The following is a 41,366-nucleotide window of genomic DNA, read 5'->3' as shown; positions in this document are numbered from 1 at the left end:
CTAAAACGACCTTCCGATTTTAACAAAACCATCTGGCAACGCTGACGAAATGCGTGGCTCTTGCCATTTCGATAGCCATGTTCCAGTTCTGCACGCTGTTTTGCGCTTAAATTGATCTCTAATTTTCTACCCATGTTTTTTCAGGGGTATTAAAATAGTAGTCAATTATTTTGTTCCCAATACTTAGTTGTTCCATTTCGAGCCTTTGTTTTGATGAAATGGGGTCAGGCCAGCGTTTTTTGAGGAGAAAATAGTGGGTTTAGCCCCCCTCTGTATTTTTACCTAAAAAATCAGGTTTCAACTGCCATTTTTGCCATTCTCTTTTTACTTCGTCTATCAATTGTTCTGGTGAAGGCAAATGCAATTGGTATTTGGAGGCAAAAATCTGCGTGTTGTTTTCGGGCACAGTGTAGCGTACAACCGCATCGTTTTTATCGGCGCATAACAAAACGCCAATGGTCGGATTCTCAAAGGCTTGTTTGATGTCGCGGTCGTAGTAATTGACATACATCTGGATTTGCCCGATGTCGGTATAGGTGATTTTATCCATTTTTATATCAAAAAGGACAAAGCATGGCAAAACCCGATTGTAAAACACCAAGTCAATTTTAAATTCATCGCCTTCTATCGCCATGCGCTTTTACCGTGCAACAAAAGAAAAACCGTTGTCCAATTCTAATAAAAAATCTTGCAAATGGGTAATGCTGGCTGCCTCAATATCACTTTCGTCGTAAGCGGCCTGTGGTTTGAGTCCTAAAAACTCCCAAACGGTGGGGTCTTTGAGGATATGTTGCGGTTCTGTGGGCATCGCTTCGCCTTTGGCAATGGCTAAAACGCTTTCTTTGTCTTGGCTCATCAACAAGCGTTCGTACAACAGGCTGTGGATTTGTCACTCCAATTGCCATACTGCCCACGCATTTTTAAAGGCTTCGGCAATATAAAACTCGCGTTTGTCGGGGTCTTCAACCCGTACAAGCACACGATAATGTGTTGAACTCAATGAGTCAAGAATTGGAAACGTAAGATATAAGTCCCTCACTCGCTATAGATTATTGGCAGAAAACCCATCGCTATATTCTTTTGACAGGCTTGTCGTTTCCATAGGCCCCAAAAAATGCTAAAATACAACGTCCACAGGTGGGGAATGTAGGTAGGATATGATTAACTATCACTTGCTCCTATCCGAACAACAAGAGTAAACGGTCAAGTGGAATAGGTTAGTATAATTGTTTATCTTGGCTTTGCCAACACGTAGGGTCGTTCTTGATGTACATAACGGAGCAGATGTTCCTCTAAATAACCAAATTTCGCTATGGTAGAACAGCTAAACATGGTCTATTTTCCGCACCGAGAGGAGTGGCGTGCGTGGCTACAAGCCAATTTTGAGATTGAAAAAGAAATCTGGGTTGTATTTCCCAAAAAGAAGTCGGGGTTACCAGCCATTTCTTACAATGATGCTGTAGAGGAGGCGTTGTGTTTTGGCTGGATAGACAGTACCATCCGATCGCTTGATGAGGATCGAAAAATTCAGCGTTTTACGCCCAGAAGACCCCAAAGCACCTATTCTCAGCCCAATATCGAACGTTTGAAGTGGCTTTGGGAACAAGGGCTGATTCATTCAAAGATAACAGAAAAAGTGGCCGCTATTGTCCAAACACCGTTTGTATTTCCTAAAGACCTTATGGCAGTCCTTCAAAACGAACCTGAAGCATGGGAACATTTTGAACAGTTTTCAGAAGGATATAAAAGAATTCGACTTGCGTATATCGAAGATGCCAGAACCCGTCCAGAGGAGTACCAAAAAAGACTGAGTCACTTCCTGTCAAAAACGAAAGCAGGAAAACAAATTCCGGGATATGGCGGTATTGAAAAGTATTATGCCCGATCCTCCGAGGCTGTTTCACAAGAATGAATCGAAGAGGTTGAACATAAATACCGTACCTTATAAACACTCTCTTTGGGATTTTGTATTTTGTTACATCGCTTTGTGTGTATCGTTCCTCTAAAAATGCTCCGAAGACCTGCTGGCCTTTATGGGCTGACCATATTTTTACTTTGGTGTATGATGCCCCTCGTTCTGGCACAAGATTTTGACTGGCAAGGCCATCGCGGTGCGCGGGGTTTACTGCCAGAAAACACCCTGCCAGGCTTTTTAAAGGCGTTGGATTTGGGCGTAACGACCCTTGAAATGGATGTGGTAATCTCGGCGGATGGCCTCGCGGTGGTCTCGCACGAGCCTTGGATGAATCCACTTATTTGTACCCAGCCAGATGGATCGCCCATTCCTGAACAAGAGGCAAAACGTCATAATTTGCACCAGATGGACTACGCCCGCATTCGTCAATACGATTGTGGCGCAAAGGGACATCCGCGTTTTCCGGAGCAAATAGCGATACCCGCCCATAAACCCTTGCTCTTGGAAGTCCTCCGCGCAGCCGAAGCACATGCCCTCCAAACCGGACGCCCGCGCCCACAGTACAATATAGAAACCAAAATGGAACCCAACGGAGAGGGTATTTTTCAACCAGGCCCACAAACGGTTGCCGAGATTGTATATCAGACGATTACACAGGCTGGGGTGAAAGACCGCACCATCATTCAATCATTCGACTTCCGGACGTTACGGGTCTTACACCAAACAGATCCCAACCTCCGTTTGGCTATGCTCACTGCCAACGCTTGGGGATACCGGATCAACCGCTGGCGATTGGGTTTTAGGCCATATGCTTTTAGCCCATACCATCAAACCCTGCGGACTTGCAGTATTCGCAGTGCCCACCGAGACCATGTAATGGTGATCCCTTGGACGGTGAATGACCCTAAGCGGATGAAGAAATTAATTAAAAAGGGGGTAGATGGGATCATTACCGATTACCCCAATCGTATTCCGCCTCCATAAGCCCTTTTAGGGATCTTGTTTGGGAGGTTTTAACTGGTCGCGAATGGTCATGACTTCGGCCTTAGTGAAGTTGCCCGATATCTGTACCCTTCCTCCAGCAATCGCTTCTTGGACGATAGGCGCACTAATAACCCGGTTATCCACCACTATTGCCATTTTTTTTCCTGCCCAGTTTTGGGTGGCATGAAAAAAGGCCGCACGTCCTTCTGTATCGAGCACAATTTCCAACACCCAAAAGCCAAATTCTTTTTTGATTTTAATCTGTTTGATGTGTTTTTGTACCAAAACAGGGGTTGGTCGTAAAAACAACGTTCCTTCCGGACCCTCGTGGCTAAGGGTAGAATCAGACACCACATCGGCATAGTAAAACCCACTTTGGAGCGGTTGGGCAATGGTACGGCCAAAAAACAAGCCGCCTATCAACAAGCCGGCCAGAAGAGATCGTAATTTCATATCCAGTAAGTGTTGAGCCAGTCTTAAAAACATTGCATAGCCAAGGAACCATCCTTCTTGTAAAAGGCTCACGAGAAGTGCTTAGGCGTTAAACGTGCTCAGGATTCAAGTACCATCAAAACCTGTGAAAGGGTATGTGCCTGTGGGAACGCTTCCTGAAGTACCATACCTCCCCAGCCCAGCACAACAAGCAACAAGGTCAATATCCACCACGTTTTGCGAAATACGGTCCAAAGCCAATGTCCGGTTTCTTCCTCTCGGATACCACGTGCAAGGGCAGATGCGAGCACACCATCCACAAAAACTTCCGCGAGAATGCCAGGGGCCGCCCAGATAATATAAGAGAAAGCCGCCAAAATAGCGCCCACAATAAGAACAATAATGAGTAAGGCTGCACCGTCTTCCAAATCAATCCCACCGATTCCACTGCCACCAGCTTCTCCACTGCCACCTTTTCCGCTAAACCATCCGCTGCCAGTTGTTTTGGGCAAAGGCTCTACATATGCAAGTGCCTCCGGTTGAGAAATACCAGAACCACCCGAAGCCCAAGAACCACCAGCACCGCCCCCGCCAAAAGCACCTCCACCCGGCTTAAAGTCGCTGCCAGTGCTGCCACCAGAACCACCCAAACGCGGCAAATCCAAAGACCAATCTCCCGAAGAATCGCTTTTGGTTGCTTTTTCTTCTTGGATACCTGCTTTTCTACGCTGGTATTTAATCCATTGCCACACACAAAGTAAAAACCCCCCATAGGCCACCAGCATAGACAATGGGTAACGGTACCCCATGTGCATCAGTCCCAAGCCTCTATACAAGGTAAAAGAAGCCAGAAAACCAGACAAGGCCGTAACCAATACAATCCCGAACATCTGAAGACGGGGCAGATTCGGAGAAAGGCGTTTTTTAGCCTGCTCCACCAATCGTTCCCGCACAGTCTGAACACCCATGACTTTTTTTTCAAAAGCTACATCGTATATTGCAAAAAAACAACCATTTTTCAGAATTGATTTACTTGGCGCCAAACCTACCGGAAGACCCAATAATACAGAACCCCAATGACATACGGGGTTTCCCTCATCCAGAGTATCCATGAAAACAGTTCTCTATTACAGCCTATTCGCTTATCTGATCCTTGTGTTCGGATTAACCTTTTTCTTGCCCACATGGCGCGTATGGAAACAAACAGGCATTTTTCCCATCACCTTTGGCAAAAGCGACAATGCACATGATTTTGTGGGGAATATATTTAAGCTCCTGCTAATTCTGCTCTTAGGTATGGGCGCCCTTTATGCCTTCTTCCCACCTGCTGTGGACTACCTCCTGCCGGTTTGGTATATCCGGAAACCTATTATGCAGGTTCTTGGATTGTTCCTTTTGTTTGCCTCCCTCATTTGGATCGTTGTGGCCCAGCAACAAATGGCCTCCTCTTGGCGGATTGGGATTGACGAAAAAAACAACACCAATCTTGTGACAACGGGTGTTTTTGCCCATTCGCGAAATCCCATTTTTCTTGGTATGCTTTTTACCCTCCTCGGCTTATTCTTTGTCCTTCCAAATGCCCTTTCATTTGCGATCTTGTGTACCGGTTTTGTCACGATACACGTACAGGTTCGGCTGGAAGAAGCATGGCTACGTCATACACAAGGCCTCGCCTATGAAGAATACTGCCGCAAGACCCGGCGTTGGGTTTAAAAGACATAACGGCTTTTCCAGAAGGGCTTTTCAAAAATGGCCCTATGCCACAAATGCGGCTTTATAGGGCATATTTAATACGCATTTTCATCTTGAAACACCTTCCAAACCGTCATCAGCATGATTTTAATGTCTAACTTGAGCGACCAATTTTGGATATAGAATAAATCTGCCTCGATCCGTTTTTCAATGGACGTATTGCCCCGCCAGCCATTCACCTGCGCCCATCCGGTTAAACCAGCCTTCATTTTATGGCGTAGCATATAGCCTGGTACATATTGTTTGAACTGATCAATAAAAAAGGGACGTTCCGGACGCGGCCCCACCAGACTCATCTCGCCAATGAGGACATTCCAAAACTGGGGTAGCTCATCTAAAGACGTTTTTCGAATAAACGCACCAAATGGGGTTGCACGGCTTTCGCCAGACTTTGCCCAAACAGGCCCACTGCTTTGCTCCGCATTCACAGGCATCGAACGAAATTTAATCATTTTAAAGTGCTCTCCGTTCATCCCCATCCGATCTTGCCGATAAAAAATAGGGCCTCTGGAAGATATCTTGACGCCTATCGCAACCACCAGCAAAAGAGGAGAGAGCAAGAGCATAGCGGTGGCGGCACCTACTATGTCTATCAACCGCTTGATAAATCGTCGTATATCCAAGGGCGATTCATCTATCAAATGAATGATGGGCAATCCCCCCATGTCCGAAATACGATGATTTAGCAAATTGAACCGGAAAATATCCGGAACCAGATAGACATGTGCCAAGCGAGAAGACAGTTCAGATAATAGGGCTTCGATGCGGTCGGCTGCACGAAGCGGCAAGGTGATATAGACCTGATGAATCGGTTTACCTTGTTTTTCGGCCTCGTCCAAAAATGCACCAATACTCGCTGTTTTGCCCCGAATTTCCTCCCCTTCCACCTCGTCGTCTAAATACCCCACCAGTTGAAAACCCATCCAAGGGTATTGTTGCAATACCTCGGCTACTTCATGTCCCACTTTCCCCGCACCCACCACTAACACCCGACGCAGGTTTTTGGCGTGTTTTCGGCCCCCATGCACAATCCGATAAATCAGTACCCGCGAGAGCACCATCAGCCCCGAAGTGGTTACCCCGAATAAAACCATGTGAATCCGGGAAAACGAAAACTGCCGATATAGGAACATGGCCATAAAGGCAACCGCCATCCCCCAAAACACCGCACGACCCACACTGTACACCATGCTATAAAACCGCTCCACTTCTCGCGGTCGGTAAAGGCCAGAGGCGATAAAAACCAGACCCCAGACCCCCAGCAAGACAGGCAGATAATCTATATAACGCGACAAGGGACGCCATAGTGGTGGCGCCAAGTTGCCCCATGTAAGAACATCGAAACGCAGGTAATAGCTAAGTATCCAGCCTAAAGCAATTAAAAACAAGTCTAATAGAAACAACCCTTGTTGCAGGAGTTTACTTTGTTCTCTGAGCACATGCGTGGGGTTTTACGTCTTTGTGGTCATTTCAATGCTCCATCCGTTCCGATGCCTTTTCCCACCATTCATATAGGGTAGCCACTTTTTTCTGAGCCATTTGTTGGGCCTCGGTAATAGATTGGACGTTAGAAAGATCGTTATAGAGGCCTGGATCGGCCAGTTGTTCTGCCAATCGTTGTTCTTCTGCTTCGGCTTCGACGATATCGGCTTCAATTTTTTCGAGCAGACGAGACAAAAATGGCGCCTCTATTATGTCCCAGTTTAGCCGTGCATAATCGCCGTTAACCTCGCGCATCAGCTTGGAGAACGCATTCCGAGCTTCGGCCTCTGCCCGTTTTTGGTCTTTCCGGTTTATGGTGGGCTTGGCTACCTCAGCGGATTCGACAGTTGTAGTCCGTTGTGGGAGCGGCATGGCCTGCGCAGCTGTCTCTTGCTCCGAACGGACCTTCCAGAGATAATCGGCATAGGTACCAATGAACGTTCGCACATGCCCATCCGCGACGTACCATACCTGATTTACCAGTTGATCCAAAAAGTGGCGGTCATGCGAAACCACAACAAACGTACCTGTATATTGCCGGAGCGCTTCAATCAGTACGGTAATAGATTGAATGTCTAAATGGTTGGTGGGTTCGTCCAGAATAAGAAAATTGGCGGGTTTCAAAAGGGTGCGGGCCAAGGCCACCCGGCTCCGTTCGCCACCAGAAAGTACCGAAATGGGTTTATGGACATCATCGCCAGTAAAAAGAAAAGCGCCCAGTAACGACCGCAATTCGGTTTCTGTTTGCCCATTTGCCACTTCGTATAACGACTCTAAAATGGTACGTTTGGGGTTAAGGCTCTCGGCTTGGTGCTGGGCAAAATAGGTTAACTCCACTTTGTATCCCAATTCGCGGGTACCGTCAAAGTCCTCACTACCCAATAAAATACGGGCCAAGGTACTCTTTCCAGCGCCATTCTTACCAATGAGGGCAATTTTGTGCCCACGTTCAATGGTTAGTTCGGGAGCATTACGAAAAACAGAAACTTCCCCTCCTTCTGGATGTGGGTAAGATTTAGAAAAGGGCGATACTTTAAGCACCATTCGCCCCGAAGCCTCAGGAACCGGAAACCGGAAAGATACCGATGCCATTTCCTGATCGGGTGCCATAACTAAGTCTATTTTTTCTAACGCTTTAACACGGCTTTGCACCTGACGTGCCTTCGTCGCTTTGTAGCGAAATCGTTCGATAAATCGCTCTGTTTCCCGGATTTCCTTTTGTTGATTATCAAATGCCGCTTGCTGAAGTTGTCGCCGAACCACCCGTTCTTCTAAATAAAAAGAGTAATTCCCCGCATATTCCGTTACGCGCCCATAGGCCAACTCGGCGATGGTATCCGCCATACGGTCTAAAAAATAACGGTCGTGCGAGACCAAAATAACCGTGCCTTTATATGCCTTTAGATATCCTTCCAACCAGCCAATGGACTCGATGTCTAAGTGGTTTGTCGGTTCATCTAATAACAAGACATCCGGGCTCCGCAAAAGCATTTTGGCCAAGGCCACCCGCATCCGCCACCCACCAGAAAACGTAGCTAAGGGCCGATGCAGGTCAGGCTCCGTAAAGCCTAAACCATTTAAAACCTGTGCACACCGGACCGGAAGGTTATGTGCATCTGCAGCATCTAATTCCATTTGCAAGCGTTCTAAACGCTCCAACTTACGGAAATAGGCAGGATCGTTGTGGTCTGTAGTAGCCAGCAAGGCTTCATTGAGGGCTTCAATTTGCCGCTCGCGCTCAAAGACATGGGCAAACGCTTCTAAGGCCTCTCCCAAAACCGTCCGATTACCCGCCGCTTCTTGGACTTCCTGCTCCAAATACCCCAGTGTGAGTTGTCCAGACATAGAAATATCCCCCTCGTCTGGACGATATTCGCCCGTAATAACCCGCAACAAGGTACTTTTTCCTGCTCCATTTGGTCCTATTAATCCGATCCGCCGATTGGCTTTTATGAACCAATTCAGGTCTTTAAAGACTGTTTGCCCTCCAAAGGAGAGATGTATATGCTGTAGATGAATCATAATGTTTGAATAAGGGGCCGCAAATTATTCGCCGTGTGTACTTTGGACATTAAAGCGAGTGCTTTGCAAATAAACCACCCCCGGCCCCGTCAGAGAAATCAACCACAAACCTTCCCCTCCAATAATTTTATTGATAACCCCTTTTACCAATTCCAAGGTGTAGTGAATGGTTCCACTAAAGGCTGCAAGAGAGGCAATGTCCACCTTGATGGTCTCTTGGTCGTGCAAGAAACGTTCCACAACCGTTCCGCCGCCATGGATAAACCCAAGGCCCGCCCCCACTAATTTTTGCAGAATGAACCCTTCTTTACCAAATACGGCCGTTTTTAAGTCTTTGGCCAATTCAATATCCAACTTTACGTCGGTGGTTCCGCATAAATAAGACCCTTTTTGACAGATCACTGCCCCCCCGTGTTTGCGTAGATCCAACGGAATAATGCCGCCAGGGATAGGTGCAGCAAATGCAACAACTGCCACGCGGTCACTATGGTTATAGAACACGGGGTTGTAAATATTTTCGCCGGTTTTGCGAAGCACAAAACGCTGCCAAGGATTTAACTCGATGGGCGTATCCATCTCAATGACGTTGTCCATGTAAATCATGGCGCCAGACTCGGCCTTGATCGCACCACCCGGTGGCAGCATCACCTCTAAAATGTGTACGTCATCGCCACGAATGCGGTAACGAATCGGATAATCGGGCATTTTTTTAAGGTTAAGGCCAATAAATTAGCAATAATAATAGACTTTGTGCCTTAAATTTTATATAATTCACTCCAGAATACCGCCACCACACCCAATCCGTTCGGAAGTTTGTTCCGAATGATCAATTTTCAATCCGCATAAAGTGCTGAATAGGGGGAGCCAGCACCCATCTTGCGCATCTTTCTCATCTTTTCAACTTCCCAAACCTCAATCTAGGAGTAGGTTATGGCTTCTTTCGTTTTTACGGAATCGGATCTCCGCCGTTTATTTCAAATCAACCAATTTGATGTCCCTCAGAACGAGATGGTCTTGTTCGGCCTGCGAGGATGCCTCCCAATGGATGCTCGTGCAGAACAATTCTTGGATCGGCATTCCCTTACCATTACTGATGTAAATTACCTGAATCCACGTTGTACCATTGGGCAATGGATTCCGGCTCGGCGTGTGTTTGCTATCTTCCCCGGTAGTACCGTGCCCCATCGCAAATACATCCAAAAAGCACTTGCAAGGGGCGGTATGGGAGCAAACCGAATGTTCATTGGCTATTATAGCTATGTCAAGGGCAAGCACCGCCCAAGCCCATCGGGCACCCACGATGCATGGCGCCACCCTGACACCGAATTAAGGCCCATTTTACGTACTGGTGACGACCTCCAATACGAGATTACGGACAAAATTGAATTGGCAGTACCTTATGACAACCTCCACGCCGCTTGGAGTTCTGGAACAGGCGGAAGCTATAGCAGTGCTGGATGTCAGGTGGTCGTCGGCTTTCCCAATCCAAACAGAGGTCCTTGGAAAACCTTCAAAAACTACGGGTACTCTATCCCGCAAACTAAGTTTCGGTACGCCCTACTCGAAGGATTAAAAGCAGCGCAGGTGGCAACCAACCCTAATACCCCACTGACAGCGCGCGTTCTGTTTGGCTCTACCGGAGACCTGGTTCGGAAGCTTGAAGAAGCACTGGCTGCAAAAGGCTTGCATCCGTCCGGAGATAAAATCAATGGTATCATGGATGTAGAAACATGGAAAGCCATTCACAAATTCCAAGTACAAGTATTTGGAGAAGACGAGGCGGATGGGATCGTGGGACGGATGACTGCCGAAAGTTTGGGCATTACCGATTGGCCTCGCGTCTAAGCAGCCATAGCAAAGAAAAAAATATGTGTTGGAACACATATTTTCATAGGTCGTATAATGGGTTTTCATCCATGAACCAAAAACCTATTCCGAACCATGAAAAAAACAATTTTGGGTGTACTTGCCCTTGTAACCGTCTCGCTACTTGGACTGGGCTTTATGAAAGCGCCGCAAATGGCACCCCCACCCACTCCACCCAGCCCGGGAACCTATAACTTAGACAAATCTCATTCGCAGGTATTGTTTACTGTTACGCATATGGGAATCTCGACTGTTACTGGCACCTTCAAGCAAATGGACGGCAAAGTGGTCATCGGCAGCAAGGGGCTGAGCAGCCTTAGCACCGAGGCCACCATCCAAACAGCCAGTATTTCGACCCAAAATGACGGACGCGATAACCACTTGCGGAGTGACGACTTTTTTAATGCGGAAAAATTTCCGACCGCGACCTTTAAATCCAAAAGTATTAAAGTTACAGGCAATAATCTTACGATCGTGGGCGACCTCACTATCCGTGATGTAACCAAAACAGTAACGCTTAAGGGAAGATACTTGGGAACAGTTAACTCTAAACGAGGCGATCAGACCATTACGAAAATTGCCTTTGAAGCCAGTACCACCATCAAACGACTACAATATGGCCTAAAATGGAATAACCTGATGGAAGCTGGTGGTTTGGTCGTGAGTGATGATGTAAAAATTACATTGTCTATTCAGGCCAATAAGCAATAAAAAAACACCGAGAACGTTTAACCCACGTGAACGATGGTTGCCGAAAGGTGGCCATCGTTTTTTTGATAAAACTTTTCACTTCATTTCTTACATAAGTTATTTAAAAACAAACAGATAACTTAAAACAAACTAATTGATTGGACCATAACTTCCTACGAAGACGTTAGGTTATGTCTTTTTTTGTATTGCCCAAAACCCTATTTGTATTTCGTAACTACTTAGCACTCTCCTAAATTGGGTGTTTTTCGAACAAAGCAACCCCTGAGAAATCGATTGTGGTGCGCCAAATCTCTCAAATTGTAGCAAAAAAGATTTTGACGAACGTGACAGCATTAAAATCGAGGGGGTGCTAAATAGTTACTGTATTTCTATGATCGGAAGACGATGATGTGTACGATTATCGCCCATGTTTTGCGGCGGCAAAGAGTTGAATCAAGTGAGTGGTATGCTCGGTCAGTAGTTCCGCCGCTTCGTTAAGTGCTTCCTCCAGTGGCATAGGATGCGACAAGATAGAAGCCGCATACGTTAGACCGATGGCCTTCGTTTCTTCTGGCAAGAGGGCCAAGGTACCGCATAATGCAATTGCTGGAATACCGTGTTTTTGTGCTTCTTGTGCCAAGTGCCCTACCACCTTACCAGCAGAGGATTGGGCATCCAATTTTCCTTCGCCAGTTATAAGCAAATCTGCATGAGAAAGATGGTTTAGTATGCCGGATTGTTGCATGAGCAATGCTGTTCCAGACTGTAACCGCGCGCCACAAAAGACCTGCAACCCAAAACCAAGCCCTCCCGCAGCCCCACTTCCGGGTAGGAAAGCCGTTTCATCGCTTCCAAAACCAGACTGTACGAGCCTCTTTGCAAGGTTCTGTAACCCCTCATCAAGTTGTGCTACCGCTTCGGAGGATGCCCCTTTTTGTGGCGCATATTCTTGGGCGGCACCATTTTTTCCAAAAAGCGGATTAGAAACATCGCAGGTCACCACCATATCCAGTGTACGTAATGCGGGAGGTACATGCACTGCACTTACTTGGGCAATATGGCAGAGTGCCGCGCCAGAGGGTACGAGGAGGTTTCCAGATTTATCGCGGAATTCCCAGCCAAGGGCAACCGCAACCCCCATTCCTCCATCGCACGTGGCACTTCCGCCGATGCCCACCACCAGCCGTTTAGCCCCTGCTTCAAGGGCACGTCGGATCAGTACCCCCGTCCCGAAAGTGGAGGTATTCAATGGATTTTGTTCTTTGGGTGCAAGGAGCAACAAGCCCGAAGCCTGTGCCATCTCGATATAGGCTGTGCCGTCCGGTTCTGAAAGCCCATATGCGGCAACGATCTCACGCATCAACGGATCTGGCACTCGTACCTTTTTTTGTATTCCTTGCGTTTGTTTTAGCAATAAATCCAGCGTTCCTTCGCCGCCATCCGCCATAGGAAAGAGCAAGGTTTCGGCACCAGGAAGTGCCCTTTTGACCCCAACTTGAATGGCTTTTGCTGCTTCGGGTGCTGTAAGTGCCCCCTTAAATTTATCTGGAGCAATAATTACTTTCATGTCTAACCCCGCAAGATGAGGTGCTGTATTGGTGAGAAGGAAATGATTGTTCTATGTGATAATCCATGACGTACAACGATTGCCTCCTTAATATAGCATTGATATAGAAAGAGTGATTGGCGGACAATCAAGAACAGCCAAAAGCCCATCTTTAAAAAATAGGCTTCCCTTGGTCTTATTGATTTTATCAAACCAGTAATACAGCAGAAGCCCTTGCCAGCTACGACAAAGGGCTTCTGTATAAAATTGGGCGGGTTAATAAGCGACCGTAAGCCGAGTGGTGCGGGTACGTCCATTCACTTCGGGTTGGTACATGGCTTCTGCCGAGGCGGGCGGGTACATAAAAGTGCCGAGCGAAGTTGCACGCGCCGCATAGGAGTAGGTGTGCTCACCACCGCCCAAATAGTCGGCAAAGAGCAACACCCGGTCGTCACGAATTTCGGTATGGTTAAAGGAACCCCACCATCGGTCTTGCCCCGTGTTAGAAGTGGCCGCCGCCGAAGTCGTCACAAAAGCCGCATTCAGGGCTTCCAGTCCGGCGGGCAAGGCGTCATCTACAACCACATAATTTCGCGTGGTATTGGACTGGATGCGGAGGGTCACTTTTACCAACTCGCCTGGCTTCAGTCGGATGTTCCCGTTTGCATCTGGTGCGACGATACCCACAGGCTGCCCTCTATCATTTAGCCGCTCGATGGTTCGGTTGACAACCAAGCCATTCGAGGCCGCTGGAAGGGGTTGGGTGGTATAGGCCTCCATTAACAAGGAGTAGAACAAGCGCCCTGAGCCAGACTTATTCACCTGTACCGGAACTGTTTGGTTGCTGCCAAAGCCGCCCAATGCACGAGATTGCTCGGCCACATTTAGGGTACGACCGCTAAATGTTTGACGGATCAGCGACTGGCCTGCCAACTTAACCTCTGCCGAAAAGTTCGGGGATTCTTTCTCGAATGCTTTGAAGTACTTGGCCAATGCTTCCACCACAGCTACGTTGTCTTGCGTAGAAGCCCACCAACCTTGTTTGCGGTTTTGCATCAGATAACGGATCATTTTCTCGGCCACTTGCCGCGTACCATCGGATGGATCCATTTCAATTAGGGTAATGAGGCCGAGTGCCGTAGAACGGGTATTGCTGGCGAAAAGCCATCCCCAGGCATTATCAGTTGGTGCAGCGATATAGGCCGAAGCGGCTTCCATCCGAATGTTGCCACGTACTTTATTAAGCAAAGCCCATTTGTATTTATTCAGGCCACTATCTTGCGAGAGGTGAAGCGCACGAACGAGATGGTTCATCCCATCCGCCGAAAGCCCCGATTTTCCAGTATTGGCTTGCTCTGCTAAAGTGTAGAGTTCGCCAGAGAGCACCTTTCCATTACGCGCAAGGGCATAGAGCATCATGGCACGGGTGTCGGGCCAGATGGAAGCGGGGTAATATTCCGGTTTTCGGTCGCTGTTTCGGACGTACTCCGAGAGGGTCGTCGTTGCGCCATTTATCATGTCTGGTTGCACAGTATAACCCGCTTCTTGTGCTTCTTTCATGGCGAGAAGGGCATAAGCCGTTACATATGGATTGAGTTCTCGGTCTCCCGCCCAGAGCGAGAAGCCATCGCCCACCCAGTAATCGCGTAGGTTATTGACCCATTGGGTGGTAACCGTTTGGGCATCGTTTCCTTTGAGGGCTTTCAGGTCGAAAGCAGCTAAAACGTCTTTGCCCAGTAGGAGCGGACGAATGCGCGACGTGCGTTGTTCTAAACAACCATATGGATACTCGAAGAGGTATTGCGTTGCACCGTCCAATCCCACCAAAGCCGTACTAGAAAGACGGGTGCGTATGGTTCCAGAGCTAAAGGCCGCAGGTGTCTGGAAGGCTTCTTGTGCGGCTCCGTCGGTGGAGGCAAACGTTCCAAACGCTAACTTAACGGATGGCTGCTGGAGGCTGAGTTGGCTTTGAAAGGCATCTTTTTCATTGCCTAGCGAAGCACGGAAGGTCAGTTTTCCGTTTCCGGTTTGGGCGGTTTTCCATGCAAAACGCACCTCTTTGGTTTCTCCGTTTTTCAGATAGACCGATTGTGTGGAGGAGCCGGTGAGTTGTAAACCATTTTCGCCAAAGGCCGTTACGGTGGCATTTCCATCTTTTCCGGTGGTATTGGTTACCAGTACCCCAGCCTCGAACTGATCATTCAGGCGGGCAAAGCGAGGCAAAGCCGGAACCAATACCAATGGTTTGCTGACCACGACATCCTCCGACCCCATTCCAAATCGGTGGTTTTGGGTGAGGGCAACCGCCATAAGCCGGAAGGTAGTGAGGCTTTCGGGGAGTTTAAACTTAATGGTGGCCCGTCCGGAACCATCTGTACGGATTTTCGGATTCCAGTAGGCTTGTGGCCGAAAGTCGCGCCGTACATCGCCGCCATTTCCGCCGCCACCGCCCACATCTTCTTCTTTGTCGCCATAGTCGCGCTGGAGTAAGAGAATGCTACGGGTATCAGAAGTACGGACTTGTAAGTCGCGTGCACCATAAAACACATCAAACGGATCTGGTAATTTATAATCAAGCAAGTTCAATACGCCCGCATCTGCCGCCGAAAAAGCAATTTCACCCGATACACCGGATCCGTTGGCATCAGTCACTTTCAGGTTTACCGTTACTTCCTCGCCGGGCTTAAACGTTTTTGTGGTGGGCTGGACCTCCACCTTCAGGTGTCGAAGTCCGGGGTCCACATTTAATTGCACATAGCCAATTTTAAAACTCGGTGCGCCGACATCATTTCGGTTGGTTGGTGCGGCAGTTCGTCCGGAGAAGAGCATCACACTTACAAAGGCATTGGGAAGATGGTCTTCGTTCAGTGGGATTTCTATCATCGGAGCAGAGCCGGTGAGGGTTTCTACGCGGCTGGAGATAATGCCTTCGCGCTCTACGGTGATGAGTGCGGTACAGGTTTCGTAAGGCGAGGCAATCATCAGACGCGCGGTTTGTCCTGGAGCATAGGCTTTATGATCGGCCACCACTTCAATCCGGTTGTCATCTCGGCGTTCCCAACCCACGTATCCGGCCCCTCCTGTAGCATAGAAATAGGATTCAGACCGAATCAGGTTTCCACGCACATCCCTTCCAGTGGCACGCACCACGTAGAACCCGGCTTCGGGTACGTCCAAGTTCAGGCGTTTAGCCTTTCCGGCCTCGGTATTTACCTTTGCGGTTCCTTTGGTGTTTTCGCGCATATTGGTTCGCCAGCGCATCGCTCCATCCACCCCCACCTCGCGCACACTGTTGTATTCTTGTTTAATGAGTTGTACGTTCACTTCACCGGTCACGGGGAAGCCATTAGGGTCCACTGTAATGACATCCACCGCAAAGGCCGCACTTTTGCCTAATTCAAGGAAGGTGGTTTGTGGCTTCAGACCCACATAAAAAAGTCCAGGATGTACCACCACCCGCGATCCGCCCATACTTTCTTGACGCGCAGGATCGGTTACGGTGGCTTCTAAGGTAAGTTTTACGGGCGTGCCAAGGCCATTTCCTTTCAATGGAATGCGGAACTTGGCCATCCCGTCAGCCCCCAACGTGAGCGAAGAGTCCACCTGCGCCAAGGTTGTATAGAGGCGATTCATCGGATCGCTGTCATAATCCCCATCATAAAGGCCATAACGTGCCACACCAAACCGATAGTCTTCGTATCCGGGCGGTGTAAACTCGGTTGGTTCTTGATCTACACGGTATTTCACAGGCTGCCCCACCATTGCTGCGCCAAAAAGGTATCGTCCAGAAATGGTGGCATCATAAAAATCTCCTGCTATATAACCTTTTGCATTGGGGCGAGCGGTTACGGCAAACGTTGCGCGTCGGAAGGAATCAATCCGGAAGGTTCCGCGTCCTACGTCGTTCTGCTCGTATCCATAATAATTGGTCACGTTTGTGGTATCAGAAGCCAAAATGGCCCGCATGGAATATTCCCCTTGATCGGCTCCGGGAGAGGACACCCAATCAAAATCCAGTGAGCCAAAATCGGAAGGATTGTGTCGTTGGTCATAGACCAGATCGTTCTTCGGGCCATAAATCAAAACGCGGAGGGGTTCTTTAATCAACTGCCAATCTTTGTCTAACCGCTTCCGGAAAACCCCCTTCAGATGCACTTTTTCCCCAGCGCGATATAAGCCCCGGTCGGAGAAGATGGAGCCTGCAAAACTTTGTTTTTTAGCAGAATAGCCATAAGAAATGTCGAAACGATAAGGCTCAATTCCATCATCCATATTGCTTGCCGTAAAGGCCAGATCGCCGTCTTTCTCTACAATCGCGTACTGGATTGGTTCGTCATAGATTTCTTTTTGTTGGATGCCCAGACGTGCCCAGCCAGGACTTACCACCCGGCCTTGTGCATCGGTTGTACCATTCCATCGGGCATTGTTTTGTGCATCCCGAATGGTCACCTTAGCATTCGGCACGGGCTTGGCGGTTTGCAATTCCGTTACCATGATCAGATTTTGGTGTGGGCTAAACTTACCCGTAACCGCCATATTACTCACCTGCGCCAATGCTGTTGCTGTGCGCTCATCTTCGGGCTTAGGACCCGTTTTTACCTTCATGGCTACGGCCACCACGCCTTTTTTATTTGATAACACCGAGGACAAATCTAATGGCGTAGCCCCAATTTGGTTACGGGGTAAGTTGAGTTTAAACTCATTGGTGGCTTCGATCGACTTGGGCTTTTTCGTTTCATCCACATCATAATACCGCCATTCGTCATAAACGGGAATAAGGGGTACCACTTGGTCGGCGCGAATACGCTGCATCCCTATTTTCACGCTTTGCATATTAACACTACGAATGGGGATAAACGTCCGTTGGTTAGATTCAATTACCATCAGGCCACTCTTCATGTCGGCAAATGGGGTAAAGGCTTGGGTGCGGAAACGCACGTCGGCATTGCCCAACGTTTGCCCGTGGATGTCTGTCAATCCGCGCACCGTGGCCGTATAATTGGTTTCCGGCAACCATTGCATGGGTAAATTGTGGGACGTGGCCTCTGTATTGTCGCGGGCTTCGATACCCGCAGGCCAACGAACAGCCGGGCTGAAGGAGAGGGCTTTGCGTAATGCACCAAATTTTACGGGTGTAGAGAAGTTCATTGTTATACCCCGTGCCGGATCAAACACATTATCAGCTCCTTCTACGGCATAATAATTTTGCGAAACCCCCAAAACAGATAAATCGGGAAAGGTCGTAAACGAGATTGCATGATCAGCCTCCATGCCCAATCCCCCTTCTTTGCCACGTAAACCTTTCGACAAAATGAGTTGATAGGTACGGCCCTTGGAGAGCGTTTCGCTGGGGCGAATAACCAATGTGGAGTCTCCTTTTTTCTCCACTCGTGCCCCTACCGTGCCCCCGTCTTTCATCTTGAGGGAGACATAACCATTGGCGCTGCCTGCGGCCATTTCTTGATTAAACCGTACAAAGATGGTCGGTTTATTGTGCACCTGATCAGTCCCATCCGTAGGATCCGAGTACACAACACTGGGGCGGGGTGTCTCGAACGTCCATTCAAAATCTTCAGTCAACGACTCACCATTCAGCGCTTTAAGCCCCTTCCGAAGTACCACACGGTATGCAGTGGCATTCGGCAATGGTTTATCTGGTTGAAATACCAGGGTTTGGGTTCCTTCCCAACGCAGTTTCCCCGATATAGAAGGCGAGACTTGCAATTGAGTGGTCGGGACGTTTTCCGCCGAGGCGCCCAATGCCACCATTGGCTTGCTGAAGGAGACCGATATGGCCTGGATGCCCTCCATTTGTTGCATGGTGCCGTAAGGAACTGCTGCAAGCATGCTCAGCGGGCCATTTACCGAGGGGGTAAATTGCAGACGATTGCCTGCGTCGAGGGCTATATCTCTGGCCGATTTGAACCATCCGCCATTTACAATTTCCGTATCGTCTTTACAAGCAACGACAAAGAGTAGCGCTAACAGCGGGATCAGTTTAAGGTAACGCATTGCGATCCAAATTTGATGATGAGTAGCAAGTAAATAGGTTTTGCCAAGATACGCACGCAAAGTGGAATACAAACCAACCTGAACCACCCTCTCTGAAAAAATAATTGCTTGTCATAAAATGCGGGACTTATTTTAACTTCCCATCCAACGAGTGGACATTGCTAAAATGGTCGGCACTTTCGAAATTTCTTCAATCCTAAAACCTGCGGGTCTATTCTTGACGTACCTTATGCAAAAACATTAAGATATGAAGTTTGTAGATTATGTGACGATTACTGTCCGGAGTGGGAAGGGCGGGGCAGGAGCGGTTTCTTTTCGACGAGAGCCACACGTGCCACAAGGTGGGCCTAATGGCGGGAATGGAGGCAAAGGAGGTTCGGTGATTTTGGAAGCCGATCACCACCTTTACACCTTATTAGATTTGCGCTACAACCGCCATCACTTTGCTGATAAAGGCCAAAATGGCAGCAGCAACCTAAAAACTGGAAAAGATGGTCAAGACATGACGTTGCGGGTTCCGTGTGGGACCGTGGCGAAAGATACGGATACAGGCGAAGCACTGGGCGAGGTAATGCATCCCGGGGATCGCTTGGTTTTGGTAAGAGGGGGACGTGGCGGCAAAGGAAACGACCATTTTAAAACGGCCACCAACCGCACCCCCCGCTATGCCCAGCCAGGCGAAGAAGGCGAGGAGCGTAATGTAACCTTAGAACTAAAGGTCTTGGCGGATGTTGGCTTGGTTGGCTTTCCTAATGCGGGAAAAAGTACCCTCATTTCGGCCCTCTCGGCAGCACGGCCCAAAATTGCGGATTACCCCTTTACCACACTCGAACCCAACCTTGGTGTAGTGGCTTATCGGGAATACAAATCTTTTGTCATGGCAGACATCCCGGGAATTATTGAGGGGGCACATGAAGGACGCGGTTTGGGACTACGCTTTCTTAAACACATCGAACGAAATGCTGTCCTTCTTTTTATGATTCCTGTGGATACAACAGATATTGCACATGCCTACACCATTCTTTTGGATGAAATCGAAGCCTTTAATAGTGAACTTTTGGAAAAACCACGCATGTTGGCCCTCACAAAAATAGATTTACTTTCGGTAGATGAACGGGCAGCCTTACCACAACGGATTCAGAAACTCCCTCTAGAACTCCCCGTTTTCACGATCAGTGCAGTGGCGCATCAAGGATTAGACTCCTTGAAAGATGCGCTTTGGATGGCGATACAAACGGCGAAAGGCGTGTAACAGAAAGAAAACGATGGCTTTTGAATCGGAAATGATGTACTTTAGTGGGGGCGTTTTCGCTGGGTAATCCAAATGTATTACCATTCCTTCATCGTCATAAATCCAAGGACTTAGCCCCAACAATTTCTGCAAAAACAAGATCATCTAAACCAGTGTTTCCCTTCAACGATATCGAACCTACTCAGGTACACCTCTTTGACCAGCCAGCAGACGAAACCACGGAGCGGCGGGCGGTGATGGCCTTGGCCTTGGTTCCTGGTATCGGGCCGGGGCGTTTGCGTGCCCTCATCGCGCACTTTGGATCGGCGTCGCAAACCCTGCTAGCACCCGTCTCCGTCCTCATGCGGGTTTCGGGCATTGGTCAACAAACCGCCGAGGCTATCACACGTTGCGATGCCGAAGCGCTTTTGGCAGAGCAAGAAAAAATGGCTTCCAGATGTCTGGCCATTCCCTTGTTGTCGTGGGAACCCAGTTTTCCTGCGCTATTGCGGGAGCTTTATGATCCGCCCGTCTTGTTGTGGCATCGAGGCGTCCATCTACCTTCCGACGAAAAAGCACTTGCCATTGTCGGCACCCGAAAAGCCTCCGATTATGGCAAACGGGTGGCATACACCTTTGCACAGGAACTGGCGCGTAATGGCTGGACGATTGTGAGTGGCCTCGCCTATGGCATAGATACCGCTGCGCATCAGGGTGCAGTGGATGCTGGCGGAAGAACCGTAGCGGTTTTGGGATCGGGGGTGGACGTGATTTATCCGGCAACAAATACCCGATTGGTGGCACAAATTTTGGAAAACGGTGCTATTTTCTCCGAGTTTCCGATGGGAACCAAGCCCGATGCCACCAATTTCCCACGACGCAACCGCATTATCAGCGGCTTATCGCGGGGCGTTTTGGTCGCTGAAGCGGCTGCAAAGGGAGGCGCCCTCATTACGGCACACATGGCAATCGAGCAAAATCGGGAAGTTTTCACGGTTCCCTGCTCTATTTTCAGCAATCATGGCAAGGGCAACCATGATCTTGTGCGAAAAAACATCGCCAAACTGGTGACCACCGTAGATGAATTATTAGAAGAACTGGAGGGTTTTGGAACCACCGCAGTTTCTGCTGTAAATTCGGAAGAAACATGGGCGGAACTCAATGCGCTGGAGCGTATCTTGCTGGAAAACCTTTCTGCCGAACCTATCCACATAGACCAACTGTGTGTACAAGCTCATGTGGATGCCTCGGCAGCATTGGTGTATTTGCTCAATTTAGAATTCAAAGGCCTTGTCCGACAAATGGCGGGCAAGATGTTTTATCGGACCTGACGGACGAACCGTCAATCAATTTACGTAATACAGATGTATCAGAATCGGGAAGAACTTACGCAAGTTTGTGTCAACTTTCTGACCACACAGACTGCGAACGCCAAAGTGATTGAGACACACGCTGCGGACGATCACCATGTATGGATGGCCATTTCGGGCATGGATGGGTACTTTGTGGTACTCGCCGAAAGCCACGGAGACGCCACCGATCCACAGCCAGACCCCGAAGCCGGTTTAAAGTGGTTACAGGAGACCGAGGCCATCCGCCATGCGGCCGCTTATGCCCTGTCTAAGGGTGGGTTTCTTCGCTACCAACTTTTGGGCGTTTCGGAAGACGAAAACAGCCAGATGGTGGTACAGGGCATCGGGCTGTCACCCAAAATTGAGTGGGAACGTGTGTTTTCCAATATGAGCGACGTTTATACCGAGCTGCATACGGCTGTTGAGGCGCTTGCCGGACAAATTGAAGCCACTGATAACTTGCGCGAGATGGTCGGCCATGTAAAAGACCTCCGCGACAAACTCAAGCTAGCGACTGTTCAGAAAGACCAACGCGACAAATTGTTTGACCTACTGAACCAGACCAGTGACCTGCTACGGGTGAAATTAGACGCCGAACGGGCCGAACTGAGCGAGACATCGCAGACTACCTACGATCAATTTCAACCAAGGGTAGATGCGTGGACCGAAAAGGCTGATACGGTGGAGGAATTCAAAAATAGCCGCGAAGAATTGGTCGCGCTCCAAAAAGAGGTTCGCGAAGCCCGTATGTTGCGCGAGCACCGGAATACTCTTTTAGACAAGTTAGACCTCGCCTTTAAAGTCCTGCGTAAGCGACAACAAGCCGATTGGAACGCCTTTGAGACCGAGTGTGAGGCCAATTACCATAGCCTCGCTCCACGCTTTGAAACCATCACGGCCTCCATTGAAACCGCCACCGAGTTTCGTCCGATCCGAGACCAACTGATTGAACTACAGCGCGAAGTTCGGGAAGTAAAGCTGTTCCGCGACAAACGGAAAGCCTTCTTTGACCGTCTGGACGAGTTGTTCGAGCAAATCCGCACGAAAGTGGAGGAGGAAAAATCGCACTACGACGAAAAAGCCGAGGCCAATATGGCCCAGTGTCAGACATGGGTGGACGAAGTGCTTCAGATTGTAAACAATACGGCTGAGGGCGATGATTACCAAGCGGCCAAAAAACGGGTGAAGGAACTCACACAAGAAGTCTTTAACATTCAACCGTTGCGGATGAAACAAAAACGTGTCTTCATCAATGCCATTAAAGAAGCCGAAGACCGACTTTATACCAATGCCCGTGCCTTCTACGAGAAAATGAAGTTGGAGCGCGAGGCCCGAAACCGAGACCGCGAAAACCGCGACCGAAACTATAAACAACGCCTGAGCGACAAAATATCGCGCAAGGAAGATGCCATCTCCCGTATCGAAAATAATATTGAGATGGACCGTAAGTACCTCGAAGACATCGAAACCAAGCTCGAATTTGTGTTCAAAGGAAAAAATGTTGGCGAATTGCGCGCCACCTACGAACATAAAATGGAAGAGATCAAAAAGCGAATCGAGGAAAATAAACGGAAAATAAAAGATATTCGTAAAGAAGTTTTGGAACTGCGGCACCCCCCCAAAGAGGAGGCTGCCACAGATGAAAAACCGGAAGATACCGAACCATCCTGACACACAAGCCTCTCAATCCACCGTTGAGGGGCTTATTTTTTTTTGACATGAACCTCTCCGAACTCCGAAGCCTGTTCCCCCATACCGCGCATACCATCTACCTAAACCATGCGGCAACCTCGCCCCTGAGTACCCGCGTGACAGATGCCCTGCATAAGTGGATGACCGAACGACAGGAAACACAGATAGACAACTATCTCCCATTTATGGACACGATTCTGGATGTCCGACGTCAAATTGCAAGCCTGCTCTCGGCGCCTTTGGAAACGGTGGATGTCTGCCCAAATGTCTCAACCGCCCTCAACTGGGTGGCACAAGGGATTCGTTGGAAACCGGGGGATAGAATTGCCCTCCCAGCATGTGAATTTCCGGCCAATGTATGGCCCTTTCTGCATTTGCGCGAACGCGGGGTGGAAATAGATTTTATTCCACATACCGACGGGGTGTTTACCCTCGAAGACATAGAGGCCGCACTTACACCACGTACCCGTCTCTTATCCGTCAGTTGGGTGCAATTCCTTTCCGGATTTCGGGCACCGCTGGCCGAGATTGGCAAACGGACCCGCGAGCGGGGTATCTGGTTTCTGGTGGACGCCATCCAAGGCGTTGGTGCATTGGATTTTGGGGAGGCCGAGGCCCAAGGGGTGGACTTTGCCGCAGGAAGTGCCCATAAATGGATCATGGCCGATCAGGGCATTGGCTGGTGTTATATGTCTCATAACCTGATGGAAGCCCTGCATCCACCTATGGCTGGTTGGCTTTCGGGTGTCGTGGACTGGGAAAACTTCTTCGACTATCGCTTTAATTGGCATCCCGACCTAACGCGCTACCGACTTGGGACGATGAACAATGCCGGAATAGCCACCCTACAAGCCGCTTTATCGGTGTATTTGGCATGTGGACGCGACTGGTGTCACCAACACGTTTTAAACAATGCGGCCTATTTGGCCCTTCATCTCGAAAAGATTGGTTTGCAACGCTACGGCTCCTCCGACCCCGCCCATGCATCTGGTATTGTCACGTTCCGGCATCCAGATCCCGAAATCGTTTATCAGCAGTTACAAAAAAACCAGATCGAAATCTCGGTTCGTAACCGCTTGTTAAGATTTGCCCCTACCTACTATAATACAATAGAGGAGTTGGATCGTACAATTGACGTAATTAAAGCCTTTTAGAACCAATTTTACACACACAAAAGGCACGAGACATCCACCCTATATTTCATCCCGTGCCTTTTGTCTTCTATGCAGGCCTTGCATATATGATTTGGCGAAAAGACGGCTGGTGTTCCCAAAAGGTTACAAGGGTTTTTATCGTATTCGGACTTTATGGTTTTTTCTTAAAGTATCTGTTTATGCACTGTTTAGACCAGACGTAACCTTAACTTAATGCCAAGATTTTGCACAATTGACATACCTGCCAGAGAAAACACACTACCTTCACGGCTGTGGAGTCTCTGCCCATATGCGAACCATACGGGCAACTACCGTCTTGAGACGCCATTAGCCGAATAGAAAACCCAAACATCATAAACCCAAAGGAGGAAAACGCATATGCGAACACCTTTTAAAACCTGGTCGTGGTGGATGTCCCTCGTAGTCTTGCTTGCAACTGCACTCACCGCAGAAGCACAGGTCACGACGGCTTCTTTTACCGGAAAAGTAACAGACCCACAAGGGAATCCTGTTCCGGGAGCCACCATTATTGCCACACACGTTCCATCTGGAACAGTAAACGGAACCACCTCTAACGTAAACGGGAACTACAACCTGCTCTACCTACGGACTGGTGGCCCCTATACCCTCAAAGTGACTTTTGTGGGTTATAAAACGTTTGAGCGGCAGAACCTCTTTCTGTCTTTGTCGGAGCAAAAAAACGTGGACATCAAATTTGTCGAAGAAAACGCAACGGTTGATGTTGAAATTACCGCCGAACGAAATGCAGCTATTGCCGCAGACAGAACGGGTGCGAAACAGAATATTTCGACCGCTGAAATTGAAAACCTCCCGACGATTGCCCGTTCTATTACCGACTTTACCAAAGTTTCTCCGCAAGTGGTTGGAAACAACGTGGGTGGTGCGAATAACCGCTATAACAACATCCAGATTGACGGAGCGGTTACAAACGACGTATTTGGTTTGGCAGATAACGGATTGCCGGGCGGACAAACGGGCGCCCAACCAATTGGTTTGGATGCCATCGCCGAGTTCAACGTAGAAATTGCACCTTACGATGTACGCCAAAGTGGTTTTACGGGCGGTCTTATTAATGCCGTTTCCCGTTCGGGGACCAATAACTTCAGCGGATCCTTGTTTGGCTTTTATCGGAACAATGACTTTACAGGTAAACTCACGAAAGACGCCGGTGGAAATCCACTTTCTACAGCCTCACTCGTTCCAGAGTTTACAGACTATCAAACCGGCTTCCGTGTGGGTGGTCCGATCATCGAAAACAAATTGTTTTTCTTCTTGAATGGTGAACTTCGCGATCGTGGGGACCCCATTGATGCAGGTTTAAAGGATTACAATATAACCGCTCCAAACATCTTCAATGCAACGAAGGCGGATATGGATCGGATTGTAACGGCTGCCAAAAACGTATATGGCTTCGATGCAGGCTCTTACGATAACTTCAATGCCAAAACGGGTAGCCAGTACTTGTTTGCTCGGATTGATTACAACATCAACAAGACCCATCGGTTGATGATTCGTAACAACTTTGTGGATGCCAACCGCCTGCGTGGGGTAGATCGTAATGTCTCTACTTTTGGATTTGATACCCAGGCGTACAAATTTTTAAGTAAGCAAAACTCCACAGTTGTTCAGTTGACTAGTGTACTTGGCGCCAAAATTGGTAACGAAGCCCGTTTGGTCTATACCACCATCCGGGACAAACGTGCTCCAGAAATTAACCCATTCCCGCAAATCGAAATCCAAAACGTAGCTGGTTCTGGAACTTCGGTCTTTATGGGGGTTGAACGTTCTTCTCAACAAAATGCTTTGGATCAGAACCTCTTAAGCTTTACCAATAATTTTTCCTACTTTGCAGGAAATCACAATATTACGGCTGGTGTACAGGTTGATCATTCGGCCTTCTCGAACTTGTTTATTCAAGATGCTTTTGGTACGTGGCGCTTCTCCAGCATTGCCAACTTCGAGAACAAGATTGCCAACCGCTATCGTAAGAGCTATCTCTTGGATGGCGGACAAGAGCGTGCCGAGTGGGCAATGTTGATGTCTGGCGCTTATTTACAAGACCAATGGAAAGCCCTCCCGAACCTTCGCCTTACGCTGGGTGTTCGGGTAGAAGTACCGACTTTCTTGGACAAGCCAACCAAAAACAATCAATTTGCGACAGACTTCCCCGGTCGCAGTACGGATGAAGTACCGAGTGGCCAGTTGTTGTTCAGTCCACGTTTTGGCTTTAACTACGATGTGTTCCAGAACAAAAAAACCCAATTGCGCGGTGGTATTGGGGTATTTTCAGGCAAAACGCCGGGGGTATGGCTTTCCAACCAATACTCCAATACAGGTGTGGACTTTGCGCGGATTGACGTAACCTCTGGTGTACCAGCGGTGAATGTTGATCCAACTTATAAGCCTGCTGCTTCGTTGGTTGCAGCGACGTCTGCGATTGCACTGACCGACAAAGGATTTAAACTCCCGCAGGTCTTGCGTGGTAATATTGGTTTAGACCAAGAATTGCCTTTAGGTTTAGTAGGTACTCTTGAGTTCCTCTATTCCAAGAATATGAATGATGTCGTTTATGAGAACCTGAACCTTGTAACTGATGCCTCGAACATCTCTACAACGACGAAACCTTCTGACGGTCGTCCGTTCTACGTAACCGCTCGCAAATACAGCCGTTATACCAACGTAATGCTACTTAAAAACTCGGATGAAGGCTATACGTATAATTTCTCTGTTCAGTTAAAGAAAAACGAGCGGAACGGCTTGTTCGGAAACCTTGCTTATACTTATGGGGAATCGTGGGATGTCAACTCGGGCCGTTCGAGTGTAGCACAATCGCAGTACGAATTTAACGAAGTGACAGGTAACCCGAACGAACCAGGCTTGGCTCGCTCGGACTATGATGTCCCACATCGGGTTATTGGGACGGTCTCCTATAAGTTCAATCTTGGCAAACTCTTGGGTGTAAAAACGTTGGCCACTACGGCTTCCTTGCTCTATGAAGGCCGGAGTGGCTTCACAGGAAACTACATCTATAATGGAGATGCAAACGGTGATGGATTTAGCCAAAACGATTTGGCGCTTATTCCTGCTAATCAAACGGATGCTGTTTGGCAAAACAATGGTGGAACGGATACCCGTACCCCAGAACAAGTTTGGGCGGACGCAAATGCTTTTATCGAAAGTGTGGCAGACCTGAAAAACAACCGTGGCAAAATCTTCCCACGTAATGGTGCGCGGCAACCTTGGCGGAATAGCTTGGATGCACGTTTCACGATTGACTTGCCAAGTGTTAAGAACCAAAAACTGCAATTAACCGCAGACATTCTGAACGTGCTTAGCTTGCTCAACGAAGATTGGGGCGTAGTGAAGTTCATCAACTTCGACTCCTACACCTTGTTTGGCTTCCGTGGATATGAAGCCGCTACGGGCAAGCCCATTCTTCGCTTCACGAAACCAGCTAACGGAACACCTTATACCACCGACCAAATCGCCTCCCGCTGGCAGATGCAGCTCGGTTTGCGTTATACGTTCTAAGCCGGATTTCGTTTGATGAGCTACCTAAAGGGTTGTCGTGAAATGCGGCAACCCTTTTTTGATCGCCCAATAAACGGTGAGGACTCGCGGATAAGACACAAAAATCCGTATTTTTATGGGCATCAACGCCAAATAATTGTATGGAACCCGATAAACAAGCCCACACCCTTACCGTAGAAGTGCCGCTGGGCCACAACACGCCTTTCCGTTTGGACGTGTACCTGACGCATAAGCTCCCGAATGCCACCCGCAGCAAAGTGCAAGAGGGCATCAAAGAAGGCGCTGTTTTGGTAAATGGAAAAACGCCCAAAGCCTCACAATTGGTACAGCCCGGCGATGTCATCACATGCGTTGTCCTACGCCCTCCCCCCATCGAGGCATTGCCCGAAGCCATTCCCTTAGATATTTTGTATGAAGATGCTTGGTTGATTGTCCTGAATAAACAACCCGGAATGGTGGTACATCCGGCCTATGGCAACCGCTCCGGCACACTCATCAATGCGCTGCTACACCATGTGGGTGCCGGAAAACTAACCTTTGAGGCGGAAGAAGACGAGGAAGATGAAGAACACATTGGCTTAGCAATGCGCAATGCAGCACCGCGCTACGACGGCGATCCCACCATCCGACCCGGCTTGGTGCATCGCTTAGACAAAGACACCTCTGGCCTCATGGTCATTGCCAAAGACGATGCCACCCATGCAAATTTGGCCGATCAATTTGCCAAGCGGACTATCCAGCGGCGTTACCGGGCCATTGTCTGGCGAACCCTTACGCCCCCTTTTGGCACGTTACAAACCCAATTGGGCCGCGACCGCCGAAACCGAAAAATCGTGGCGGTATTACCAGAGGGCCAAGGAAAACATGCCATTACCCATTATGAAACCATTGCGACGTTACAACATTTTTCATTGGTAGAGTTTCGCTTAGAAACCGGACGCACCCACCAGATCCGCGCCCATGCGAAATATTTGGGCCATCCCATTTTTGGCGATGAAACGTATGGTGGAACAAATGTCCCCCCCGAATTGAGCAAGGGATCGCGCAAAGCCTTTTTCCAGAACTTGTTCGAGCGGCTTCCCAGACAGGCCCTACACGCCTATACCCTCGGCTTTTTACACCCTGCCACCGGAAAGAACCTGTTTTTCCAAAATGAACTACCCGATGACATGTTTTGGGTGTGGGAACGGCTACAAAAAATGGATGCACAACTGAGCGGCCACCTTGCCGATTGATCCGTTCCCCGTGAAATACACGCCGCGAGGTGGCAGGCCGTAACAGATCACCGTATATTAATAATTCTATCTCTGAGCCAAAACCCTAAGGGCGATGCCGAAAGAAATCACCCCCATTAGTACCTATCTTTCACCTGATCACATTCAGGTAGGATTTGTTGCACCCGATAAAAACACGGCTATCGAAAGGTTGTTGTCCAACTTAGCGGGACACCCAACGGTTAGCGACCTATCTGCTGTTTCAGCGGCCATTTTCAAGCGCGAGTCGGTTATGTCCACTGGCGTTGGAAAATGCCTTGCCCTCCCCCATGCAAAAACAGACGCCGTTTCTGGCATTGCAATCTCCTTAGGCATTGCAGAGCAAGGTATTCCCTTCGAGGCCATAGACGATCAGCCTGTGCGGATTTTATTGCTTATGGTCGCGCCAACGGATGCCGCTCTGCAACATATCCGGCTCTTGGGGCAAGTTTCCCGTTTGATGAACCGAGAAACTTTCCGTAACCGATTGCTTCATGCACCCGATGCCGCTGCCGTTTTGCGATACTTCGAGGAAGAAGAAGAGCGGATGCGAGAAGAATAACCTTAGAATCTAACCTGTTTTTTTTGTGCAGACTTCGTTTCGGAATATAAAAGGCACCTTCGATGTGCTGCCCCACCACTATACCGCTGCTGGCAACCAGACGTATGGATCTGCCGCATGGCTATTTGTAGAGCGTCGCATCCGTGACGTATTTGAACGTTTCGACTTCCGCGAAATCCGAACGCCCCTGTTTGAACCCACCGAGATGATTGCGCGGGGCGTAGGCGAAACCTCGGATATTGTCACCAAAGAAATGTTTGCGTGGACCAAGGGCGATACAAACTATGTATTGCGTCCGGAACTTACCGCCCCGATTATGCGGGCATATCTCCAGCACCGATTAGACCAGCAAGGCCCTGTGCAACGTCTTTCCTACTTGGGACCGTGCTTCCGGGCCGAGCGCCCTGCCCGTGGGCGGTTTCGGCAGTTCCACCAATTTGGGGCCGAAATCATCGGAAGTGCGGACCCACGTGCAGATGCCGAAGTAGTGGCGGTATTAATGGCTATTTACGGTGCTTTTGGGATAGAGAACCTGCGCCTGCGCATGAATACCCTCGGAACACCCGAAGAAAGAACCGCCTATAAAGCTGCCCTGCGTGCCTTCCTCTTGCCCCATCAAGAAGCACTTTCCGATATTAGCCGCGAACGCTTAGAGAAAAATCCTCTCCGGATTTTAGATACCAAACTGGAACACGAGCAAGCGCTTCTGGAAAAGGCGCCCCTCCTCACAGATTTTCTGGGAGACGAAACCCGCACCTTCTTCGACCGCGTGTGTGGATATGTTCAAGACTTGGGGATTCCCTTTATCACCGATCCGAAGTTGGTACGTGGCTTAGACTATTATGCACACACCACCTTCGAGTTGGAGAGTGATGCCCTGAACGGTGCTTTAGCTGGGGCCGGACGCTACGACTTACTGGCCAAAGATTTTGGTAACCCCAATCCCGTACCAGCCGTTGGATTTGCTGCTGGCATGGAGCGTTTGTTTGTGGTTCTAAGCGATGCTGGTTATGTCTTTCCAGAGGTCTCTGTTCCGGATGTTTTTCTGGTGGCGATGGGAAGCGAGGCCGAGAACTGGGTTTTCCGAAAAGCCCAATCCCTACGCCAAAACGACATACGGGTGGCCTTCGACCTGAAGGGCCGCTCGATGAAGGCACAAATGCGCGAGGCCGACCGCTCACGCGCACCACTCGTGGTTATTGTAGGTGAGCAAGAGTTGACAAGCCAAAGTGTCAACCTTAAAAACATGGCCGAAGGGACGCAGGAAACCATTCCAGCATCCGACCTATTGCACCGAATAAAGAGATTTTCTTCAAAATAAACGTTTCCTTTATGTATCCACGCATCAGTGATATGCTCCGGGCTTGGTTTGGGATAGACTTCCCTTTGCCCATTTATACCTATGGCTTTATGCTGGCGATCGCCATTCTCACCGCAAGTGCGCTTGCCGGACGAGAACTAAAGCGGCTTCAAAAGATTGGGAAGTTGGGGAAACTCACCGAAAAAGTGAAAGATAAAAACGGACGCATTTCCCAAGTTACCATCAATCCTTCCGACTTGATGAGCAATATTACCATCATTGCGGCCATTGCTGGGGTAATTGGCTCTAAAGTCTTTTACATCTTAGAATCGCCAGGCGGCGATGTGGTCGCAAAGTTATTTTCCTCTGGCGGTCTTACCTTTTATGGTGGTCTAATTTTTGGGACAGCCTCGGTTTTATACTATGTCCATAAGAAGGGGATTACGGGGGTTTCTCTCCCTGTTTTTATGGATGCACTTGCACCAACTGTCATTTTGGCATACGGTATTGGACGGATTGGTTGCCACCTTTCGGGGGATGGGGACTGGGGCATTCCCGCCAATATGGCGCTTAAACCGGATTTTTTACCAACATGGCTTTGGGCAGATACCTATCCAGGTAATATCGCAGGCGAAGTGATTGCAGCACCTGGGGTTTACCCAACCCCGTTGTGGGAGTTTATGGCCTGTGTTGCCATTTTTGGAGTCTTGATGGCCCTCAGAAATCATCCGTTTAAACCGGGCTGGATTTTTTCTTTATACTTGTTATTAAATGGTTTGGAACGATTCCTAATTGAAAAAGTGCGTGTAAATGCTCGTTTCGATTTTCTGGGTTTTCAAACCACGCAGGCAGAACTGATTGCTTCAATTCTCATCCTCGCAGGCATTGTAGGATTGGTATTAACCACCCGCAAAACCAAACAGGAAACGACGCCAGCCCAAACGACGCCTTAGAATTGAACGCCCAAACGTGCCATAGGAAGGCCACGTGGGTACTCGTCTGAAAACGCGACCCAGCCGGAAACCACCATATTTCCGGCTTTTGTCCATCCGCCCACCCCATACCCCACATGCAAACGGTTAGACGTTTCCCCTGTTGCCCAGACTCGGCCAGCATCTGCGAACGTTAACCACCCACTTGTAAGAGGTTGTCCGAAGAAGGGGCGGCTAAACAACTCGCTCCGGGCTTCGACATTGGTAAAGGCCATGCTTCTCCCGCCAAACCGACGCTGAAAATAGCCCCGGAGATAGTTCAGTTGGCCCATGCGGTGCGCGGCATAATAGGGAAAATCACCCAAAATGTGGCCGCCTCCGAGCCGTACTGCAAGCAAGCCTGGAACAAAGGAAAACGGAATGTAAAACGACGACTCTCCTATAAATATAGTAAATATCTCATCTTTCTGATTCGTATTCTGATAATGTTTCACCTGTACCAACAACCTCATGCCCCGAGTCGGAAACGTAGTATGATCTGTAAAATTGGTTTGGAGACGGGCTTCCCACCCCCAATATTTCCGGTCTGCATACACATCTGGCAATACGTCTATATCTGCAAGACCGTTTATTCGGGCTTCGCCCAAATGGGTATATTCCCAAAATGGCCCCACCCTTAACCGTTGACTCAGGTCGGTACTACTTCGGTCTATCGCTACCCAAACACGGAATCGCTGCCGCTGAGCATCGTAATACCGATTTTCCGTTTTGGGACTTTCGTTGCCCAATTTATAAAAAGAATGGAAATTGGTAGGAGAAAGGGTGTTCGCCTCGCCAAAGATTCCCCATTTTTTCCAAAGGTGTGGCATATGGACATTTCCCCATAGATTAAAGCCGCCTGTTATAGGCGATACATCACCCGTTGCCTGATAGGCTCTCGTATAAAGCGGATGATAGCCACGAATAACCCGCTGAACACTCAATCCACCAAACACCCAATCGGTTGGATTGGTCTCTCCATAGGGCGCGATGACGGTGAAGGGCTTACGGTATATCCCTTTTTCTGACCTCCGAATGGCCTGTGCGAACGAAGCAATCACCCGCTGTAAATGTGGGATGCGAGACAGCAATACATCGGCTTGTTTATCGCCACTGCTTGCATCCAATGTTACGGGTATTTTAAGTGCCGCTTGCCGAATCACTTCTGGTTGAAGTCTTTCCTTCATAAAAGCGGTCAGCTGTGCCCAACTTTCCGGCCCCCAATCGGCTAAAAAAGCGACGTCACTGGTATTTGCGGTGATAAATGCAGTCAGGTCTTCGGCTTTTCCATTATACTTCGGACGCCGCATGCGCGTATCATGAAGGCCGATTGCTTGGTTCATCAGACCATCGTAGCGGGTCATCCCCAAAAACGGCGCCCAAACGGGGACATACGTTTTCTCGTGCGCTTCTCCTTGGGGGCGCCATGTTTGCGGAGCAGCTTCTGGCGCACCAAGGAGTATCCCTAAAATCCGAAAAGTGGCATACTGGAACACCGCTACCCCGCCTTCGAGACGTTTGTTGTGAAAACGTTGTAGCAGTGTATCGGCAGAGAGGGTACGAACCTCGTCTTCAGGCTGGGCTTGCTCCCAGATAGCCGGACGCCCCCACCATCGCCGAAACTCAAAACCAGAAGCCGACAGACCCAATGCTTCGGCTAAGTGCATTGCCAAAAAGCCCCCGAAGGGGTACCGCGCCGGATCTGGCTTTATGGGCCACAAACGGAAAAAGTGCCCGGTTGTGGCTTGGTGTACCCATACCCCGTCTTTGCGTTGCGGATCGCCCCTTAGAACACTCAGCGGTGCGACAGAAGGATCTATGCGCTGAAGAACTATTGGGGTAGTCCAAGCGTCTCGGTATTGCCCACCAAACAGCCACACGGGTGCATCGGTAGGCGTCAAACGTGGTGCAAGTGGTTGCGCATATAAAACAGCATAACCACCCCAAACCCACAAGAGTATGAAACAGTTTCGATAAAGGAACCGTCGGTATTTCCCATATGGAAAAGCCTTGCACCGGATCAAATATCCGGTTGTGTCGTTAAGGAAATGTTTTTTCACCCGCCCGCCTTCTTTTTATGCGAGAATTGTTTCAGTTAAATCATTATTTCCGAAAATACGCCTATTTGTTTTGGCCCGGCATCTTTTTTTGTTTTGCCAGTGCCATCTTTTCGGTGATGGTTCCCATGATTGTGCGTTTTGGCGTAGATGCCATTCCGCGCATGGTAGCGCAGTATCAGATGGTGCAGGGAACGGCAGCAGCCCCCCTCTTGTTCCGTCAGAGTGTTTATGGACTGCTGGAATTTGGAGGACTGGTGCTCTTGGTGAGCCTCTTGAGTGGTATTTGTCTGTTTATCATGCGCCAAACCATCATTGTGATGTCGCGACATGTAGAATATGACTTGCGGAACGACTTGTACCACCACCTCCAAACACTTTCCGCTGGTTGGTACACACGCACCCCTACGGGCGATGTGATGAGTCGCCTTACCAGCGACATCGAACAAGTCCGGCAATATGTTGGGCCAGCCATTATGTATGCTGCCCGTTCCATTGTCGTCGTGATCGTGGCGGTTGTGGTCATGTTTATGATCTCACCTACCCTCACATGGTACTCTATGATCCCAATGCCCCTTTTGGCCATTGCCATTTATTATATCTCGCGGCTTAGTTTCTCGCGAAGTCAAGCCATTCAAGAGCAATATGCCGTTCTTACCAGCCGTTCGCAAGAAGTTTTTTCCGGAATTCGGGTGATCAAAGCCTATGCACGCGAGGCGTTTGAGTCGGATGAGTTTGACCGTGAATCCGATGAATACCGCAAGCGAAATATGGGACTTGCTCGCGTGGAGGCAGCCTTCCGCCCAGCCTTTGTGATTTTAATTGGAATGAGTGTGGTCATTGTGATCTGGGTGGGAGGAGATTTATACATGCAGGGCCAGATTTCCATCGGTAACATCGCCGAGTACATCATTTATGTCACCCTTATGACATGGCCCGTCGCCTCTATGGGCTACATTATCATGCTGATACAACGGGCAAAAGCCTCTTGGTTACGCCTGAACAAAATTTTCCATACAAAGCCAGAAGTGGCGGATAGCGAACAGACGAACCCCGCTATTACCCACTTAGACGGCCATTTTGAATTCCGCGAAGTCACGTTTCGTTATACACCAGATGGCCCCGACGTCCTAAAAAAGGTGAATTTTCAGATAGAAGCAGGCAAAACCTTGGCCATTGTAGGACGAACAGGTTCGGGAAAAACCACCATTGCCGAATTAATGCTGCGGCTGTACGACACCCAATCGGGCGAAATCTTGGTGGATGGTCAGCATATACACACCATACCGCTTCAAACCCTCCGAGGAGCTGCCGGATATGTCTCGCAAGATGTGTTCCTGTTTTCCGATACCATTGCAAACAATATTGCTTTTGGCCGGATGGATGCACCCGAAGACGAAATAGCACGCGCCGCCGCCGAGGCCGACCTACTCGAAAATGTCCAAGGCTTTTCGGAAGGCTTCGAGACCTTTGTTGGCGAACGCGGTATTACCCTCTCTGGTGGACAAAAACAACGGACTTCCATCGCACGCGCACTGGTCCGAAATCCGAAACTACTGATTTTGGACGATGCCCTGAGTGCCGTTGATACCGCAACCGAGGCCAAAATCTTGGAAGCCCTCCGCAAACATTATGGCAAACGGACGGTGGTCATTATCTCGCACCGAATTTCTGCTGTGCAAGACGCCGACTTAATTCTGGTGATGGACAATGGGCAAGTGGTGGAGTCTGGCACACACGAGGCACTTTTAGACCAAAATGGTCTGTATAAAGACCTCTATACCAAGCAATTGCTCGAAGAAGAAATTGCCGCATTGACCTAATTCTTTCTTTCCACATCCTGCAAATTCAAATACTTGTGAGCAATAAACCTGCAAATGCACCCGCTAAGTCGGAAAATCGCAAAAAAAGTAATCCCCAGATAGATACCGATGAAGTAGCCGCAAAGTTTGACCGCCACCTCTTTGTTCGGATCATGGGCTACCTGAAGCCCTACAAAGGATGGGTGGTATTGGCGTTCCTCTTGAACCTATTAGGCGCACTGATGGGGCCTTTGCGCCCATACCTCACCCAAATTGCTATTGATGAACACATCGTTAAACATGATGCAACGGGCTTGTTAGGGATTGTAATGGCCCTCTTTGGCTTACTTGCCCTCGAAGGGGTAATTAGCTGGGGAAATGCGTATCTCACTTCTTGGATTGGACAAAACGCCATCTTTGATCTTCGGCAGAAGGTCTTCCGTCATTTACAAAACCTCACCCTTTCATTTTTCGACAAGCAGCCCGTAGGACGGCTTATTACACGAACCACCTCGGATGTAGAGGCCCTAAATACCGTACTTTCCGCCGGAGTGGTCACCATTTTGGGCAATATTTTCTCTATCCTTTTTATCATGTACTTCATGGTGATGCTCCACTGGAAATTGGCTCTACTCACCTTGGCCATTGTACCATTTATGTGGTGGGTCTCCGTAATCTTCCGTAAAAGAATGCGTGATGCTTTTCGGGAAACACGAAAACAAGTCGCACGCCTCAATGCCTTCTTAAACGAGCACGTCACAGGCATGAAGATTGTACAGGTATATAACCGCGAAGCCGAAGAAATGAAGCGCTTTGATGACGTGAACAACGATAACCGGAAGGCACAAATCAAAACCGTTTTCTACTTTGCCCTGTTCTATCCAGTTATAGACGTTATTGCAGCACTTGCATTGGCCTTGGTCATCTGGTATGGCGGTGTTCAGGCCGTAGATCGCTCCCTCTCGCTGGGGGTCTTGGTGGCTTTTATCCAGTACGTCCGGATGTTCTTTGAACCCATCCGACAACTTTCCGACCAATACAGCACACTACAAGGAGCGATGGCGGCTTCGGAACGCCTTTTCCAACTCCTGGACTTAGACCAAACCACCCGTGAAGACGAACACCCGAAAATGCCAGACGCCTTCCGTGGGAAAATTGAGTTCAAAAACGTGTGGTTTGCCTACGAAACCCCTACCGAAAATGCGGAACCCAAATGGGTATTGAAAGATGTTTCTTTTGTGGTGGAACCCGGTCAAACGGTGGCAGTCGTGGGCCCCACAGGATCCGGTAAAACCACCCTCATTAACCTCTTGCTCCGGTTCTATGAAACACAAAAAGGCCAAATTCTAATAGATGGCGTGGATATCCGAGAAATGCCTTTGGCTACGCTCCGCCGGAAAATCGGGCTGGTATTACAGGAGGTTTTTTTATTCTCCGGATCCGTAGCCAGGAACATTACGCTGGGCGACCCTCACTTCACAGAGGCGCAAATCAAAAGAGCTGCCGAAAGTGTGGGAGCCGCAACATTTATCGAACAACTCCCGGACAAATACCAACAAAATGTGCAGGAACGGGGGGCTTCCCTCTCTCATGGGCAGCGGCAACTGCTCTCGTTTGCACGCGCCTTGGTATTCGATCCGGCGGTATTGGTCTTGGACGAGGCAACCTCAAGCATAGACACCGAGACCGAGGAAATGATTCAACACGCCTTGGAAAATATGTTCGAGGGCAGAACCTCTGTGGTGATTGCCCACCGGCTTTCTACCATCCAAAATGCTGACCAAATTCTGGTAATCCACCGAGGTGTTCTCCGCGAAAAAGGCAATCACCAAGCGCTATTGGCACAAAATGGCCTCTATAAACGCCTCTATGAACTGCAATACAAAGAACAGGAAGTCTTGTAGAGGGGAAACGGACTCCATGCGGGGTATTTTTCCGCCATTGGGTCCACCGAGAGCCAGCGGCCAATCCCCGAAGCGTAGTACCGCGCACCACACGAGGCGAAGCCGACTCATGGAGCGAAGCGGAATAAGTCGCAGATTCACCGGAAGGTAAAGTAATCTAATCCCGTTTACTCCGCTAGGTTTCGTGAATCTGCGCTTACGCTTGATTTCGGCATCGCGTTCCTTGCCTGTGAATTTTTCTTTTGTATTACTCGCACTTGCATAGCTACGCCCCGGCATAATACCGCCACAAGGCTCAAAATCATACCCTTCTACACGGATTCCATCTTCCTTCAGCACCACCCGTGTACTCCCCAAGTGGTCTTTCAGGTAGTAATACATCACAGGGTAGTTTGTGATGCTCTTTTAGGTGCGACCGAATGCCGTATTTCAATGATTGAGCATAGACAGAAATGGCGCTTGGGCATGGAAAACGCCGTTTTAATAATTGAGATTCAATCTTTTTTACCATTTTCATAATGAAAATGATACTGCCCGCCTGAAAATTTCTCAATAAACTCTGCGGTATTGTGGTGTTCTTTCGACGGAATAAACCATCCATTCTGAATGTGCCATTCATAGACACTTATATTTAATGGGTAAAATGTTAGTATCCCTGTCAAAGAATACCTTTCAATCCACACTTCAGCATTTAAAACGGAATCAAATACTCCGCTTGGAAAACGAGCATTATTGCCATTAAATACCCATACTCCATTTGTTTTATTCATTTTATTTGGGGTTTTGATGTCTGTGCCAACGTCCAATCTTCTTTACTGCCCTCCTAATTACCTGTTTATTGTTTTCAACAACTTCACGTTGAGTGACTGATAGTTCAGGACTTCCCTTTAGTGGCTTGCCGTTTTGACCAATTTTCACCTCACTCCCCCCGCCTTTCACATGAACATGAGGAGGAGCATGATCTCCACTTCTTGTGTAATGTTTAATTTCAACCTGTCCTTCTTTTATAATGGTTTTATCTGGCAATTGAGGTTCTGTCTCCGCATACAACCTTCCGTTGTCCATTAGAGGATCATAATCCCATGGAGAACAAGGCTCCATTGCTGTTCCAGAGATACAAGGTAAGTTATATTTCTTGTTTTCGGAAGCAATTATAGCAAGTGCACTTACCACTATTACGGTCGGCGCAGCGATGGACAAAGACGCTTCAAGATACGAAGCAATCGCTGCATTTGCTGACATGCTGGAACCACCAAGCGGTATAACCATTGCGCTTGCTAAACCGAGGCTCGTCAGGGTCGGGGACTCATTAATGGGCGCTTGCTCAAGTTGTGTCACAACTTCCAAACTTCCTCTATCAGTTCGATTGGCTAAATAAAAACGATCTGGGGCTTCGTTTTTAATACGCTGGACTTCATTTCCACGGTTATCGTAATAAATATCATCCAGCCCGTCAGGGTCAATAAATAGCAATAGATTATTTTTTCCGTAAATATAACCACTATGATCTACCTTTTTCTCCGCCAGCGGGTCCACCGACAGCCACCGCCCAATCCCCGAAGCGTAGTACCGCGCACCACACGCGGCGAAGCCGACTCATGGAGCGAAGCGGAATAAAGTAGTCAAAGCCCGTATCGGCATCGCGTTCCTTGCCCCGCCCGCTAAGGCGGAGCGGTGAACTTCTCTTTCGTGGGCGACGCGCCGCTTTGGAAGCTGCGGCTCGACATGGTGCCACCGAACGGCTTCCTTCGACATTCGACGCTGGTATTTACACCATTATATCAGACTAAAAATCTTTTATTTACCCACGTTTTCTCGCAATTAACCATGCCAAATTAACCTTATACTTTCTTGGCAAAAGCCTTCAAGTTACGCAATAAATTTGCGGACCGCATTGCATTTCGGCTGTCTTGTACTAAATGTGCTGGAACACAGTAGATAAAATTAATATTGGAAAGTAGTTTATCAAAAGCTTCTCGTAAATAGTTTTTAACAGATTCAGAAGTAAGGCTTAATTCTTGAAATATCTCTACTCGTCCATCTAAAATAGTCAGCATATCTTCTAAATCTCGGCTTCCGTAAAAATCGGAGTTGCCGCGTATTTCAAAAGCAAACATTTTGGTGGCCAAAAAATAGGGTGCTGCCATAATTGGTATTTGGTGTTGTTCAATTAGAATGTGCTGAATATGCAATAAGGCATCCTTGTACCAATGATTCCCAAATCCTAAAATCATCTCATCCAAAGGCATGACATCTACTTTAAGTCCTCGATAAAGATAACGACAAAGCGGTGCGCCCATACTTGCATCGGGATTAAAACCTATTGCGCGTAAATGTTCGGTAAAATATTCGTATTTACTCCGCGATAGAATTTCTACCACCACGTCCACATCTTGCGTGGGCCGAAACTCTTGAATCGTAGGATCGGTGATCAAAAGCGGAATCGTGCTTCCGCCAACAAACATAAATGGATGCTCTAATGCCTCAAAGACTTCAAAGATGGCCACCAATTCACTTTTAAGCGGAAAATGTTTCGTCATATTGATGCAAGATTTGCTGTATTTTTTCTAAGGCAAGTTCGCGCTCCCGCACTTTTCCAACGCGTAAACAATCTATCCATGCCAGCAGTTGATACAACGAAGCATCTTTCTGCGCCGCTTCGGGCGCTTTTTTGGTCAATGGCTCAAGGGAATGCCCGCAGACTGTGCCGTGTGGATTTGCCCAAATGTGAGGAAGTTCATTCAAGGAAGTTCTAATATCGTCGGTTAATCCATAATGCCATGCCGTTGGAAATCCATAATCTACTTTGCCAACTTTTGCATAAAAAAAGAAGGGCATGGTTTCCAATACTTTTGCCAAAAAAGTTGTGTTGATACGCCAATCTTGATGGAGCAATTTGCTTGCATGCAAGCGTTTGACTGCGGCATGTATTTCGGATTTACTCATACACAACTCGGAAGCCAAGAACTGATAGCTTGGCTTTTGTGATGGAAGCCTGATCAATTTTAGGATAGTGAGAATATCTTGTGGTTTAAGCATTTTTATTCAGTCGTTCTTAATTCTTGAACAAAGAACAAATAAAAAAACTTAAAGTTCCCCGCTCCATCAAAGATGCACCAAATCGCTTCGCTTCGTTGCGCTGCGTGGCGTGACACGAAGAAACGGCGCTCCCATCCTGAAGCACCGTTTTGATGGAATACTACTCGAAAGACTGCCCCATATCAACTTTGCAAAACTCTGATACGGGCAAGGTCATTATATCTTTATTATGAGCATTGGCATAATCTTCACCACAAAGGTAGTATAAATCATTTTTGTATGGTACCCGATAAGTACCAGTTTTCCATATTCGGAAAGAATGGAGTAATGACAAATCACCAGTGCGACGAATTTGTATATTTTCATGAGATGGAAGGAGTAAAGACTTCCAAAAACTCCCAAACATAGATGGGCTATTAATTGTAATAGCTACTTTATCCGAAATATATTCGAAACCACCGGAAATTCTGGGAATATTATTTGGCACTGCTTTTTTATTCAAAAATATACGACCGCGATTATAGGAAATACCATTTATGCAAATGACTTCTCCTGTAAAAAATCCATCTTCTCCTTTTACACTTCGGCAAATTGAATCAGTTTGAATTAATTTCATTTTTGTTAATACCTCTTTGGGAACCTCGGTTGGCTTTATAGGTTTTTTGGCACTCAAATAAAACCAAGAGTAAAACAGCACTATACAAGTTATGAATCCCAAGAACCCTCTCTTGACTAATTTGAGTACTTTCATTTTGCTAAACCTCGATGAACTAAATACTGATGGACAAAATTCATG

The 41,366-nt window shown here is 48.4% G+C and carries 34 protein-coding genes; 16 read left to right on the top strand and 18 right to left on the bottom strand.

What is annotated here, in order from left to right; translation table 11 throughout:
* Positions 1 to 259: 259 nt before the first annotated feature.
* Genes JNN12_00405 through JNN12_00395 form a run of 3 tightly spaced genes read right to left on the bottom strand, consistent with a single transcriptional unit; the run spans position 260 to position 979 of the window.
* A complete protein-coding gene (locus tag JNN12_00405) occupies positions 260 to 634 on the bottom strand; it encodes a DUF1016 family protein (protein MBL7976769.1) in 375 nt (124 codons plus the stop codon).
* 6 nt (positions 635 to 640) lie between these two features.
* The gene (locus JNN12_00400; protein MBL7976768.1) at positions 641 to 874 is read right to left on the bottom strand and encodes a DUF1016 family protein; all 234 of its coding nucleotides are present in this window, start codon (positions 872 to 874) and stop codon (positions 641 to 643) included.
* A gap of 15 nt (positions 875 to 889) precedes the next feature.
* On the bottom strand, positions 890 to 979 hold the full coding sequence (locus JNN12_00395; GenBank protein MBL7976767.1) for a hypothetical protein: 90 nt from the start codon (positions 977 to 979) through the stop codon (positions 890 to 892).
* 333 nt (positions 980 to 1,312) lie between these two features.
* Here JNN12_00395 and JNN12_00390 point away from each other — a divergent pair, with 333 nt between their 5' ends.
* Positions 1,313 to 1,912, top strand: coding sequence for a YdeI/OmpD-associated family protein (locus JNN12_00390; protein MBL7976766.1), 600 nt, complete (start codon positions 1,313 to 1,315; stop codon positions 1,910 to 1,912).
* Positions 1,913 to 2,008: 96 nt separating this feature from the next.
* Positions 2,009 to 2,899, top strand: coding sequence for a glycerophosphodiester phosphodiesterase (locus tag JNN12_00385; GenBank protein ID MBL7976765.1), 891 nt, complete (start codon positions 2,009 to 2,011; stop codon positions 2,897 to 2,899).
* Positions 2,900 to 2,905: 6 nt separating this feature from the next.
* Here JNN12_00385 and JNN12_00380 read toward each other — a convergent pair whose 3' ends face one another.
* Both JNN12_00380 and JNN12_00375 read right to left on the bottom strand, forming a co-directional pair.
* Positions 2,906 to 3,352, bottom strand: coding sequence for a hypothetical protein (locus JNN12_00380; protein MBL7976764.1), 447 nt, complete (start codon positions 3,350 to 3,352; stop codon positions 2,906 to 2,908).
* A gap of 98 nt (positions 3,353 to 3,450) precedes the next feature.
* Positions 3,451 to 4,299, bottom strand: a complete 849-nt coding sequence (locus tag JNN12_00375; protein ID MBL7976763.1) for a hypothetical protein — start codon at positions 4,297 to 4,299, stop codon at positions 3,451 to 3,453.
* A gap of 142 nt (positions 4,300 to 4,441) precedes the next feature.
* On the opposite strand from JNN12_00375, the gene JNN12_00370 reads away from it, so the two are divergent.
* Positions 4,442 to 5,044, top strand: a complete 603-nt coding sequence (locus tag JNN12_00370; protein ID MBL7976762.1) for an isoprenylcysteine carboxylmethyltransferase family protein — start codon at positions 4,442 to 4,444, stop codon at positions 5,042 to 5,044.
* 74 nt (positions 5,045 to 5,118) lie between these two features.
* On the opposite strand, the gene JNN12_00365 is transcribed toward JNN12_00370, so the two are convergent.
* From JNN12_00365 to JNN12_00355, 3 genes are read right to left on the bottom strand one after another with little or no spacing between them, the layout of a single operon-like run.
* Positions 5,119 to 6,522: an undecaprenyl-phosphate glucose phosphotransferase gene (locus JNN12_00365; GenBank protein MBL7976761.1), complete on the bottom strand. Its 1,404-nt coding sequence runs from the start codon at positions 6,520 to 6,522 to the stop codon at positions 5,119 to 5,121.
* 31 nt (positions 6,523 to 6,553) lie between these two features.
* Positions 6,554 to 8,587, bottom strand: coding sequence for an ABC-F family ATP-binding cassette domain-containing protein (locus JNN12_00360; protein ID MBL7976760.1), 2,034 nt, complete (start codon positions 8,585 to 8,587; stop codon positions 6,554 to 6,556).
* A gap of 24 nt (positions 8,588 to 8,611) precedes the next feature.
* Complete coding sequence (locus tag JNN12_00355; GenBank protein ID MBL7976759.1) at positions 8,612 to 9,292, bottom strand: AIM24 family protein; 681 nt, start codon at positions 9,290 to 9,292, stop codon at positions 8,612 to 8,614.
* A 225-nt stretch (positions 9,293 to 9,517) separates the two neighbouring features.
* Between JNN12_00355 and JNN12_00350 the strand changes: the two genes are divergently transcribed.
* Together JNN12_00350 and JNN12_00345 are read left to right on the top strand one after the other, a co-directional pair.
* Positions 9,518 to 10,432, top strand: coding sequence for a peptidoglycan-binding protein (locus JNN12_00350; protein MBL7976758.1), 915 nt, complete (start codon positions 9,518 to 9,520; stop codon positions 10,430 to 10,432).
* A 96-nt stretch (positions 10,433 to 10,528) separates the two neighbouring features.
* Positions 10,529 to 11,164 (top strand): YceI family protein, encoded by a 636-nt coding sequence (locus JNN12_00345; protein ID MBL7976757.1) that lies wholly within the window; start codon positions 10,529 to 10,531, stop codon positions 11,162 to 11,164.
* A gap of 397 nt (positions 11,165 to 11,561) precedes the next feature.
* Here the strand turns inward: JNN12_00345 and JNN12_00340 are convergent, their stop codons facing one another.
* Together JNN12_00340 and JNN12_00335 are read right to left on the bottom strand one after the other, a co-directional pair.
* Positions 11,562 to 12,710, bottom strand: coding sequence for a glycerate kinase (locus JNN12_00340; GenBank protein MBL7976756.1), 1,149 nt, complete (start codon positions 12,708 to 12,710; stop codon positions 11,562 to 11,564).
* 255 nt (positions 12,711 to 12,965) lie between these two features.
* Complete coding sequence (locus tag JNN12_00335; GenBank protein ID MBL7976755.1) at positions 12,966 to 18,701, bottom strand: Ig-like domain-containing protein; 5,736 nt, start codon at positions 18,699 to 18,701, stop codon at positions 12,966 to 12,968.
* Positions 18,702 to 18,948: 247 nt separating this feature from the next.
* Here JNN12_00335 and obgE point away from each other — a divergent pair, with 247 nt between their 5' ends.
* The 9 genes from obgE (at position 18,949) to JNN12_00290 (ending at position 31,750) form a co-directional block, all read left to right on the top strand.
* Entirely contained in the window at positions 18,949 to 19,953 is a 1,005-nt protein-coding gene (gene obgE / locus JNN12_00330) for a GTPase ObgE (GenBank protein MBL7976754.1), read from the top strand.
* A 152-nt stretch (positions 19,954 to 20,105) separates the two neighbouring features.
* Positions 20,106 to 21,263 (top strand): DNA-protecting protein DprA, encoded by a 1,158-nt coding sequence (gene dprA, locus JNN12_00325; GenBank protein MBL7976753.1) that lies wholly within the window; start codon positions 20,106 to 20,108, stop codon positions 21,261 to 21,263.
* Between the two features lie 33 nt (positions 21,264 to 21,296).
* Positions 21,297 to 22,955: a hypothetical protein gene (locus JNN12_00320; GenBank protein ID MBL7976752.1), complete on the top strand. Its 1,659-nt coding sequence runs from the start codon at positions 21,297 to 21,299 to the stop codon at positions 22,953 to 22,955.
* Positions 22,956 to 23,002: 47 nt separating this feature from the next.
* On the top strand, positions 23,003 to 24,130 hold the full coding sequence (locus JNN12_00315; GenBank protein ID MBL7976751.1) for an aminotransferase class V-fold PLP-dependent enzyme: 1,128 nt from the start codon (positions 23,003 to 23,005) through the stop codon (positions 24,128 to 24,130).
* Between the two features lie 378 nt (positions 24,131 to 24,508).
* The gene (locus tag JNN12_00310) at positions 24,509 to 27,682 is read left to right on the top strand and encodes a TonB-dependent receptor (GenBank protein MBL7976750.1); all 3,174 of its coding nucleotides are present in this window, start codon (positions 24,509 to 24,511) and stop codon (positions 27,680 to 27,682) included.
* Positions 27,683 to 27,822: 140 nt separating this feature from the next.
* Positions 27,823 to 28,917: an RluA family pseudouridine synthase gene (locus tag JNN12_00305; protein ID MBL7976749.1), complete on the top strand. Its 1,095-nt coding sequence runs from the start codon at positions 27,823 to 27,825 to the stop codon at positions 28,915 to 28,917.
* 94 nt (positions 28,918 to 29,011) lie between these two features.
* Entirely contained in the window at positions 29,012 to 29,497 is a 486-nt protein-coding gene (locus JNN12_00300) for a PTS sugar transporter subunit IIA (protein ID MBL7976748.1), read from the top strand.
* 25 nt (positions 29,498 to 29,522) lie between these two features.
* Positions 29,523 to 30,818: a histidine--tRNA ligase gene (locus JNN12_00295; protein ID MBL7976747.1), complete on the top strand. Its 1,296-nt coding sequence runs from the start codon at positions 29,523 to 29,525 to the stop codon at positions 30,816 to 30,818.
* Positions 30,819 to 30,829: 11 nt separating this feature from the next.
* On the top strand, positions 30,830 to 31,750 hold the full coding sequence (locus JNN12_00290; protein ID MBL7976746.1) for a prolipoprotein diacylglyceryl transferase: 921 nt from the start codon (positions 30,830 to 30,832) through the stop codon (positions 31,748 to 31,750).
* Here the strand turns inward: JNN12_00290 and JNN12_00285 are convergent.
* On the bottom strand, positions 31,747 to 33,828 hold the full coding sequence (locus JNN12_00285) for a BamA/TamA family outer membrane protein (protein MBL7976745.1): 2,082 nt from the start codon (positions 33,826 to 33,828) through the stop codon (positions 31,747 to 31,749). The two genes, JNN12_00290 and JNN12_00285, sit on opposite strands and share 4 nt — an antisense overlap.
* A 17-nt stretch (positions 33,829 to 33,845) precedes the next feature.
* On the opposite strand from JNN12_00285, the gene JNN12_00280 reads away from it, so the two are divergent.
* Positions 33,846 to 35,648 carry an ABC transporter ATP-binding protein gene (locus JNN12_00280; GenBank protein MBL7976744.1) on the top strand — a complete coding sequence of 601 codons (1,803 nt, stop codon included), beginning with the start codon at positions 33,846 to 33,848 and terminating at the stop codon, positions 35,646 to 35,648.
* A 152-nt stretch (positions 35,649 to 35,800) separates the two neighbouring features.
* Positions 35,801 to 37,531 (top strand): ABC transporter ATP-binding protein, encoded by a 1,731-nt coding sequence (locus JNN12_00275; protein ID MBL7976743.1) that lies wholly within the window; start codon positions 35,801 to 35,803, stop codon positions 37,529 to 37,531.
* Here JNN12_00275 and JNN12_00270 read toward each other — a convergent pair.
* From JNN12_00270 to JNN12_00240, 7 genes are all read right to left on the bottom strand, one after another.
* Entirely contained in the window at positions 37,463 to 37,912 is a 450-nt protein-coding gene (locus JNN12_00270) for a hypothetical protein (GenBank protein MBL7976742.1), read from the bottom strand. The genes JNN12_00275 and JNN12_00270 overlap by 69 nt on opposite strands.
* 113 nt (positions 37,913 to 38,025) lie before the next feature.
* Positions 38,026 to 38,301 (bottom strand): hypothetical protein, encoded by a 276-nt coding sequence (locus JNN12_00265; GenBank protein ID MBL7976741.1) that lies wholly within the window; start codon positions 38,299 to 38,301, stop codon positions 38,026 to 38,028.
* A 1-nt stretch (position 38,302) separates the two neighbouring features.
* On the bottom strand, positions 38,303 to 39,067 hold the full coding sequence (locus JNN12_00260; protein MBL7976740.1) for a DUF4160 domain-containing protein: 765 nt from the start codon (positions 39,065 to 39,067) through the stop codon (positions 38,303 to 38,305).
* Positions 39,033 to 39,266 carry a hypothetical protein gene (locus tag JNN12_00255; GenBank protein MBL7976739.1) on the bottom strand — a complete coding sequence of 78 codons (234 nt, stop codon included), beginning with the start codon at positions 39,264 to 39,266 and terminating at the stop codon, positions 39,033 to 39,035. Before JNN12_00255 ends, JNN12_00260 begins: the two co-directional genes overlap by 35 nt.
* Before the next feature lie 106 nt (positions 39,267 to 39,372).
* A complete protein-coding gene (locus JNN12_00250) occupies positions 39,373 to 40,071 on the bottom strand; it encodes a hypothetical protein (protein MBL7976738.1) in 699 nt (232 codons plus the stop codon).
* On the bottom strand, positions 40,049 to 40,570 hold the full coding sequence (locus JNN12_00245; protein ID MBL7976737.1) for a hypothetical protein: 522 nt from the start codon (positions 40,568 to 40,570) through the stop codon (positions 40,049 to 40,051). The genes JNN12_00250 and JNN12_00245 overlap by 23 nt, the downstream gene beginning before the upstream one ends.
* A gap of 160 nt (positions 40,571 to 40,730) precedes the next feature.
* Positions 40,731 to 41,321 (bottom strand): hypothetical protein, encoded by a 591-nt coding sequence (locus tag JNN12_00240; GenBank protein MBL7976736.1) that lies wholly within the window; start codon positions 41,319 to 41,321, stop codon positions 40,731 to 40,733.
* Positions 41,322 to 41,366 lie beyond the last annotated feature (45 nt).

It is taken from the genome of Bacteroidetes Order II. bacterium, from assembly GCA_016788705.1.
GTDB lineage: Bacteria > Bacteroidota > Rhodothermia > Rhodothermales > UBA2364 > UBA2364.
Note: the sequence above shows the minus strand (reverse complement) of the source record. Positions and strands in the feature narration are given on the sequence as shown.

Excerpts from the sequence above, each read along its gene's own strand:
- JNN12_00405 (MBL7976769.1), bottom strand. The coding sequence starts at position 634 with ATGGCGATAGAAGGCGATGAATTTAAAATTGACTTGGTGTTTTACAAT.
- JNN12_00390 (MBL7976766.1), top strand. The coding sequence starts at position 1,313 with ATGGTAGAACAGCTAAACATGGTCTATTTTCCGCACCGAGAGGAGTGG.
- JNN12_00385 (MBL7976765.1), top strand. The coding sequence starts at position 2,009 with ATGCTCCGAAGACCTGCTGGCCTTTATGGGCTGACCATATTTTTACTT.
- JNN12_00380 (MBL7976764.1), bottom strand. The coding sequence starts at position 3,352 with ATGAAATTACGATCTCTTCTGGCCGGCTTGTTGATAGGCGGCTTGTTT.
- JNN12_00375 (MBL7976763.1), bottom strand. The coding sequence starts at position 4,299 with ATGGGTGTTCAGACTGTGCGGGAACGATTGGTGGAGCAGGCTAAAAAA.
- JNN12_00370 (MBL7976762.1), top strand. The coding sequence starts at position 4,442 with ATGAAAACAGTTCTCTATTACAGCCTATTCGCTTATCTGATCCTTGTG.
- JNN12_00360 (MBL7976760.1), bottom strand. The coding sequence starts at position 8,587 with ATGATTCATCTACAGCATATACATCTCTCCTTTGGAGGGCAAACAGTC.
- JNN12_00355 (MBL7976759.1), bottom strand. The coding sequence starts at position 9,292 with ATGCCCGATTATCCGATTCGTTACCGCATTCGTGGCGATGACGTACAC.
- JNN12_00350 (MBL7976758.1), top strand. The coding sequence starts at position 9,518 with ATGGCTTCTTTCGTTTTTACGGAATCGGATCTCCGCCGTTTATTTCAA.
- JNN12_00345 (MBL7976757.1), top strand. The coding sequence starts at position 10,529 with ATGAAAAAAACAATTTTGGGTGTACTTGCCCTTGTAACCGTCTCGCTA.
- JNN12_00340 (MBL7976756.1), bottom strand. The coding sequence starts at position 12,710 with ATGAAAGTAATTATTGCTCCAGATAAATTTAAGGGGGCACTTACAGCA.
- JNN12_00335 (MBL7976755.1), bottom strand. The coding sequence starts at position 18,701 with ATGCGTTACCTTAAACTGATCCCGCTGTTAGCGCTACTCTTTGTCGTT.
- obgE (MBL7976754.1), top strand. The coding sequence starts at position 18,949 with ATGAAGTTTGTAGATTATGTGACGATTACTGTCCGGAGTGGGAAGGGC.
- JNN12_00320 (MBL7976752.1), top strand. The coding sequence starts at position 21,297 with ATGTATCAGAATCGGGAAGAACTTACGCAAGTTTGTGTCAACTTTCTG.
- JNN12_00315 (MBL7976751.1), top strand. The coding sequence starts at position 23,003 with ATGAACCTCTCCGAACTCCGAAGCCTGTTCCCCCATACCGCGCATACC.
- JNN12_00310 (MBL7976750.1), top strand. The coding sequence starts at position 24,509 with ATGCGAACACCTTTTAAAACCTGGTCGTGGTGGATGTCCCTCGTAGTC.
- JNN12_00305 (MBL7976749.1), top strand. The coding sequence starts at position 27,823 with ATGGAACCCGATAAACAAGCCCACACCCTTACCGTAGAAGTGCCGCTG.
- JNN12_00300 (MBL7976748.1), top strand. The coding sequence starts at position 29,012 with ATGCCGAAAGAAATCACCCCCATTAGTACCTATCTTTCACCTGATCAC.
- JNN12_00290 (MBL7976746.1), top strand. The coding sequence starts at position 30,830 with ATGTATCCACGCATCAGTGATATGCTCCGGGCTTGGTTTGGGATAGAC.
- JNN12_00280 (MBL7976744.1), top strand. The coding sequence starts at position 33,846 with ATGCGAGAATTGTTTCAGTTAAATCATTATTTCCGAAAATACGCCTAT.
- JNN12_00275 (MBL7976743.1), top strand. The coding sequence starts at position 35,801 with ATGGGCTACCTGAAGCCCTACAAAGGATGGGTGGTATTGGCGTTCCTC.
- JNN12_00270 (MBL7976742.1), bottom strand. The coding sequence starts at position 37,912 with ATGTATTACTACCTGAAAGACCACTTGGGGAGTACACGGGTGGTGCTG.
- JNN12_00265 (MBL7976741.1), bottom strand. The coding sequence starts at position 38,301 with ATGAATAAAACAAATGGAGTATGGGTATTTAATGGCAATAATGCTCGT.
- JNN12_00250 (MBL7976738.1), bottom strand. The coding sequence starts at position 40,071 with ATGACGAAACATTTTCCGCTTAAAAGTGAATTGGTGGCCATCTTTGAA.
- JNN12_00245 (MBL7976737.1), bottom strand. The coding sequence starts at position 40,570 with ATGCTTAAACCACAAGATATTCTCACTATCCTAAAATTGATCAGGCTT.
- JNN12_00240 (MBL7976736.1), bottom strand. The coding sequence starts at position 41,321 with ATGAAAGTACTCAAATTAGTCAAGAGAGGGTTCTTGGGATTCATAACT.